Annotated in this window: 55 protein-coding genes and 2 riboswitches (2 of these 57 cut by a window edge); of the genes, 10 read left to right on the plus strand and 45 right to left on the minus strand. The window is 31.6% G+C overall.

Going from position 1 to position 57671, the window contains the following annotated elements:
- Positions 1 to 537, plus strand: partial view of an AEC family transporter gene (locus tag BUB36_RS03780; protein WP_073147178.1) — the 3' portion only. 399 nt of this gene lie to the left of the window's left edge; only the last 537 of its 936 coding nucleotides appear in the window; the start codon falls outside the window, past its left edge; it ends in the stop codon at positions 535 to 537.
- 1 nt (position 538) lies between these two features.
- Here the strand turns inward: BUB36_RS03780 and BUB36_RS03785 are convergent, their stop codons facing one another.
- Entirely contained in the window at positions 539 to 1588 is a 1050-nt protein-coding gene (locus tag BUB36_RS03785) for an FAD:protein FMN transferase (RefSeq protein WP_073147180.1), read from the minus strand.
- Positions 1589 to 1941: 353 nt separating this feature from the next.
- Here BUB36_RS03785 and BUB36_RS03790 point away from each other — a divergent pair, with 353 nt between their 5' ends.
- From BUB36_RS03790 to BUB36_RS03805, 4 genes are all read left to right on the plus strand, one after another.
- Positions 1942 to 2631: a DUF969 domain-containing protein gene (locus BUB36_RS03790; RefSeq protein ID WP_073147182.1), complete on the plus strand. Its 690-nt coding sequence runs from the start codon at positions 1942 to 1944 to the stop codon at positions 2629 to 2631.
- An 8-nt stretch (positions 2632 to 2639) separates the two neighbouring features.
- On the plus strand, positions 2640 to 3557 hold the full coding sequence (locus tag BUB36_RS03795) for a DUF979 domain-containing protein (protein ID WP_073147184.1): 918 nt from the start codon (positions 2640 to 2642) through the stop codon (positions 3555 to 3557).
- Between the two features lie 83 nt (positions 3558 to 3640).
- Positions 3641 to 4282 carry a pyroglutamyl-peptidase I gene (gene pcp / locus BUB36_RS03800; RefSeq protein WP_073147186.1) on the plus strand — a complete coding sequence of 214 codons (642 nt, stop codon included), beginning with the start codon at positions 3641 to 3643 and terminating at the stop codon, positions 4280 to 4282.
- Positions 4283 to 4385: 103 nt separating this feature from the next.
- Complete coding sequence (locus BUB36_RS03805; protein ID WP_073147189.1) at positions 4386 to 5069, plus strand: Crp/Fnr family transcriptional regulator; 684 nt, start codon at positions 4386 to 4388, stop codon at positions 5067 to 5069.
- 51 nt (positions 5070 to 5120) lie between these two features.
- On the opposite strand, the gene BUB36_RS03810 is transcribed toward BUB36_RS03805, so the two are convergent.
- From BUB36_RS03810 to BUB36_RS03825, 4 genes are all read right to left on the minus strand, one after another.
- Positions 5121 to 6476, minus strand: a complete 1356-nt coding sequence (locus tag BUB36_RS03810) for an ABC transporter permease (protein WP_073147191.1) — start codon at positions 6474 to 6476, stop codon at positions 5121 to 5123.
- Between the two features lie 35 nt (positions 6477 to 6511).
- Entirely contained in the window at positions 6512 to 8194 is a 1683-nt protein-coding gene (locus BUB36_RS03815; RefSeq protein WP_073147193.1) for an efflux RND transporter periplasmic adaptor subunit, read from the minus strand.
- Positions 8194 to 8895 (minus strand): ABC transporter ATP-binding protein, encoded by a 702-nt coding sequence (locus BUB36_RS03820; RefSeq protein ID WP_073147195.1) that lies wholly within the window; start codon positions 8893 to 8895, stop codon positions 8194 to 8196. The genes BUB36_RS03815 and BUB36_RS03820 overlap by 1 nt, the downstream gene beginning before the upstream one ends.
- A gap of 456 nt (positions 8896 to 9351) precedes the next feature.
- Positions 9352 to 9660 (minus strand): hypothetical protein, encoded by a 309-nt coding sequence (locus tag BUB36_RS03825; RefSeq protein WP_073147197.1) that lies wholly within the window; start codon positions 9658 to 9660, stop codon positions 9352 to 9354.
- A gap of 415 nt (positions 9661 to 10075) precedes the next feature.
- Here BUB36_RS03825 and BUB36_RS03830 point away from each other — a divergent pair, with 415 nt between their 5' ends.
- Entirely contained in the window at positions 10076 to 11824 is a 1749-nt protein-coding gene (locus BUB36_RS03830; protein ID WP_073147199.1) for a hypothetical protein, read from the plus strand.
- Positions 11825 to 12701: 877 nt separating this feature from the next.
- On the opposite strand, the gene BUB36_RS03835 is transcribed toward BUB36_RS03830, so the two are convergent.
- Positions 12702 to 13406 (minus strand): hypothetical protein, encoded by a 705-nt coding sequence (locus BUB36_RS03835; protein ID WP_073147201.1) that lies wholly within the window; start codon positions 13404 to 13406, stop codon positions 12702 to 12704.
- Positions 13407 to 13522: 116 nt separating this feature from the next.
- Positions 13523 to 14041, minus strand: a complete 519-nt coding sequence (gene lepB, locus BUB36_RS03840; RefSeq protein ID WP_073147203.1) for a signal peptidase I — start codon at positions 14039 to 14041, stop codon at positions 13523 to 13525.
- Positions 14042 to 14654: 613 nt separating this feature from the next.
- Here lepB and BUB36_RS03845 point away from each other — a divergent pair.
- On the plus strand, positions 14655 to 15659 hold the full coding sequence (locus tag BUB36_RS03845; protein WP_073147205.1) for a sodium:calcium antiporter: 1005 nt from the start codon (positions 14655 to 14657) through the stop codon (positions 15657 to 15659).
- Between the two features lie 402 nt (positions 15660 to 16061).
- Here the strand turns inward: BUB36_RS03845 and BUB36_RS03855 are convergent, their stop codons facing one another.
- From BUB36_RS03855 to BUB36_RS03865, 3 genes are all read right to left on the minus strand, one after another.
- On the minus strand, positions 16062 to 16289 hold the full coding sequence (locus BUB36_RS03855; protein ID WP_165613022.1) for a hypothetical protein: 228 nt from the start codon (positions 16287 to 16289) through the stop codon (positions 16062 to 16064).
- A 495-nt stretch (positions 16290 to 16784) separates the two neighbouring features.
- Positions 16785 to 17336: an NADH peroxidase gene (locus tag BUB36_RS03860; protein ID WP_073147211.1), complete on the minus strand. Its 552-nt coding sequence runs from the start codon at positions 17334 to 17336 to the stop codon at positions 16785 to 16787.
- A 117-nt stretch (positions 17337 to 17453) separates the two neighbouring features.
- On the minus strand, positions 17454 to 17858 hold the full coding sequence (locus tag BUB36_RS03865; RefSeq protein ID WP_073147213.1) for a Fur family transcriptional regulator: 405 nt from the start codon (positions 17856 to 17858) through the stop codon (positions 17454 to 17456).
- Between the two features lie 407 nt (positions 17859 to 18265).
- On the opposite strand from BUB36_RS03865, the gene BUB36_RS03870 reads away from it, so the two are divergent.
- Complete coding sequence (locus tag BUB36_RS03870) at positions 18266 to 18511, plus strand: TIGR03905 family TSCPD domain-containing protein (RefSeq protein WP_073147215.1); 246 nt, start codon at positions 18266 to 18268, stop codon at positions 18509 to 18511.
- 136 nt (positions 18512 to 18647) lie between these two features.
- On the opposite strand, the gene BUB36_RS03875 is transcribed toward BUB36_RS03870, so the two are convergent.
- From BUB36_RS03875 to BUB36_RS03890, 5 genes are all read right to left on the minus strand, one after another.
- Positions 18648 to 18905, minus strand: a complete 258-nt coding sequence (locus BUB36_RS03875; protein WP_073147217.1) for a zinc-binding metallopeptidase family protein — start codon at positions 18903 to 18905, stop codon at positions 18648 to 18650.
- Between the two features lie 45 nt (positions 18906 to 18950).
- The gene (locus tag BUB36_RS03880) at positions 18951 to 19697 is read right to left on the minus strand and encodes a serine hydrolase (RefSeq protein WP_073147219.1); all 747 of its coding nucleotides are present in this window, start codon (positions 19695 to 19697) and stop codon (positions 18951 to 18953) included.
- Positions 19698 to 19709: 12 nt separating this feature from the next.
- Positions 19710 to 19850 carry a hypothetical protein gene (locus BUB36_RS19580; RefSeq protein ID WP_165613023.1) on the minus strand — a complete coding sequence of 47 codons (141 nt, stop codon included), beginning with the start codon at positions 19848 to 19850 and terminating at the stop codon, positions 19710 to 19712.
- A 758-nt stretch (positions 19851 to 20608) separates the two neighbouring features.
- The gene (locus BUB36_RS03885) at positions 20609 to 21343 is read right to left on the minus strand and encodes a pyridoxal-phosphate dependent enzyme (protein ID WP_084111659.1); all 735 of its coding nucleotides are present in this window, start codon (positions 21341 to 21343) and stop codon (positions 20609 to 20611) included.
- Between the two features lie 327 nt (positions 21344 to 21670).
- A complete protein-coding gene (locus BUB36_RS03890) occupies positions 21671 to 21862 on the minus strand; it encodes an aspartyl-phosphate phosphatase Spo0E family protein (RefSeq protein WP_073147221.1) in 192 nt (63 codons plus the stop codon).
- A gap of 382 nt (positions 21863 to 22244) precedes the next feature.
- Between BUB36_RS03890 and BUB36_RS03895 the strand changes: the two genes are divergently transcribed.
- Entirely contained in the window at positions 22245 to 22712 is a 468-nt protein-coding gene (locus BUB36_RS03895) for a helix-turn-helix domain-containing protein (RefSeq protein ID WP_073147223.1), read from the plus strand.
- A gap of 80 nt (positions 22713 to 22792) precedes the next feature.
- Here the strand turns inward: BUB36_RS03895 and BUB36_RS03900 are convergent, their stop codons facing one another.
- From BUB36_RS03900 to prdR, 8 genes are all read right to left on the minus strand, one after another.
- Positions 22793 to 23686, minus strand: a complete 894-nt coding sequence (locus BUB36_RS03900) for a sulfite exporter TauE/SafE family protein (RefSeq protein ID WP_073147225.1) — start codon at positions 23684 to 23686, stop codon at positions 22793 to 22795.
- Positions 23687 to 23733: 47 nt separating this feature from the next.
- Positions 23734 to 24204 carry a glycine/sarcosine/betaine reductase component B subunit gene (locus tag BUB36_RS03905; protein ID WP_073147227.1) on the minus strand — a complete coding sequence of 157 codons (471 nt, stop codon included), beginning with the start codon at positions 24202 to 24204 and terminating at the stop codon, positions 23734 to 23736.
- A 17-nt stretch (positions 24205 to 24221) separates the two neighbouring features.
- Positions 24222 to 24980 carry a proline reductase cluster protein PrdD gene (gene prdD / locus BUB36_RS03910; RefSeq protein ID WP_073147229.1) on the minus strand — a complete coding sequence of 253 codons (759 nt, stop codon included), beginning with the start codon at positions 24978 to 24980 and terminating at the stop codon, positions 24222 to 24224.
- Between the two features lie 68 nt (positions 24981 to 25048).
- Positions 25049 to 25774 (minus strand): D-proline reductase (dithiol) protein PrdB, encoded by a 726-nt coding sequence (gene prdB, locus BUB36_RS19050; RefSeq protein WP_084111661.1) that lies wholly within the window; start codon positions 25772 to 25774, stop codon positions 25049 to 25051.
- A gap of 46 nt (positions 25775 to 25820) precedes the next feature.
- The gene (locus BUB36_RS03925; protein WP_073147235.1) at positions 25821 to 26060 is read right to left on the minus strand and encodes a CBO2463/CBO2479 domain-containing protein; all 240 of its coding nucleotides are present in this window, start codon (positions 26058 to 26060) and stop codon (positions 25821 to 25823) included.
- A gap of 18 nt (positions 26061 to 26078) precedes the next feature.
- Positions 26079 to 27980 (minus strand): D-proline reductase (dithiol) proprotein PrdA, encoded by a 1902-nt coding sequence (prdA, locus tag BUB36_RS03930; protein WP_073147237.1) that lies wholly within the window; start codon positions 27978 to 27980, stop codon positions 26079 to 26081.
- 29 nt (positions 27981 to 28009) lie between these two features.
- Positions 28010 to 29293, minus strand: a complete 1284-nt coding sequence (gene prdC, locus BUB36_RS03935) for a proline reductase-associated electron transfer protein PrdC (protein WP_207550751.1) — start codon at positions 29291 to 29293, stop codon at positions 28010 to 28012.
- Positions 29294 to 29590: 297 nt separating this feature from the next.
- Complete coding sequence (prdR, locus tag BUB36_RS03940; RefSeq protein ID WP_073147241.1) at positions 29591 to 31336, minus strand: sigma-54 dependent transcriptional regulator PrdR; 1746 nt, start codon at positions 31334 to 31336, stop codon at positions 29591 to 29593.
- Positions 31337 to 31847: 511 nt separating this feature from the next.
- On the opposite strand from prdR, the gene BUB36_RS03945 reads away from it, so the two are divergent.
- Positions 31848 to 32561 (plus strand): N-acetylmuramoyl-L-alanine amidase family protein, encoded by a 714-nt coding sequence (locus tag BUB36_RS03945; RefSeq protein WP_073147243.1) that lies wholly within the window; start codon positions 31848 to 31850, stop codon positions 32559 to 32561.
- Between the two features lie 287 nt (positions 32562 to 32848).
- Here the strand turns inward: BUB36_RS03945 and BUB36_RS03950 are convergent, their stop codons facing one another.
- From BUB36_RS03950 to BUB36_RS04055, 22 genes are all read right to left on the minus strand, one after another.
- Entirely contained in the window at positions 32849 to 33067 is a 219-nt protein-coding gene (locus BUB36_RS03950; protein ID WP_073147245.1) for a hypothetical protein, read from the minus strand.
- Positions 33042 to 34013 carry an ABC transporter ATP-binding protein gene (locus BUB36_RS03955; RefSeq protein WP_073147247.1) on the minus strand — a complete coding sequence of 324 codons (972 nt, stop codon included), beginning with the start codon at positions 34011 to 34013 and terminating at the stop codon, positions 33042 to 33044. Before BUB36_RS03955 ends, BUB36_RS03950 begins: the two co-directional genes overlap by 26 nt.
- Positions 34013 to 34990, minus strand: a complete 978-nt coding sequence (locus BUB36_RS03960) for an ABC transporter ATP-binding protein (protein ID WP_073147249.1) — start codon at positions 34988 to 34990, stop codon at positions 34013 to 34015. The genes BUB36_RS03955 and BUB36_RS03960 overlap by 1 nt, the downstream gene beginning before the upstream one ends.
- 11 nt (positions 34991 to 35001) lie before the next feature.
- On the minus strand, positions 35002 to 35925 hold the full coding sequence (gene opp4C, locus BUB36_RS03965; protein WP_073147251.1) for an oligopeptide ABC transporter permease: 924 nt from the start codon (positions 35923 to 35925) through the stop codon (positions 35002 to 35004).
- A 12-nt stretch (positions 35926 to 35937) separates the two neighbouring features.
- Entirely contained in the window at positions 35938 to 36906 is a 969-nt protein-coding gene (locus BUB36_RS03970) for an ABC transporter permease (RefSeq protein WP_073147253.1), read from the minus strand.
- A gap of 120 nt (positions 36907 to 37026) precedes the next feature.
- Positions 37027 to 38820, minus strand: coding sequence for an ABC transporter substrate-binding protein (locus BUB36_RS03975; protein ID WP_073147255.1), 1794 nt, complete (start codon positions 38818 to 38820; stop codon positions 37027 to 37029).
- A gap of 567 nt (positions 38821 to 39387) precedes the next feature.
- Positions 39388 to 40272: a hypothetical protein gene (locus BUB36_RS03980; protein WP_073147257.1), complete on the minus strand. Its 885-nt coding sequence runs from the start codon at positions 40270 to 40272 to the stop codon at positions 39388 to 39390.
- Between the two features lie 154 nt (positions 40273 to 40426).
- Positions 40427 to 40966, minus strand: coding sequence for a DUF5698 domain-containing protein (locus BUB36_RS03985; RefSeq protein ID WP_073147259.1), 540 nt, complete (start codon positions 40964 to 40966; stop codon positions 40427 to 40429).
- 601 nt (positions 40967 to 41567) lie between these two features.
- Positions 41568 to 42521, minus strand: a complete 954-nt coding sequence (locus tag BUB36_RS03990; protein ID WP_073147261.1) for a M23 family metallopeptidase — start codon at positions 42519 to 42521, stop codon at positions 41568 to 41570.
- A 382-nt stretch (positions 42522 to 42903) separates the two neighbouring features.
- Positions 42904 to 45270, minus strand: coding sequence for a homocysteine S-methyltransferase family protein (locus BUB36_RS03995; protein ID WP_073147263.1), 2367 nt, complete (start codon positions 45268 to 45270; stop codon positions 42904 to 42906).
- A complete protein-coding gene (locus tag BUB36_RS04000) occupies positions 45242 to 45973 on the minus strand; it encodes a vitamin B12 dependent-methionine synthase activation domain-containing protein (RefSeq protein WP_073147266.1) in 732 nt (243 codons plus the stop codon). The genes BUB36_RS03995 and BUB36_RS04000 overlap by 29 nt, the downstream gene beginning before the upstream one ends.
- Complete coding sequence (gene metF / locus BUB36_RS04005; RefSeq protein ID WP_073147268.1) at positions 45957 to 46853, minus strand: methylenetetrahydrofolate reductase [NAD(P)H]; 897 nt, start codon at positions 46851 to 46853, stop codon at positions 45957 to 45959. The genes BUB36_RS04000 and metF overlap by 17 nt, the downstream gene beginning before the upstream one ends.
- 24 nt (positions 46854 to 46877) lie before the next feature.
- A complete protein-coding gene (locus BUB36_RS04010; protein WP_073147270.1) occupies positions 46878 to 47600 on the minus strand; it encodes a UPF0280 family protein in 723 nt (240 codons plus the stop codon).
- 38 nt (positions 47601 to 47638) lie between these two features.
- The gene (locus tag BUB36_RS04015) at positions 47639 to 48040 is read right to left on the minus strand and encodes an NIL domain-containing protein (protein WP_073147272.1); all 402 of its coding nucleotides are present in this window, start codon (positions 48038 to 48040) and stop codon (positions 47639 to 47641) included.
- Between the two features lies 1 nt (position 48041).
- Entirely contained in the window at positions 48042 to 49214 is a 1173-nt protein-coding gene (locus tag BUB36_RS04020) for a homocysteine biosynthesis protein (RefSeq protein WP_073147274.1), read from the minus strand.
- A 162-nt stretch (positions 49215 to 49376) separates the two neighbouring features.
- A riboswitch (SAM riboswitch) is annotated at positions 49377 to 49480 on the minus strand.
- Positions 49481 to 49776: 296 nt separating this feature from the next.
- A riboswitch (SAM riboswitch) is annotated at positions 49777 to 49882 on the minus strand.
- Positions 49883 to 49957: 75 nt separating this feature from the next.
- Positions 49958 to 50998, minus strand: a complete 1041-nt coding sequence (locus BUB36_RS04025; RefSeq protein ID WP_073147276.1) for a 5-oxoprolinase subunit C family protein — start codon at positions 50996 to 50998, stop codon at positions 49958 to 49960.
- A gap of 1 nt (position 50999) precedes the next feature.
- Positions 51000 to 51737: a 5-oxoprolinase subunit PxpB gene (gene pxpB, locus BUB36_RS04030; protein WP_073147278.1), complete on the minus strand. Its 738-nt coding sequence runs from the start codon at positions 51735 to 51737 to the stop codon at positions 51000 to 51002.
- 133 nt (positions 51738 to 51870) lie between these two features.
- Entirely contained in the window at positions 51871 to 52638 is a 768-nt protein-coding gene (locus tag BUB36_RS04035) for a LamB/YcsF family protein (RefSeq protein WP_073147280.1), read from the minus strand.
- Positions 52639 to 52698: 60 nt separating this feature from the next.
- A complete protein-coding gene (locus BUB36_RS04040) occupies positions 52699 to 53490 on the minus strand; it encodes a putative hydro-lyase (protein WP_073147282.1) in 792 nt (263 codons plus the stop codon).
- Positions 53491 to 53843: 353 nt separating this feature from the next.
- Complete coding sequence (locus tag BUB36_RS04045) at positions 53844 to 55082, minus strand: Nramp family divalent metal transporter (protein WP_073147284.1); 1239 nt, start codon at positions 55080 to 55082, stop codon at positions 53844 to 53846.
- Between the two features lie 365 nt (positions 55083 to 55447).
- On the minus strand, positions 55448 to 56830 hold the full coding sequence (locus tag BUB36_RS04050; protein WP_073147286.1) for a sigma-54-dependent transcriptional regulator: 1383 nt from the start codon (positions 56828 to 56830) through the stop codon (positions 55448 to 55450).
- Positions 56805 to 57671, minus strand: partial view of a sensor histidine kinase gene (locus BUB36_RS04055; RefSeq protein ID WP_073147288.1) — the end only. 909 nt of this gene lie beyond the right edge of the window; the window shows 867 of its 1776 coding nt (coding positions 910-1776); its start codon lies off the right edge, out of view; its stop codon occupies positions 56805 to 56807. The genes BUB36_RS04050 and BUB36_RS04055 overlap by 26 nt, the downstream gene beginning before the upstream one ends.

Below are 57671 nucleotides of genomic sequence, written 5' to 3' on the forward strand. Positions count from 1 at the left end.
GCTAATACAAGCTTATTTTGGACATTAGGTACATATAATATAAGGAAAAGCGGTTCAAATCAGGCAAAAAAAATCTCTGCAATAGATTCTCTAAAAAAAATCCTCTCTCCTCCATTAATTGGTTTTTTGATTGGAATAATTTTAGTTCTATTAGATATAAATTTGCCTGAATTTATTGTAAATTCCTTTAGATATATTGGAAATATAACAACTGCTTTATCTATGTTTTTTATTGGTATTGTTATATATTCAATAAAATTCGATGATATTAAACTAGACCTTTCTAGTATACTGGTATTTATAGGCAGATTTTTAATCGCACCACTGGTAATGTTTATGTGTCTTAAGATATTTAAGCTACCAAATTTACTAAACAAGGTATTTATTGTAGAAGCGGCTATGCCTATAATAACTCAGTCAGCATTAGTCTCAGAATTTTATGGAGTTAACTCAAAATATGTTTCCTTGATGGTTGGACTTTCAACAGTTTTGACTATATTAATTATACCTATTTATTCAATTATCTTGATAAGATAAATTATTCTATTAATTCAAAATTTGTGTTCGTTAAGTTAAATTTTCCTTTAAGTCCAGATGTTATATAAACCTTCGAATCATTAGTAATAAATATTGCATCAGCATTATCTAATTTTTCAATGAGCTCTATCCCTTTATCAAGCCCTAAGACAAAAGCTGCTGTAGATAAAGAATCAGCATCTATGGAACTTCTAGCAATTATTGAAATCCCTGCTAAATTGTTTTCTACAGGATAACCTATATAGGGATCTAATATATGATGATATCTCTTACCATCTTCTTCAAAATATCTTTCATATACTCCTGAAGTAACAACAGTTTGGTCAGAAGCTTGTACTATACCGATATGATTTCCCCTTGATAAATTTGGATCTTGAACACCAATATTCCACGGTGTCCCATCTTGTTTATTCCCATAGGCAAATATATTTCCACCAAGATTTATGATTGCATGTTTTATATTGTTTTCCTTAAGAATATTTACAACTTCATCGGCTCCATATCCCTTGGCTATTCCACCCAAATCAAGCATCATTCCCTCTTTTTTTAACATAACACTTTTTTCTGATTCATTCAAAATTACATTATTATAATCTATTAGTGATTTTTTATTTTCTATTTCTTCCTCAGTAGGAACTTTAGCATATTCCGTTCCAATGTTCCATAATTTAACAAGGGGGCCAATTGAAATATCAAACTTTCCCTCAGACAGCTGCGAAAAATATTTTCCTCTCTTAATTACATAAAAAGTATCATCAGACACTTTTACAAAATCTTTTCCTGCATTAGAATTAATTGCTATAACTTCACTGTTATCAATATTTATTGACATTTTCTTATCTATTTCTCTTAACTTACCAAATGCTTTATTAAAAACCTCTTCAGAAGCATTATCGTAAATCTTTATAGTTGCTACTGTCCCTAAAACAAATTCTGTCTTTGAAACTGGTTGATTATTAACTCTTTTTATATTATTTGAGCAACCTGTAGCTATAGAAATAATTAATATTGCAATAGATAAAGCAACTATAATCCTATGTTTATTTGCCATTTCAATTCCTCCGTAAAAAGACATGTATTTTACCACATTATATTATACCATATATGCAAAATATAAAAGCAAAAGATTATATCCTCCTATGGCAAAATATTTTTCATAAAGATACCTTGTTGCTTCAATATTTCACTTACATTTAAATATCTTTATTGTTCATCTGATATCATTAAAAATAATTAAAATTTTAAAAATTTGTAGTCTGGAATACAGAAATTAATTTGAAACTCAATTTATAATATTCTTACAATTGATAGGCCTATCATACATTTTTGCTTATTTAATAATCTCTATTAATAAGCATCTAAAAATCTATTTCATAAATAAAAAATTTAAGGAGGTACTTATATATGCTAAAGCTCATAGGTGTTCTTATCATATTAATCGGCTTCATAAAGAAGTATAACACCATAGCCGTAGTTCTTGTTGCTGGTATAGTAACAGGATTAGTTGGCGGACTTGGTTTTATTGAGATTCTCAATATTATTGGTAGTGCATTTGTTAAAACAAGATATATGACATTATTTTTATTAACTTTACCTGCAATCGGCGTATTGGAAAGATATGGTCTAAGAGAACGTGCTTCTACTCTTATCAAATCAATAAAATCTGTTACAACAGGAAAGGTTTTAACCGTATATACACTTGCTAGAGAAATAGCAGCTGCTTTTTCATTAAGATTAGGCGGACATGTTCAGTTTATTCGTCCTTTAGTACACCCAATGGCCCATGGAGCTGCCGAAATTAATTTTAGTAAGGTTGATGAAAAAGAAGAAGACATCATAAAAGGTTATTCAGCTGCTGCTGAAAATATTGGAAACTTTTTTGGTCAAAATGTTTTTGTTGCATCAGGTGGTGTACTGTTAGTTGTCGGAACACTAGAGGAACTAGGAATTAAAGTTACTCCTCTTAACGTATCAAAATCCGCTATTCCTATAGCTATTATAGCATTTATATACGCTGTAATCCAAAATTATATGCTTGATAAAAGACTTGAAAGAAAATCACATACAAAAACAATAAAAATGGAAGGAAAGTAGGTGTAAGCATGAAAAATATGCTATTAGAAATTTTTTATGTTCTTGCAGGACTAGTATCTATAGCAGCTGCAATATATGCTCTCAAGGATAAAAAACATCCAGCACCACAAGGTACTGCAGCTTTTTGGGGAATTTTCGGTCTAATATTTATAATAGGTAAATACTTACCACCAGCTTTAGTTGGTTTCCTTATACTAGTTATGGGAGCTTTAACCGCAATGAATAAAGTTACATTTGGTTCTTTAAAAAATTCAGATGAAGCATCAAGAAAAGAAAGTGCTAATAAGCTTGGCAACAAGCTATTTATGCCTGCATTAACTATAGGTGTAGTTGCATTCGCTGTTGCTCAAGCTTTGCCAAAATTAGGAGGGCTAGTGGGATTAGGCTTTGGTTCAGTTCTAGCTACACTATATTGTCTAGGAATAACAAAATCCGCACCTTCAAATTTGACATATGATGGTAGCCGCTTATTACTACAAGTAGGTGCTGCTTGTATACTTCCTCAATTATTAACAGCTTTAGGATCATTATTTAAAGCTGCTGGAGTTGGTGAAGTCATAGCTTCTGGAATTGGAGGAATCATTCCAGAAGGAAATATACTAGCAGGCGTAATTGCATATTGTGTAGGAATGGCATTATTCACAATGATTATGGGAAATGCTTTTGCAGCCTTTGCAGTTATTACTGCTGGCATTGGAATGCCCTTTGTATTTTCCCAAGGAGCTAATCCAGCCATAGCTGGCATATTAGGATTGACTGCTGGTTATTGTGGCACGCTTATGACTCCAATGGCAGCAAATTTTAATATAGTTCCCGCTGCTGTTTTAGATACCAAAAATAAAAATAGAGTCATTATTTCACAGGTTCCATTTGCTCTAGCACTTTTTGTTACACATATAATTTTAATGTATATCTGGGCATTTTAGATAATCTTTAGCTAGTCTATTCTATAATTTTCTTATTCATAAATATTAATGCAGTTATTTAACTGCTATAAGGAGCTGATAATTTGAAAATATTGATAACAGGATTCACTCCATTTGGTGGCGAAAAAATCAATCCCTCCTATGAAGCTGTTAAACTTCTAGATGATGTGATAGCTGGAGCCAAAATTATTAAATTAGAAATACCAACTGTATTTCGCAAATCAATTGAGGCTTTAGATAAAGCTATTAAATCTGAAAAACCTGATATTGTGATGTGTATTGGGCAAGCAGGAGGAAGATTTGAAATTTCAATTGAAAGAATCGCTATCAATATAGACGATGCAAGAATTGCAGATAATGAAGGAAATGTACCTATAGATGAAACAATTTACCCAGATGGCGAAAATGCATATTTTTCAAATCTACCTATAAAGGCTATGGTCAAAAAAATTAGAGAAAACAATATTCCTGCAAACGTGTCTAACACTGCTGGGACCTTTGTCTGCAATCATATAATGTATGGATTGCTTTATCTAATAAATAAAAAATATCCAGACATAAAAGGCGGATTCATTCATGTTCCTTTTATTCCAGAACAAGTGATGGATAAGAGAAATATGCCTTATATGACTTTAGATGAAATTGTAAATGGTCTGACTTATGCGATAGAAGCAGTTGTAGAAAACAAGGAAGACATAAAGCTATCTTGTGGGAAAATATGTTAAGTTTATAAGACTAATATCTTTCATTTTCTTTTTAGTATAATATCTTAAATCCCTCCAAATTTCTGATATAATAGTAGTATCCAGATTTTTTGGGGGGTTTTTAATGTATAAGGAGCTATTTGATTTAGAATCACAAAATGAAATGACTTCTTTTTTCTTAGATAACTTATCAAAACTTGGTACTAATAGATTATATAAAAAGGGAGAAGAAATCAATCCAGATCATGCTGATGAAGTATATATTGTAATTAAAGGAAGCTTAAAGGAAGTTTTATATAGTACAGATGGAGATGAAATATGCTTTTTTAGGCTTCCAAAGGGTACTATTTCAGGAGAAATGGACTATTTTGATGGCTATAGAACCTGTGTCATTACGAAAGCTATACAAAACAGCATAGTATCTGCTGTACATAGAAGTATTTTGGAAAAAGAATTAGAAAAAAATCCAAAGATTTATAGATATTTCATCCATAGTATTACTAGAAAATATCGTTTATTGATGCTTAAAATAACTGATGACAAATTCAATGATTCTATTGGTAAAGTAGCCAGTACACTATTACGTTTCGCAGCTCTCCAAGAAGGAGAACCTAAAAACAATACTAGAATCAAATATCAATATACCTACACCCATGAGGAACTAGCTAAATATCTAGGTTGTTCAAGAAGTACTATTACAAATGTTTTAAAAAATTTTAAGGAAAATAATCTTATAGATGTTCAAAATAGACGTGTAATAATAAAGGACGTGGATGGCTTAAAAAAATATACTAAATCAATATGGTAAAAACAAGGAAAAGTGAGTCTTCTCCTTGTTTTTTATCTATAATTATTATTTTTACTGACTCCTCAAAGCTTCTACTGGTGGTACTGAGGATGCTGATATTGCAGGATATACCCCAAACAATAATCCTGAAGACAATGCAACAACTGTTGCTATCTTTATAGCTTTAAAACTAACAGCAGTTTCAAATCCTTGACCTTCAAATATGTTCAAACCCCAAATTCCAGCAGCAATACCTGCTACTGAACCTATTAGACTTACATATAACGCTTCTAAAAGAAACTGTAATAAAAGGTCAGTTTGTTTTGCTCCTAAAGCCCTTCTAACTCCTATCTCAGTTCTCCTCTCTGTAACTGAAACAAGCATTATATTCATAATGCCAAGACCACCTACTAAAAGAGAAACCGCTGCAATGCCTCCAAGTAACAATGTCATGACTCTATTAGCTTTATCAGCTTCCTGTACAAGTTGATTAAGACTAGTAATGCTTATTAGTTCATCTCCTGCACTTTGTAGAAGTGGATTTGGTACCTCTGGTTCCATGGGTTCCATATTATTCATGGTACTCATATCGTCAAATTCCATCTCATCGTTTCCTCGAGGTCTGTCTTCTTCGCCACCTGCTTCTGAAATAGTACTATGAGTAGGTGCTTTCTGATCAAGTCCAAGCTTTCTTCTGAAAATCCTTCCAAGCTGAACAATAACTAAGTCTGCCTCCTTTTCTGAAGAAGCCTTCCCCCAGATAGCATCGACTGTCCTTTTTTCTGCTATTTTTAATGCTGATGTATATGGAATAACTATTTTATTATCAATATCATCTGCTTTACCCTCACCCTTTGGATTAAGAACACCAATAATTCTGTATGTGTTTCCATTTAAAGTGATAGATTTGCCCACTGGGCTTCTGCCTCCTAAAAGGTTAACTCCTATATTGTATCCTAAAACTGCTACAGGAATTCTTTGCTCTACATGTGCCTTTGTAAAAAAATGCCCTAAGCATAATTTATGATCTCTTATAATGGGAAATTCATTATCCACACCGACGATATCAACCTTTCCCCTTATTCTTCTCCATTTTAAAGATGTTTTTGTATTGACTACTGGAGTGGCAGCTTCTAGTCCTTGTACTATTTCTACAAGCTCCTCACTATACTCTGGATCAAACTCCACAGAAGAATCATGAGCAGTAATTGTGATAACATTAGACCCAAAGCTTTCAAATTGCTCCACAACTGCCCTTCTGGCTCCTTCGCCTATACCCATTAAGCTAACAACTGAAGCTACACCTATTGCAACTCCAAGTATGGTAAGTGCAGAACGCAATGGATTGGCTAAAATCCCATGCAAAGCCATTTTCGTAGTAAACCACCATCTTACTAAAAAGGAGCCTCGTTTCTTGTTATTTTGCATAATTCATTCCTCCTTTATTAGATATTAGCGGCATACTAATTATCTTTATCCTTGTCCCCTGTTTTATCAGTGCTTGGAAGTATACTATCCTTATCACCTAAACGTTGACTTGGAAGTAAGTCAATTGTACTCCCCGTTATAACCTTGTCGCCTTCCTTAAGCCCTTCCTTTATCTCTGCTACTCTTGTATTCATCAAACCTAATTTTACTGGTACTGCCTTGACATTGCCATTTTCATCAAGAATTTCTACCATGGTCTTACCTTCTTCATCAAAAACTGCTTCCATAGGTACCAATAAAACATCTTTAGCACTTCCTGCATCTATATAACCCTTGGCCTGCATCCCAGGTTTTAGCTGTGAATTGCCTTCAATATCAATACGTATAGGATATTTTGTTATTCCAGTACTATTACCTCCACTGGATGTTCTTATATCCACTACCTTACCTTCAAACACTTCACCTGGAAGAGCATCAAAAGTAATTCTAACTGGTGCGTCTATCTTAACATTTAGTACATCTATATCGTCTATTTGTGAATATAGCTCCATTGACTCTACATTGAATAAATCACATATATATTGACCTGGTCTTACAGTCTCTCCAGGCTGTACATCTAACCAATTAATTATACCATCAGCTGGAGCTCTAACCTCAAGATTATTCAGCCCTTGTTTAAGCTCGCTAATTTCTTCCTTTATTTGCTTTATTTTATAGAGCCTTTCCTCTATTGTATCTTGTATATTTTTACTTGCCATAGTAACTATAGGATCGCCCTTTTTAACTTTTTGCATTTCATCCACATGTATTTCTGTTACAACTGCTTTAGCAGTATTTGAAACTTTTTGTTCCTTAGCAAATCCTTCTACTTCAGCATCATGGGCAAAAAAACTAACGGAAGTCTCATTATTCCTGATTCCTACTTTAACCTTCATTTCATTTTGAACCAAACCTGGGTTTTCTGCTTCTATTTCAACTATATGCACAAATCCCTGTGCAAATGTTTGTCCTCCTATTTCTTCGTTATATGGTATTGGGTTTGGATTCATCTTAGTAACTTTACCTGTGTAGAAAGAATCAAAATTAGGGAATTTTAAAACAACTTCATCACCAACCTTTAAGCTCTTATATTCATTAATAGTAAGATTGGCCTTTACTTTAAAGGTTGAATCATCAACTATTCTTGCTATAACCTGACCAATTTCAAGCTCTTTAGCTTCTTCAACTTTAATATCTATAATGGTACCATCAATAGGAGCTTTCAGAACAATACCTTTTGAAGGGTTGAGGTCATATACTTCATCTGTACTTACACTTGCCATATTAGCTAACTGTTCAACCTGTGTTCTTAATTCTTCTTCTCTTTCTTTGATTTTTGAATTTAAACTTGCAGCATCAAGAGTAACGATTACTTGATCCTTCTTTACGCTATCCCCTTCTTCAACAAAAATCTCTTCAATTTTATATTCTACCATACCCCAGTCAAAATATCGTCTTTCTCCTCCTACCCTTATTCCATTCGATCTGGATCTTGCAGCTTCCAATCTTCCATTGACCTCAACTCCTACAGAAATATCTCCACGTACAACTTCCTTTGTGGAGTATATAGGCCCTTGCGTATCTTCTATATCCTTTGGCATAAGCTCTTTATAAGCATAGAATCCTCCTCCAAGTACAACTACTAATATTATTAGTATCATTGTAATTCTTTGAAACATTATACTGCACCTCCCGATTGTATTTCTTCAATTTTTTCTATTACTCCATCTAAAATATGGTATATCTTGTGTCCATGTAGTGCAACATCATAGTCATGGGTTACCTGAACGACAGTCATACCTAACTCCTTGTTCAATTTTTTAAAAATATCCATAATATTACTGCTTGATTTTGAATCTAATGCTCCTGTCGGCTCGTCGGCAAGTATTACCGCTGGCTCCATTGTAATTGCCCTTGCTATTGCTACTCTTTGCTTTTCTCCACCAGATAATTGTGAAGGTAAATGATTCAATCTATCCCCTAAACCAACTATTTCCAATGCCTTCGTAGCCTTTTTCTTACGTTCATTCCCCCAAACCCCTCTGTATACCAATGGCAACTCAACATTTTCTCTAGCACTTAAGTGTGATAGTAAATGAAAATGCTGAAACACAAACCCTAAAAATTCATTTCTAATATCAGCAAGCTTAGAATCACCAAGTTTTTCTACTCTATTATTATCTATCTCATACGTACCTGAAGTTGGTATATCCAAACAGCCTAATATATTTAGCAAAGTAGATTTTCCAGATCCAGATGGACCCATTATTGAAATAAATTCTCCTCTATCTATTTGTAAATCGATTCCCTTTAATACATCAACACTGAGTTGCCCCATTTTATAGCTATGATATATGTCCTTTAATTTTAATAATGACAAATTCTTCTCCCCCCTTTGTTAAAACTACACCTGTTTTTGTTAGACAAATCCTAGAGTGTTTTTGTTCCAATATTTTTCTGTTTTATTCGGATAAAATCAATAAATTTTCATAACCCTGTTTCCATATTTTTATAGCTTTACCACTGTAAATTATAACATATTATTAAAAGAATAATTCTTACAAAATAATTACGATTTATAAAAAAGCTTTGAATATAGGATTTACATAGTAATTTTAAAGTTGAAGTTTTGCAACAAAGGCGTCTGACGACGCATTTTAGTTGCAAGTTACACGTTTCAAGTTTTAAAGTCATTTTTTTAGGTACTAAAAACCTCAATCTCTGCTTCTGAAATTTACTGATAATAATTTTCATTTATTCTCTGTTACTTGAATTTACCTAAATTAAAGCATACAATTTCATGTAAAAAAAAGCCTTATATCGGCTTTTATCAATTTTATTTTAAAATATGGCTAATTAAAGTGTATCTCAACTTTTCAAATGGCATAAGCTTATCTGCAATTGTAATTATCAAGCTTATTATTCCTGCTAAAGCACCTATTTTATAAAATCTCTCAAGGTTTTTCTTCTTTCTATATTCTTCAATCTCATACTGCCAAGCATATTTTCTATTTTCACTTTCTTGAAAAATTTCATTTGACGTATTATTTATTTTAGCTAAATTGGGATTTGTAGTTTTCATTATCCCAAGTATCTCATTTTTATTCTTTTCAAACTCCATGTCATTATATACTAACTTTTTCACCTATACCCCTCCTACAAATTATTATTTTTCTACAAACTTCTATTTTTCCCTTCAAACTTTTAATTAAAATACTGTTTTTTTTCATATTTAGGCATAAAGTACTATTAGAACAAATTGTCATATGACACTTTGTTCCATTTATGCAGATTAAAATTTTTATATAATAGCAGGAATTTGAAAACAAATGAAGAATTTGTTAAGTTGGTAAAAATTTTTTGTGTATTTGAAGAATTTTGTTCTCAATAAGGATTTATTGTCGATATAGATATTCCAATAAAACAGTTAGCTTATACATATCAAAAATCCTTAAAATCTCTGGACATTTTGATATTTATAAATTAAGTTTCACTATTAGAAATCTATATATTTTAAAATACATAATCAAATATAATGTATAAAAAGGTAGGTAATCAATATGGGTAGTTCATACACCGATAAATATAAAATACTTAAAACTTTCAAAAAAGATACTCTCCAAAATGTATTGATTGGCTCTAATAAAGAAAACGATAGTAATGTTGTTGTTATTAATATTCTATATAAGGATAAAACATTCGAAGTTCTATCTAAATTGCAGCTTTCGAAGGGATTGCATAATTTAGTGCATTTAGAAGAAAATCAAAATTCTTTGATTGTTATAACTGAGTATAAGGAAGGAACTCCTTTAGATGTATACTTAAGCTATTTTGATACTACCCTTAAACATAAAATTAATTTAGCTTACGAATATATGACTAAAATAGTTAGATACGATATTTTTCACAATTCGGTGAAAAAAGTATTAATTGATGAATCTCAAATAAATATAAAGAATGGTGAACTTCATTTTAGCGAATTATTATTTCTAAATGATGATTTTTCTGACCCAATAAGTTTTAATATCATTGCTTCTAAGATAGCAAGCATTATAGAAAAAATAGTTTTTACAAAAACTAACACTCAAGATATATACTACCAATCAGAAGCTAAAAAGATTACAGAATTTATAAATAGACTAAGAAAAGATGCCAATAACTTTAATAGCATCGAAGAAGTATATGACGCCTTTAGAAAAATATATATTTATAATTTTTTTATGGATGAGGAGTATAAACTAGACAATAAAGATAAAGAGGCTTTACACCTTAATGAAAAAAACAATAATCTACCCCATAACAAAATAATAGGATTCAACGAAATGGATAACCTTAAAAATAACAGTAAAAAATTGGATGTTGATAAATCCATTAAAGCTGGGTTAGCTATGTCCTCAAATAATAGGATTATGAATTCAAATGAAATATTAATTGGTAATGAAGAAAACGCTTTTGATTATGAAAATCCTAATGAATATAAAAGAAAAAGCAGAAATTATATGCCTATAGTAGTAATAGGTGGAATTCTAGTAGTTATACTTTTATTTAGCATACTATATAAACCTGTATTAAACTTTTTAAATTTATCTACAACCTCTTCCCATACTAAAACTGAAGCTTATTTCGAATATAGCAAAATTTCTTCTAATACATATTATTTTGAAAACAAAAGCAAGATTTTTGGAAAAGATAACGATACAACTCAAATATCATGGCAAATATATAAGAGAGATAAACTTGTTGAAGAAATCAATGATGAACCAAGCCTAAAAATTAGATTCGAAAACCAAGGTGAATACAGAATAGTTTTAACAATAACAGATAAATATGGAAACACCGATAATTATGATGAAATTATATACAATAATACAATGGAAATAGATGAGTTGAAAAACAAAATAGAATCTGAAGAAAAGCTTAATAATTTAAGTCTTGTTTATTCTAATGAATCTATAGTAAAGGATTATAATGCCTATAGAAGTGGTGACCATTCCTTAAAGCTTGGTAAAAAAGGAAAGTTTAATTCACAAAAAATTATTATAGATAAAATAAATATTACTGATGTCCCATCTCTTTCTATGTGGATTGCTCCAAGCTCAAAGGAAAATATAAAAATATTAGTAAGGGGTTTCAAAAACAATAAATCTCAATTTCTAAAGCATGTAACATTTAGTCCAAAGGAAATCAATACTTGGGAATTAGTTGAAATTAGCGGACTATCTGAAAATATTGATAAAATTGAAATAACATTTAAAAATTTCAATTCTCCTATTTGGTTAGATGATATTATAATAGGATCATATAAATAGAGTTATAAAATAACTTTGTGCTCCTTTAACAAATCTGTTTCAATCCCTTTAGATGCAATATTATGCTTGATATAAAAATACCTGTCAAGGTTGAAATGAACGGATTTAAACCCGACCCTGATAGGTATTTTTATATCAATATTTAAATATTTACAGGGTATTAAAAAAATGCCTTAGACACACAGGTTTAATTACATACCCTTCCATAGGTAAAACAATAAATTTTACTGACCTATGGCATACTTTCCCCATTATAAAAAATTATTGGCAAAATTATACGATTTTATGTATATAATCATAAAATTTTGCCAATAATATAAATAACTCAATAAATTACATATCTAATCTCTTATACATTCATCTTGTCAGCTAGGAGAATATTTTCCTTTAGACACACATTATATAACAGACTCTAAATAGCAAAAAATAAGATAACCGATTCTTATACAATCAATAAGAATCGGTTATTAATCAGATTCTAATTCACTTAAAAGCTTTAAATCTTCTAACTGTATTGAATCCTCATTCCTTTCCTTCTAAACAACCAAACATTACAATACTTCTATTTCTACAATACTAATATAATGTTGTCTAATTAGTTAAATAATTATTTTATATACGAGCTGCCATCTTCATATTTATTCTACAAAACTAGTAAATATTTAAGCTAAAAATTTCTTTGACAATTTTATAAACTTCTAATCTATACCACTATTTAAAAAAGTGAATTAGAATCTGTCTTAAGAAGATTACTCTTCTTATATATATTATATCATAAAATTCATGAAATATTCATGTATTGTTAGAAAATTCTATTAATTTTTTGTCATGCTTTCCAATACTTTCATTGTTAAGCTGTTTCCATTTATTAGTAATATTATTGTTTTTCTTCTATTCTCTCTTTTACATTTTCTACTTTTTCCTTAATCCATTCTGTATGATTGCTTAAGTTTTCAAATATTTCATCTAATATATCATTAACTTTATCGGTATCTTCTTCTTTAACTGCCTTAATTAAAGCTTTCCTAAGCTCCTTCATATTTTCTCTTTTCTCTTTAAACTTCTCTCTCTTTTCTTCTCTTTTTTCTTTCCAAGCTTCTCTTTTTTCTTTAAAATCACCTTTTATCTCTTCCATAAAATTTTTAAACTCTTCTTTTGCCTCTTCTTGTGTAATCTCTTGATTTTCTACCTTATTGTTAAGTTCTTCTCTAAAGGCCTTTATTTCTTCTTTTTTATTTTCCTTTTTTTCACCAGTTAATTCCTTAAGCTCAGCACGTAATGTCTTTAACTCTTCCCTTAATTCCTTTCTTTCTTCAAATAAATCCTTCCAATCCTCCAGATCCTCTTGTGCATATTTTTCAATAACACTAAGTAATCTTCCATGGTCTAATTCTTTAAATTTATTAATATTTTCTTTGAAGCTTTGTCTTTTTTCTTTTAAAATTTGTCTTTGTTCAACCCCTGCCTTTTTGTTATCATCTTTTATACTGCCTTCATTTGCAAATGCTGTAGTTGGAACTAATAAAGCTACTGCTAAAGTTGTTGTTACAACTCCTTTAAATAGTTTTGAATTTCTTAACATTTTTCCACACTCCTTAATTTATTTTTTTATCCCCCTCTTTATGTTTATTATAAATTCTTATTTTAAAATAAATTTGTGATAAATGTGGAAAAAGTATGTGAAATGACACTTTATATCTAATCAACCCTTCCTATTCTATTTAATGGGAATAACCTCACTAATACCTTCCCTTGTATATTGTCTATGCTAAAGGTTCCTAGTTGTCTACTGTCCAAGCTTTGTGACCTATTATCCCCCATTACAAAAACATGATTATCTGGAACTGTTATTTTAACATCTCCAGGTGTATAATCTCCATTGATATAATCTTCTACCAATTCTTCACCATTTACATAAACCTTCCCGTCCTTAACAACCACTTCATCTCCTTCTACACCAATTACTCTTTTAATCAAATTTTTCTCTTTACCTTGGGCTGTTTTTAAAGCAGTTTTAAACACTACTATATCTCCTTTTTGTGGCTCATGAAATCTATATGAAATCTTATTAAGTATCAAATAATCATTGGGATTTAATGTTGGATACATTGAGTGTTGTTTTACCAAAGTAGGTCTTGCTATAAATGTAGTAATGAAAAGAGCAATAACTATAGATACAGCAATTGTTTTTATCCATTCAAATATTTCTTTAGTCATTTTCTAATCTTCCTTTCTGTCAACAAAATATTATGAAATTTTACTTACTGCCATGCATACATTAATAGTAATTCTTTATAAATCATTGATTTCCTTTATAATTTTAGATTTTTTAATTAAAAATAATATTTGAAGAAATTGTCTAATTAATACAGAAAAAAAATTAGAAATATTTTAGTATATATGATTGACAAAGCTTATAAATTTCCCTATAATTACTATCAAGAATAGAGGGAGTAACTGACCTGTAAAGGGATCAAAGTCGTCATTACGGAAACAATGATTTTCCCGGCTTTGATGGCAAATTTGTCTAGTGAGACTCTACGATTAACTTACGTTAATTGTAGGGTTTTTTTATTTGAATTTATTTTTTAAATTTACACCACATTGTTTCTGTGCCCATTTTTTATTTTTCAGATACTCTCTTAAATCAACTCGTTGTGCCAGCGTCTATCACAAGAGTTTTAGAAATAACTAATTTATTCAGCTAGCTGTACATGAAACAAAGCTACACCAACATGAAATGAAAATATATATTTTCAGAGTAGCACAATGGGTTAAATTATATTCTTCAATATAAATATCAAACTATGTAAGGAAAGGAAGAACATCAATGGAAAAACTTATTCACATTTATTTAACATCATTTCCAACTATAGCACTAATTTGCATCATAGCTGCTATGCTTTATACTTTAAGTAAAGGAGCAGACATTCTAGTGGATGAAGCTGTTAGTCTTTCCGTACATTGGGGTGTACCAAAAATGATTATAGGAGCAACCATTGTCTCTTTGGGCACAACTCTCCCAGAAGCCACTGTTTCCGTTTTAGCAGCTATACATGGAAATCCTGACCTAGCTTTAGGTAATGCCATCGGATCAATTATTGCCGATACTGGTCTTATAATTGGTCTTGCAGCCCTTATCGGTCATCTTCCAGTTGATCAGACAATCATTAATAGACAGGGCAAGGTTCAATTTTTTTCTGGTATTTTATTAGCTACTGTTAGCCTTCCGGTCTTCTCTAATGGCATAAGCGGTAACATTAGCCAATGGATGGGATGGGTTTTTCTCTTAATTCTAGCAATTTATACTTATATTTCATTAAAATGGGTTAAAGGGTCTGAATCTGACAAAGCTATATTAGCAGAAGAAAAAAGCCCTTTAATTGTTCAAATAATTAAACTTATATTAGGTATAATTCTTGTTATTGGATCTTCAAAGATACTTATACCTGCTGTTGGGATTACAGCTATTCGAGTGGGTATTCCTCAAAGTGTAATCGCTGCTACCCTTGTTGCCTTTGGTACTAGTCTGCCAGAACTTATAACAGCAATTACAGCTGTAAAAAAGGGTCACGGTGAACTTGCTGTTGGTAACATTATTGGAGCAGATATTCTTAACGTATTTTTTGTAGTCGGTAGTGCAGCTGCCGTAACAAAAGGCGGACTTGACGTACCCTTCAACTTTTATAAACTACAGATTCCAACAATGCTTATCATACTCTTTGCATTTAGAATTTTTACAAAAAATAGAAATAATGAAATTTCAAAAAAAGAGGGTCTATTTCTAGCTGGAATTTACTTCGCTTACTTGGCTCTAAACTATATATGGATTTAATTCATAAATAAACATAATTCATAATTAGCAATTAAACTATAACATAGGCAGATTACATAGCTTTCTATGCAGTCTGCCTGTATTCTCAAAATCATTAGGCTAAAATACAATGGAACTATTACATAAAAAACAACATACAACCTATTACACAAGATGCAATATTGGCAAAGATACCATATGCAATTCTTCTCTGTACAGTTTTCTCTGTCAAATATTTTAAATAAATGGTTAATTCAATGAACACTATAAAGATTTCAGCAATAATAAACATAAAAAATCCCGCAAATAATCCATTAGTTATATTACTATATAATACAATAATGTTTAAAATGATTTGTGTTGAGATGTTAACAACAAAAAAAATTACTAAGGATCTTTTCAATGTAAATCCAAACATAATTCCTATAAAGGAACCTTTGTTCCTCCAAGCAAAGCAGGATGAAATCCTTCTTCATCCCTATACTCAGCAAGTTTAGAAACCTTATCCATTTCCTCCTCTGTTATTTCCAGCCAAGAGTAATTAGCATCATCTATTACCAATAAATCAAGCCAATATTTATCTGTGTCTATTCCTCGAACTATTATATCAAGAGAGGGCTTTGGTCCTACATCAGCATTTGCTACTATCATAAAAAACGCTGGCATAATCAAGCCAATGACAGGTATTAACCACCATTTTTTTATATATATTTTTTTTTATTTTTACCTCCATTAATTACACTAGCTAAAAATATAGATTTCCTATAGTAAAACTCAATTTATACATATCAAAATATCCAGAGTTTTTAAGGATTTTTGATGTGTATTATAAATTAACTGTTTTACTGGAATATCTATAATATGCAGTATTTATTATATATAAATATTTCTTTTATATTATATCATATCTTGGTAGTTTTTTACTAAATAGTATTTTGTATATTATACTGTATAGAACAGGAAACGTTATATCTCTATTTTCACTTTTCTCTAAACTATTTCTCAATCCATGGTTTAAAATTAAACTATACCATTGCTTACACGCAAATAAAGAGACAAGCCTATAAAATCTTAGACTTGTCTCTTCGAAGTTTAGATATCCAGTTTGATATTATCTGCATTTGTGAAAATATAGTAATTTTTATATTATTTTCCAAAATATCTTTCTAATAAGCCTTTAAATGCCTTTCCATGTCTTGCTTCATCTTTACACATTTCATGTACAGTATCATGAATGGCATCATAGTTCAATTCTTTAGCTCTTGTTGCAAGGTCCTTTTTACCTTGACATGCACCATACTCTGCATCTACTCTCATTTTTAAGTTTGTTTTTGTATCTGCTACAACAACTTCACCAAGAAGCTCTGCAAATTTTGCTGCATGCTCAGCTTCTTCAAAGGCAATTCTCTTATAGGCTTCTGCAACCTCTGGATAGCCTTCTCTATCTGCTTGTCTACTCATTGCTAAGTACATTCCTACCTCTGTACACTCACCCATAAAATTAGCCTTTAAGCCTTCTACCACCTCTGGATCCAAGCCCTTTGCAACACCTATTTTGTGCTCATCAGCCCACTTTAATTCCTCTGACTGTGCTTGTTCTTTAAACTTATCAGCTGGCACTCCACATTGTGGACATTTTTCTGGTGGATTTTCTCCTTCGTGAATATAACCGCATACAGTACATACAAATTTCTTCATTTCTAATTCCCCCATTATCAAAATTTTTTTTAAAGTATATTATACTAAAGATAACCTTTATAAAACCTTATGTATTATATTAATCACATTAATTTCAAGTTTTAAGTCTGGTTATCCTTATATGCATTTTTTACAAATACCCTTTAGATACAAATGGTATTCATCTACTATAAAATCATCAAGCTCTTTAATTATAGGCATTTCTATTTTAAAATCATATACTTCATTGCATTTTTTACATTTAAAATGTCCATGAAAGGATGTATCTGCATCGTACCTTGTTTCATTGTCTTCAATATTTATTAATAATACAATACCTTTTTCTACAAATAATTTCAAAGTATTATACACGGTAGTTTTTGAGAGTGTAGGAATTTCAGTAACTAACCCTTGATAAATCATATCTACTGTTGGATGATTTCTATATTTTATTAGATATTCTAAAATTTTGATTCTCTGATAGGATGGCTTTATATGATTTTTTTTTAGATATTCATCTATCTCATTAATCTTTAATTTCATAAAATTATCAAACCCTTCACATGTTTTAATTTAAATACACTATAAATTTATGAAATAAGCCTCCTGATACAATTTTGCAACTATTTCATATTTGTAATAATTACAATTATATATTAATATATAATTTATACTTTGTCAATACTTTTTATTAAATTATTTCATTGTTCTAATTCCTATCTCAGAGATTTTAAAAACAAAAAACTTTATTTGCTAACTTGGAGGCTGAAATTGACTTCTCTTTATTATATAAGTTCTTAAAACAAATGCACAAATTAACTCCTATATAAGTATAGTAATAATATATTAACCCGCCAAGCTAGTTTCTATCGTAAGAGCTTTTAAAAACAAAAATCTAATTCACTAGCATAAGCAGTTAAATTAGTCTTTTATAGCAAAGGGAGGATATTATGGTTTATTATATGCCGAGGAGTGTGTGCTCTAAAAAAGTAACTTTTTCTATAGAGAATAATAAAATTAAAGATGTCAAATTTGAGCAAGGTTGTAGTGGAAGCCTGCAAGCAATAAGTAAGCTAATAGAAGGTATGACTGTTGAGGATGCCATCAAAATGCTTAAAGGTATACGCTGTAGAAATAGAAATACTTCTTGTCCAGATCAATTAGCTAAGGCACTTGAACAATATTTAGAAAAGTAAGGTTAAAATAATTTTTTTCTATTAATTTATAAATTTTAATTACTATCATAACAGGTTACATTTAAATAACTCCTTAAGAAAACAATAATTTTCTTAAGGAGTTATCATTATACCAATTATTAACATATCAATTTTTCTACATATTTGCTATAAACAACCCTAACAACCTAAGTCCTACTTCTATAGTTTTATCTCTAGGAAAAAACTTATCACTATGAAGATGATGTTTACTGTCACAGCCTAAATGAAAATATAGAGATGGTTTATACTTGCAAAATGCTGAAAAATCTTCTCCTATAAGAGAAGCTTTAATATTTGTTTTTACTTTTTCATTTCCCAAAATTTCTTTAGCACTTTTTATAAAGTTTAACGTTAAGTCCTCATAATTTTGCATAGGTCATATCTCTTAATTGTATTCTATCCATATAAACCACCTGACCTATTTATAGTAATCATAAACCGCTTTTCCTATATTATTGTTTAACTTAATTCCTTCTATATTCTCTTTAAGGTTTTTGGTTAAAACAATGATAATTATAGAACTGTTTTCCATAAACATTATTCCCACATCATGCTCAACAGCAGGTAAATCTCCTGTCTTATGGGCTATAACAATAGAATCATCTATTAAAGCAGGAAGTTTGTTATTACATTGCTGTCTTTTCATAATATCTATTATTTCTTCCCTTTGTAAGGACTTTTCTAGGATACTTAAAACATCCATTGGGGAAGTATAATTATCAAATCCTTTTGCCTTGGCTTCTCCATCCATCATTTTTCTTTGAAGAACAGTGTCCTTCATTTTATTGTTCTTAATAGTTTGATTAATATTATCCATTCCTAGTAAATCTATAAGTATATTTGTAGCTGTATTATCACTTAAAATAATCATTAAAGTAGCTATATCCTTTAAGGATAAATTTATTCCCTCATGTAATTCCTTTAATACACCGAATCCTCCTACCTTATGACTCTCCTTAAGTAATATTTCTTGTTCTAATGTAAATTCACCCTTCTTTATTCTTTCAAATAATTCCCATAGAATATATAATTTTATAACACTTGCAGCTGGAAATACTGTATCTTCATTGATCATTATACTCTCATTGGTTTCCAAATTTTTAACAATTACACCTACATCTCCATCTACACCCTCTATTATATCATCGATTTTTTTTCTTAACATAGAAGTCCTCCTTTATTTTTTTAGTATATCCTTTGGGTAACTATAGTATATAGTTGAATAACTGTCATTAACAAAATCTGATATCAATTTGAAGTTTTTAGATAAATTATTATGCTGCTTGTCTATTTCACTAAAAATACTATCTTTCCCCATAATCCACCTCTTGCTGTAATATTTTCTACATATAATTTTCTTTATTTAATTTACTTATTATAGTAATTTTATGAATTTTCTCTATTAATATTATATAATTCTCTCCAAATTTCAAGAATAATTTAAATATTATTATGGAAGAAATATTTTTATACATTTATAGGTTGTTGAATAACTAAATTTGGAAATTGGTAATTCCGCTAATTCTCTACATTATAAAATTAGAATCATTTTTATAAAAAATACTTTTGATAGCTAAAATATAGCATTTTACTTTCGGTAAAAATAGTTATTCAACAACCTACATTTAAAAAATACCTCGTCGTAAATATTAATTTTTATGACGAGGTATTTAACTTCTAATTATTTATTAATAGCATCTCCTTCTATATCGAGGTCTACAATAGCATCCTCTTCTATAGGGGTAACATCTATATCTATATGGATAACACCCTCTACTACCAGTTCCAAATAGAAATAGAAATGGCAATAAGTAACCACCTCTACAATAACCATAATACATATTTATCACCTCCCCCTTAAAATGGGTGAAAAATTCTATAGAGATTTCCATAGATGATTAATCATAAGGTTGTCTTATCTCAGTATCAATATATTCATGAATTAAAATATTGTTAATGAAAAAAACAAAGCTTTAAAAATTCCCTTATTCAAACAGAATTAAGGGAATTTTTAAAGCTTTGCTCTATATTTAAATTTGTGTTATATCAGCTCTAAAGATTATATATCTTTATATATTAACCTTTCAGCATTTCTTTGATTTGCTTTGCATCTTTATCACCTCTACCTGAAAGATTAGCTATAATAATCTTATCCTTTGGCAAAGTTTTAGCTAGCTTCATTGTATAGCTCAGTGCATGGGAGCTTTCAAGAGCAGGTATTATACCCTCTGTTTTACTAAGTATTTTAAAAGCTTCTAAGGCTTCTTCATCAGTTATAGTCACATACTCTGCCCTCTTAGAATCCTTGTAAAAACAATGCTCAGGACCTACACCAGGATAATCTAGTCCAGCGGCTATAGAGTGTACCGGTAGATCATTACCATCTTCATCTTGGATTGCATAACATTTAAAGCCATGGATTATTCCCACTTTTCCTGTAGTAATAGAAGCAGCATGATCTGGTGTATCAATTCCCAACCCAGCAGGATCTACTCCAATTATATTTACCTGTGTATCATCATAGAAGGGATGGAATAGACCTATTGCATTACTACCACCCCCAACACATGCTACTAAATAATCTGGAAGTCTGCCTTCCTTCTCTAATATTTGCTGTCTGGCTTCCTTTCCAATTATGCTTTGAAATTCTCTTACCATAACTGGATAAGGATGAGGACCAACTGCAGAACCCAATAAATAGAAGGTATTATCACAATTCCTAACAAAATCATCTAGAGCTGCATCAACAGCATCCTTTAAGGTTTTTCTTCCCGTTGTAGCAGCTACAACCTTAGCACCTAACAACTCCATATACCAAGTCAGCTAGACTCGATGAATTTTCATTTTCAGCTTCATTAATTTGATTTGATAATGTGATAGCCTCTGGTATCTCAATCATATATTTTACCCCCTATACATTAAAAGTAATATAAACATTTCCTATATCAATCCCTTATTTTTAAGGAAAAAACAGATTTATAAAATTACTTAAATGAAATATTAAAATTCTCTAAAGCATCTCAAAACAAAAAAATTTTATTTACTAACTTGGTAGGTTAAATTAAAAAAGATGAACTTCAAAAAATCTTTATTAATAATTGGTTCTTTTATCAGTTCTTGTCCATCCTATGGATGTGTCTAGTCCTTATCTTTTTTTTGTTTCTCTAAGATTTGCCTCTGAATAGAAAAAATATATTTATCAAGCTCTTGACTTAATTTTACTACTTCCTTGGTATGTCCCTGGGTTTTATATATTTCATTTAATTTAAATCGTAATTCATTGATTCGATTATTTATATCTTGTTTATCATCAAATTTTACTTCTTTCATTTAGCACACCCCCCAAAGTATAATTTCATGACTTTAATGGTAATTCATACAAACAAATGTTCGGAATATCTCTTGGTATATTTTAACACAATTAGTCTATGTTTTTCAACTATTATTTCATATTTATTTATATATTACAGGGATGCATATAGGACAAAAGGGGCTATTTACGCTTTATGATTGAAGGTTGTAGGTTGAGGGCATCCTATAACACAAAGATAAATGTAGTTGAAATCATTTACGCCTATATTGCAATTCAAGTATTACTTAATGTCAAGTATTTTGTATAGGAGCAATTGTAAAATCTGTATTACAATTTAATTATACAAGTAATGTATTATAAGCAATTTCTATTTAAAATAAATAAATTTAAGGTGATGTAATGAATTTAATTAAACTTGGTAATATATTAAAAAATAGAAGATTAGAATTAAAATTATCATTAAGAAAAGCTGCTGAACTAATTGGTATAAGTCATAATTATTTATCAATAATTGAGAAAGCACACGATCCTAGAAGCAATGCTCCTATTAAACCAACTTTTGAAACCTTAAAGCTTATAAGTGAAGCATATGAAATGAACATTAATAAATTACTTGTGTTAGCTGGTTATCATGAATATATTAAATCTGTAGAAGAAATATATACTGCTCAAGAACTTTCAAAGCTTGTTCCTGAAGAATATAGAGAAGCTTTCAGAAAACTAAATATGAAGCAAATTCGGTTTGTAAAAAAAATGGTTGATGAGGATATAGATCTAGAAATACTTGGTAATGTAATAGAAAAATTAAAGGAGTTAAAGATATCTTTAGACAGATTGGAAGTCAAAGATAAAAAAGACTATAAATAAGCTTTGACCAATTTTTTCTTTTTTACATAAAAAATAAGCTGCCTCATTTTTAAGACAGCTCCTTGGTTTTTATCAATATACTATTCTTGCACTTTAGCAACCATATTTTCTGGTATTTCTTTATTTTTAAGAGCAGATCTTAACATAGATATGGATGTATACAATACAACTCCTATAACAATCCAAGTTAATGTACTAATTGGTAAAGTTTTAACTAAATAAGTGGCTACAAAAATACCTATAACCCCAACAGTAGAAAAAGCCATTGATGCTTTCCTATTATAGGCACCTTCCTTTACAAATTTAACAGAAGCTACAGGCATTAAGAAGGCACAGGAGCCAAACATAAGAGGAAAGGCAACCTTAGGTGACATACCTAAGAAAAATACAAGTGCCATACAAGGTGCATATAGCCCTATTCCCGCAGTCATCAAAGCTCCTAATATAAAGTTTGCAATTACAGCAATAATCAATTTGCTTCCAGATAGTCCTATAGCTTCTCCACCGCTAGGCATCCAACCTACTTTGCCTGCAAACATTAGAAGTGCAGTGACAAATAAAGCACACCCCATAATTCCTTGGATTTTCTTTTCAGAAAGCTTAGAAACAATGCCCGCACCCAAATAGGCTCCTATTGTTGCTGAGGTCAACATGCTAATAAGCGTTACTGTCTCAACCTCTATAACTGTCATAAATATAAAGCCTTCCACTATTACTGGAATACAATATCCAACATTTAGTGTTCCAGGTATTACCCTGTCATTTGACTGCTTAAAGGTTTTCAGTAGTGCCGCACCAGTAGCAAAGGACCCAATCCCTAAAGCGTCAAAGAAATTAGTAACAAATCCAATAATAGAAACCATTACCCATGAATTATCTTCCAATTGATTCTTATGTTTAGTAAAATCCTTAACAAATACTATTGAAAACCATAAACCCAACAAGCCCAGTAATGATAGGATAATCTTTAGCATCTTCTCCACTCCTTTTTTAATACTAAAAATTTTACAGCATTATATAGTCATCTTTCATTCTTCTTCATCTTTAGCTTTAAAAAAGCCAAAGCTTTTTTACAATCCATATGATTCACATTATTTTCACCAACAACTTCTGTTTCAATGCCCTCTTTTGATTTATTAAAATCAACAATGGTATCCATATATTTATTGGTTACCACAAATTTTGCTTGTGTACCGATAAAACTCAGTCCAACCAATGGAATTTTTCTTTTCCCAATTTCCTCTATGGTATTTGCATAATCAACATGAGAATTCCCCCATCCATCAACTGAAATAATAACTCCATCGGCTCTTAATGCTTCTGCAAGAACAGCTGTTCTCTTACCAACATAATACTTCTCCTTATTACTCTGAGGTGTTCCTACAACTACAACCCCTAATAAATTTACGTCCTCATCATTGGAAACAACCTCTAAAAGAGGATCTCTAAAATGATGCAGTGTCGTCTCTTTAGTAGATGGTCCTATTCCCATTTTTCATCACCTATCCTCTATGTCATAGCTCTTATTGCCCCATCTCTATATTCATTTGGAGATAGGATAATAGGTATATTCCCCATATCTATTATGGATCGTCCACCGCTAAATCCACTAGGCTCACTTGGTAGTATTTGATTATCGTAATTTGCCCCTTGTCCTGCAATTTGTTTTATAATCAAGACATTTTTTTTCCCACTTCTAATTCTGTCATAGTATTCATTTGCTTCACTACATTTTCTTCCATCCATATTTTTAAGTATATTTCTTAAGTTTTGAATAAATCTATCACAGACCCTATGGGTAGCTAGTGTAAGTTCTCTACTAAATGGCAATCCACCCTTTAAAGTGACATCAAAATGAATAATATAGTCCTTTATCGAAGGAGTCCCTGCTCGATCAAATACCATCTGCTCATCAAGAAATCCTTCTGAAGAACCGAATTCACTCATTTGCCTGCCATCTTCATCTACACCTGTTAGCATCACATATACTCCTGTGAGCGTATGGGTAATACCTTCTCCTATCTCTCCTAATACTTTAGCAGAAATAGGAATAATATCCATTATGGTATTTGTATACTTATGATATTCTCCTGGTTTTAAAATATCTATCTGAATACTTTTTACTAATTCTTCTGATTCTTCTAACAAAGGAATCTCTTTTTTATCAATAGTAAGAGTATTTTCATGAATGGTAGTTTTCTTTCCAAACATAACTTGTTCTATATGAAAGGATTTTATGACAAGCCTTCTTAAAATAGTATCTTTCATCTCTTTCCCCTCCACTAGAATATATTTGTTTTTCTTCCCGTCCTTAAATAGAACGGGAAGATTTCTTGCTATATCTCTGCTATATATTCATAAGGAAGGTTTTTGATTCTTCCTGGTGTTTCAATAGATACCAATGCCTCTAAAGTTTCTTTTGTGATTAATCTTTGCATTTCTGGATTATTAGGTTCCCCTGCATTTGCACCCATTGGAACCAATGGAGCAGATACCCTTGGTGAACCATTTTGTCTTACTACAGGAGGTAAAGCTGCAATAATAATAGTAGGTATTCCAGCTTCCTCAATTGCTCTCTGCACAATCACGGCAGAGCGGTGGCATGTCCCTCAGCCAGCTGTAAGCAATACTGCATCTACACCCTCTTCCTTTAATTGCTTAGCTATTTGGGGACCTGTTTCTTCAGTGAAAACCTTAACATCTCCACCGCCACCCATAAATCCAAAATTTACAGGAGCAAGTCCCTTGATAACTCCTTCTTCTGCTAGTTCTCTCATTCTATCAATTGGAAACATACAGTTAATATCCTTGTTTACATCGGCGTTATCATATCCTCCATGAGACACCATCAATTGGTCGCTTGGAGTATCTCCTGGAATAACTCTAAAACTTGTGTCTCCAGCTAAATTGAATCTTTTATCTGTTTTCAAATGTACTCCAGCAGCAGTAACCAATGCTACAACCATTTCATTCAATGGTTTCGTTACGGGAGTCCATACCACTGGAGGGGTATTTGGAACAAAAATTTCAGATTGCAGTCCTTTTACTACAGTTAAACTCATAATTTTCCTCCTCTTCTTTTATTTTTAACTTTTTTCTTATCTCTTCTTACCTCATAGCATGTTTTGCATATTCTTCATCTATATCTGGTCCCAATACCTCTGGATAAGTCATCATAAAACCAACTTCTTGACCTACCAATATTTCATATTCTGTTATTACTAACCTCCTAGGAACCTTAAGCTGACCCATTCTTCCTTTAAGATCTATTGTCACGGAGCCATCATCTACTCCAACAACTACTCCTTCAAAAAATCTTTCAGATGATATGTATTTTAATCTATTCATCTCTATCACCTTATTTTTTTATTCTACTTCATAAATTTCCCTTCTTTTTTTGCTTTTTTCTAATGATTGCTCATTAGGTTCAAGTTCTATCTTTCTTCCAGTTGATTTTTCTATAGCTTCAATATTGTTTAGTTTAACATTTGGATTCCATTTTCTTTCAGCTTCCTTTATTTCTTCTCCTGCCATTCTTGCCTTTAACATATATATTGCTCTTACTGCATCTTCTGGTGCAAGACAATTATTTTCAAGAATTTCATTTTCAATACCTTGAGCTGACTTATTGTTATCGACTAATGTATTCATATATGGATTTCCAACAACTAATTGCCCTTGAACAGCTGAAAAGGTAACACCGACTACTGGAATTCCCCTCATTCCAATTTGTTCTATATGACTTGCAAAATCAATATGGTTATTTCCGAAACCTTCTGTAGTTACTATAGCTCCATCAATATCCATAGCCTCTACAGTCATTCCTAACAGCTTTGAAACATAGAATTTTTCAGAGTTTACTTGAGGAGAACCCACGAATATTACCCCTGCTAAGTCTATCTCTTCATCATTCATGGCTTCTTTCACTAAAGGTTCTCTCCAATAATGTCTAGTAGTTTCCTTAGAAGCTGGTCCAATACAAGTTAACGCATGGATGCACCCATCCAATACTTGAAGAGGCGATACAACAACAGGTACATTTCCTAAATCAACATTTGGTTTTGCTCCTAAGGTTCCTGCTGGTTCTACTGGTAGAATAAAGTTATCGTGCATTGCACCCTGTCCCATAATCTCCTTGACTATTACTACTTTCTTTTTGCCTGGTCTACGGATTTGATTGAACTCTTCCTCATTTACGATAAGACTATCATCTGCTTTTTTTAGAGCTTCCCTTATTTCCTGAGTAATAATGTCAGTAGCTTCATGGGCTGCCATAGGACCTGGTCTTTCCATGTTTGTCCCAGCTTTTATTTTCACTTCTGTTTTTATGAATATTTCACCTTTATCTGGTGACCCTGGTCTTCCCCACATAATATTTCTATCTAGGATTCCTTCTGAAGAACCGAATTCACCAATTTGAACGCCATTTTCATCTGTACCAGTCACCATAACAATAACACCATCTATAACCCTAGTAATTCCTTCCCCAAGCTCTCCTTCTTCTTTAACAGCAATGGGTTGAACGTCCATTATAGTCTCACTATATTCTTGATATCTTTCTGGTGTTATAATATCTAGCTTCATATCCACAACCAAATCCTGTGACGCAATTGCATCCTTTAGAACATCTTTTCTAATAGTTAGCTTTGTTTTTTCTATTTTTGTCTCTTCACCTAATTCGACAGTATCTATTTTAAAGTGCTTTCTTTTTAGGCTTCTTACTATTTTTTCTGTGCTCTTTTCTCCTTTTTCTTCTGTTTCTTCAACCACTGGAATCTCTTTTATTTTATTGGATGTATGAGATAATGGTGCTACTGGCATACCACCAGCTATTGATACAGGAATTTCAAGATTGATATCCTTTCCTTCTCCAATATGAATTTTTACTGTACTTCCAGTAAAGCTTCCTATAGGTGCTACAGGAATTGCAGCACCCTCAATTCCTTCTCTAGCTTCTTTTTCTTCAATTCCATCATCTTCATCAGATACTTTAGTGCTTTCTGATCCCTCAATAGTTTTCACTCCATCTACTAAATCAGATGTTAGTGGAGTTAATGCATCAACCGTTTCCTTTAAAACTGCTCCTAAAACTTCACCAATCTTCAAACAATTATCTGGAATTTCTAGCAATCCTGAAGCTTCTAGATCTGGAATGATATTTGGATCTTCTAAATTAGACGGTTCAATAACAGTCCCTGCTTCGAACCTACAGCATGTAACAGCAATATCATTGGCATGTTCTTGGGCAGTTTCTAATGTGATAGACATATGATTTCCTCCTTATTTACTTAAATTTATTATTCTGTTTTTCTATACAGCTTGTGACCAAAAGCCCTTAGAACATGATCGGTGCTATGATATACGGAAACTCCTAACCTAGGAGCTACATTCATAACTGTGTTAGTTCAATCCTGACATGTTCCAGTAAGTACCACTTCTGCCCCTTGTTTTTTTAGATAAAGAACCTTTTCAGCTTGACCTGGGCAAGTACCGGGCTTATCACATCTATATCTTCCATTTACTTCAATCATTCTTTTGCATTTTGTAGTGGCTATAACCTCGCCACCCATATAGTGGGCAATTTCTTCTAACCTTTTTTCTTGAGCACCACATTCGCAAGCAATAACTCCGATTTTTCTTTTTTCTCTTGGAAAAGGCATGCTTACCAATATTCCACCTACTGTTTTAGTAATAGGAGTCGATTCTTCACCATGCTTTCCTGTAAAAGGCCCTCCTATTACAATCTCACCATAGGGTTCAATATAACCTCCACATTCCTTTATATAATAATTAACAGGTATCCCTATTGGCACATCAAAAAACACCTTCCCCTTAGAAGCATTTCTTAATCTTCCTCCTACTGTAATATCCTTCGTAATTACTGGTTTTCTTTCATCAATAGCTAATGCTACGTTTTTAAGGGTTTCAACATTAGATATGATGGCATTTGCTTCAATAGGTAATTGTCCTGGATTTAAAACAATTCCTAACAATTCTCTTACAATGACCCTTTCATCTCCTGCTGGATACATATTGGGTAAAAATTTTACTTCAATATTTTCTTCATTCCTACATGCTTTAGCAACTGCTATTAAAGCTTTCTTATGAATAGGCTTGATTGCAATATATCCTCTAGCAGCATTTGTGATTTCCATAACTATTTTAAGTCCTCTAATTACGATATCTGGATTCTCTTCAAGCAAAAGGATATTATGATTTAGTGTCGGTTCACACTCTGCAGCATTAACAATAATACATCCGCCCTCTAAATTGGCATTAAATTTTATATGGGCTGGAAAGCCTGCTCCTCCTGCTCCAACGATTCCAGCATCCTGTATGGCTTCAAGGTTATCTTTTGTATCCTTTATTTTTACATAATCTCCTGATTGATCTTCATATGCCTCTATAATAATCCTTGAATCATCTATCTCTATTACTTTTCCAAATACACTAGAATGTATATTTGCACCTAATCCTTGAGGCATTGCTATCAACTGTCCCTTTTTCACCTCTTCACCTATCTTCACTATTGGCTTTGCTTCTTTGCCTATGTGTTGCTTTAATAATATAGTAATATTCATCTTTTCCCCCCTTTACTTTGTGTTTTTTTTCACATAATTATATTAAGCAACAATTGTGCCAAAAATTATATAGAAATGCTTTTTTTCTTCTAAAGGCGCTTTTTCACAAACTATAAAGAAAATCTATGCTTTTTATCATAATAATAAATTCACTTTATTGATAAAAGTTTTGTCTGTTTTCCGACATTTTTTTATTTTATCAAGATACCTATTAAATTTTTAATCTCTATTTCTTGTGATTTTACTAACAATATTTTTAAAATAAAATAGAATGTCGATAATCCGTCATTTGTCGGATTATCGACATTCTATTTTATAGCTTTCAAGCTTATAGTATAATGTAGTCCTAGGTATATTTAATAATTTTGCAGCCTTAACCTTATTTCCATTTGCTAATTCCAAAGCTTTCCGAATCATATCAACTTCAAATTTCTTAATAGATTTATTTAAATCGAGGCTATTTTCTCCCATAAACCTCTTTTCACCTACTCTATTAATAATATATTTGGGAATCAAATCTATGGTTATAGTATCTTGTCTACATAATACCACCAAATTCTCAATGGTATTTTTTAGCTCCCTAATATTACCTTCCCAGTGGTAATTTTCTAATATTTTTAGAACTTCTGGTTCTATTCCTAGAATATTTTTTTTATTTTTCTTACATAATTCCTTCAAAAAAGAATCGATTAGTAAAGGAATATCTCCTTCCCTTTCCCTTAAAGGCGGTAAATTTATTTCTACTACATTAATACGATAATATAAATCCTGTCTAAACTTTTTTTCTTCTACTAATTTTTTTAAATCCACATTAGTTGCTGAAATAACTCGTGCATTAATAGGGATATATTTATTTCCTCCAACACGCTTTATTTGCTTTTCTTGTAATACCCTTAAAAGCTTAGCCTGCATGGATAAGGGTAAGTCTCCAATTTCATCTAGGAATATAGTTCCATCCTCTGCTAATTCGAATAACCCTATTTTCCCCATATTATTAGCCCCTGTAAATGCACCTTTCTCATATCCAAAAAATTCACTTTCAAATAATTCATTGGGAATTGCACTACAATTGATAGGAATAAAGAGACCTTTTCTATCGCTATGATCATGTATGTACCTTGCAAAAACTTCCTTTCCTGTACCACTCTCACCTGTAAGAAGTATGCTAGCCTCAGTTGCTGCAATTTGTCTAGCAGTTTCAATCTTTTTTCTTATTTTTTCGCTTTTACCAATAATTTCTCCTAATTGATCGCCCATAACTCTCTTCATTTCTTCTTCTAGGTACTGTAAGGTTTCATTTGCTTTTTGTAGTTCACTAGACATCTTTTTTACTTCTGATATATCTCTATCTGTACTTACAGCCCCAGAAAACTCTCCATCTATCCATATGGGTTCAACATTAATAATAATATGGTAATCTTTCTTAGGCATATGATAAACATTTTTAACAGCTTGTCTGCTTTTAAGAACCTTTAATATCATGGCATCTGGAAAAAAGTCCTTCATATGCCTACCAACAATTTCTTTTGATGAAACATCATATAATTTTTCACTTTTTTCATTCCAAAAAACAACCTGTCCCTCTTTATCTATAACACATAGGGCTTCATGTATACTATCAAGTATATGATTTAATTTTGCTTGTGATTTTTTTAAATTAGTATATAAATAATTCAATACTTCATCTTTTTTTATAACCCCTATTATTTCTCCATTCTCTATTACAGGTAATTTTCTAATTCTATTTTCTAACATTATGTCTTTACAAACTAATAAAGATGTTGTTTTATCAACACTTATTGCATCATCTATATATTTTTTTATAGGTATATCTTGATTCAGATTTTCTCCTATCATTTTAACTATATCGATGAATCTAACAAATCCTATCAATTTATTTTTTTTATCTACAATAAATACTTCTTCTATGTTTTCCTTAAGCATAGCTCTAATAAGTTCATTGACTCTATAATTTTCATTAGCTATAAGGAATTCCTTAGACATAATATCTTTAGCCAATAATTTTTTCGAATGTAAAAACATTCTTTTCACTCCTTTAAAGGATATATATTGCTGACATTAATAAATAATTCTTTACATATATTTTATCACTAATTTTATATCCATAAAGAAACAATGTAGTTTATACATATTTGATACTCTAAAATTCTATCCTGATTGTTAATAAATCTTTTGGTTTACCCTTCAAGGCACTAGTCTATTTATAAATGGTAACTATGGAATTTACTCATTTAATTATACCAAAATATTTAATATTCTTTGTTGATTTTGTATATTTTATAGATTAAGTTTTGGACATATATAACTATATTGCAAGTTTTTGTAGTATAATTAAGTTTGATGTGATTATTTATCTATAGATAAACAACATTAACATTTAAAATATATTTCAAAGAAAATAATGAATGCTTCTACATTTTTTCTTTGAAATTTATTAAACCTTGAAGTTGTTTATCTCTAATATTGTCTTATATGATTCATTTATAAAGGTTCATACATTTAAACTATACAGTTCTTAGAAGGAGTTAATTTTATGGAAGCAAATTACAAAAAAAAATCCTTATTCATAAAAAGACGTTTCTACCGACGCCTATTTGTATTAACAGTACTAACTATTACCATAACTATCATAAGTCTCCTTGTTTTTATGAAGTGTTCACCAGATTATATTTTCACTATTTGTATAGATCCTGGTCATGGTGGATATGACTCAGGCGCTGTAAATCAAACCTATAAAGTTAATGAAAAGGATATTGTTCTAGATATTTCTCTAAAATTAGGTGAAATTTTGAAAAAAAAGAATGTGAAGGTCATATATACCCGTAAAAAAGACAAGATACCGTGGAAGAACCAAAAAGAATCTTTGAAAGGAAGATGTAAAATTTCTAATAAATCTAATGCTGATATTTTTATATCAATTCATGCTAATAACTTTATAAAATCTAAAGATGTTAGAGGTGTTGAAGTATGGTGTAGATTTGAAAATACTGAAGCTGAAGTCCTTGCTAAAAAAATTAGTAACAAACTTTCAAGCATAGGCTATACAAAAAATAGGGGTTTAAAATATGAACGTGATCGCCCTCTATATGTATTAAGAAACACTAAAGCCATATCAGTATTAGTTGAATTAGGCTATCTGAGCAATCCACAAGATATAGAGTTTTTGATGTCGGAAGAAGGTAAGATTCAATGTGCAAAGTCAATTGGTGAGGCTATTATGGATTATTACTCTAGAAAAAATGATTAACTCCCAAAAATAGATATGATAGTATTTATATTCATTATATAGCTTGTAAAAGCTATATCTATAATTATATATAGGATTTACATAATAAGACTTAATTTATACATGTACAAATACACAATATTATTGGACATTTTGGACATGTATAAATTAAAGTCTTTACTTGATCGATTTACTTAGCCTTAAAATCCCTTTCTTTAAGGTTAACAGCATAAAATCAGGAGTATTACTGTTTTTTAATCTTCAGGATTCTACATAATTGTATATACTTATATCTTATTATTTCACTATTATTTCAATAGAAAATTAAAGCCTACAAAAACCAGTGTTATAAAAATAGCTACAAGGAAGAAAACTGGAGTCAAAACTTGAAAAGCAGCAATTATCATAGCAAGTATATCTTTCCATCCAACATCTAGTGGTCTATCTTTATATTCCTCATCTATTTGCTTTTTACGCTCTTCAACCCATTCCTTATGTCTTTTATTTTGCGAGGTGACACGCCACAAAGTGTTCATCTCCTAGCTTCCTGAATTCAGGCACTTGTTCCTTACATATATCTTCAGCATAGGGGCAACGTGTATGGAATTTACAACCAGATGGAGGATTAACGTTACTTGGAATATCTCCCTTTAATATAATCTGTTTCTTTTTAGTTTTTGGGTTAGCAACAGGAATAGCCGATAGCAAAGCCCTAGTATATGGATGTTTAGGATCTTGAAATAATTCTTTTTTACTTGAAAGTTCAACTAACGACCCTAGATACATAACTCCTACTCTATTACTTATATGTCTAACAACGCTAAGATCATGGGAAATAAATAAGTATGAAAGTCCAAGCTCCTCCTGTAAATCCATCATTAAATTTAATACTTGTGACTGAATAGAAACATCTAAAGCTGATACTGGTTCATCAGCAACAATAAATGATGGGTTTAAAGTCAATGCTCTAGCTATACCTATTCTCTGTCTTTGTCCACCAGAAAATTGATGTGGATAACGATTAATATGGTATCTTGCTAATCCACATTTTTCTAATAGCTGACATACCCTGTCTTCTAACTCTTTTCCCTTTTTCATAAAGCCATGTTGTACTATAGGCTCACTGATTATTTGTCCAACTGTCATCCTTGGATTTAAGGAACTATATGGATCTTGAAAAACTATCTGCATTTCTCGTCTTAATTCTTTCATTTCGTTTTTAGAAGCATTAATTACATCTTTTCCCTTATAATAAATTTCACCAGAAGTAGGCTCATGCAATCTCAATATAGCTCTACCAGTTGTAGATTTTCCACAACCTGATTCTCCAACTAAACCTAAGGTTTCACCTTCTTTTATCTTAAATGAAACGTCATCTGTAGCCTTAATATACCCCACGGTCTTTTTAAAAAAACCACCCGTTACTGGAAAATATTTTTTTAAATTCTTTACTTCTAATAATGCTTGGCCCATTATCTCACCTCCTCAGTTGCTACAAAACAGCTCACCTTATGTCCTGATGCTATTTCCTTTAATTCTGGTTTATGGGTTTTACATTTTTCTATTGCATAAGGACATCTTGGTTCGAAATAACATCCCTTTGGTAGGCGAAGCGGATGTGGTACCATTCCTTCTATACTGTCAAGTCTTCGTTTATCATCATCAAGACTTGGTATTGATTTCATTAAACCCTTTGTATAAGGATGACTTGGATTTTCAAAAAGTTCTTCAACTGGAGCATCTTCAACTACCTTTCCACAGTACATTACTATTACATGGTCTGCCATTTGAGCAACAACTCCAAGGTCATGGGTTATAAGCATTATAGCTGTTCCAAGCTTTTTTTTCAATTCATTCATAAGCTGTAAAATCTGCGCTTGTATTGTAACATCTAAAGCAGTTGTAGGTTCATCTGCTATAAGCAAACTCGGTTCACATGCTAATGCCATGGCTATCATAACCCTCTGACGCATACCTCCACTCAGCTGGTGAGGATAATCATCTACAACCCTCTCTGCTCTAGGTATTCCAACAATCTTTAGCATTTCAATAGCTTTATTTTTTGCTTCTTCTCTGCTCATATCTTGATGGAGCATTAAAACCTCCATTATTTGCTCCCCTACTTTAAAAACAGGATTTAATGAAGTCATTGGCTCCTGAAATATCATAGAAATTTCATTACCACGAATGGTCTGCATCTCTTCAGTTGTTTTTTGCAGTAAGTCTTCACCTTTAAACTTTATTGCCCCTTCTATAGTTTTACCAGGTTCTTCCACCAACTGCATAACCGACATTGAGGTTACACTCTTACCACTACCAGATTCTCCAACTATTCCTAGAGTTTCTCCCTTCTTTATCTTAAAATCAACACCATCTACTGCCTTTACAACTCCCTTATCAGTAAAAAAGTGAGTTTTTACATTTTTTACATCTAACAGAAATTCTGACACTTTTATCCCTCCTAACGATTTGATTTTGGATCAACTGCATCCCTTAAGCCGTCACCCATTAAGTTAATACTCATAACTGCAATAAATATACAAAACCCTGGTGGTATCCAAAGCCACGGCATATTCTTCAAAACGTATGATCTTGTTGCATATGTAACCATATTTCCCCATGTGGGTATAGGAGGAACTACTCCAAGACCTAAGAAGGATAATGCAGATTCAGACATTATTGCTCCTGCAACACCTAAAGTTGCATTTACTATTATATAAGCAAATGTATTCGGTATCAAATGTCTAAATATTTTACGAGAATCCGATAATCCTAAAGCTGTTGCAGCTTGCATAAATTCTTGTTCTCTCAAAGTAAGTATCTGTCCCCTTATCATTCTGGCAAGACCTGGAAATCTTAAAACACCTATAATAACCATAACCATATACATCTTATTTTCCGTAGAAACCTTCGTGCCTAGAATAGCAGACAATGTTATAGCAAGAGGCAAAAATGGAAAAGAGTAAATTATTTCTGCTATGCGCATCAAAATGTTATCTATCCAACCACCATAAAATCCTGAAACTCCCCCAAATAATATTCCTAGGACTAATGAAACCCCTACAGAAAATAATCCAACCTTAAGCGAAATTCGTCCACCATATAATATACGAGTAAAGTAATCCCTACCTAATTCATCAGTTCCAAGCCAATGACTCATACTAGGCGGCTGTTCAGCATTGAGTAAATCTACAGCATCTCTTTCATAGGGCGTAATAATCGGTGCTAAAATAACTAATAATATCAATATAGAAATTGCTATCAATCCAAATACAGCTAATTTATTCTTTTTAAAGTTAGCCCATACCATTTCCCATAGTCCAACAACTTCTTGCTCTTCATTTTTCTTTTGAGCATCAGCCTTTTTAATTGCTTCTGACTTCATAACCTTAGCCTCCTATTCTACTTTAACTCTTGGGTCAACTAGGGCATATCCAATATCCTGTAATAGATTCCCCATAAGCATGAGTATAGCGAAAAACATATTAAGAGTCATTACTATATTATAGTCTCTCATAATAACTCCATGATATAATACTCTACCAATTCCAGGCCAAACAAATACCCTCTCTGTGATAATTGCACCTGTAAATAATGTAGGTATCCAAATACCTATTAAAGTAACTATAGGAATCAAAGCATTACGAAATGCATGTCTATATATAACAACTTTCTCACTTAAACCCTTTGAGCGAGCTGTTCTTATGTAATCCTGCTTTATAACCTCAAGCATACTATTACGAACATATCTTACTAGGCTTGCTAAACTACCAATTGTAAGCACAATTGTAGGAAGAACCATATGCTTAGCTACATCTAAAGCATAAGCTAGACCTGTGTACCGACTTCCAGCAGTAATCATACCACTTATAGGGAATATCTTTAAATTTACTGCAAAACCAAAAATCAACAACAGTCCAAAAAAGAAGGATGGCATAGAAATACCTATTAGTGAAAATACAGTCCAAAAATTATCAGTCCTTGAATATTTTTTAACAGCACATATTATCCCAACGGGTATGGAAATACCAAATGCTAATATAAAAACAACTATATTTAGTAAAAATGTATTCCATATAAACTGGCTTATTACTTCACTTACAGGCCTTTTATACTCTATTGATTCTCCAAAGTCTCCTGTCAGCATACGCTTTAACCACATTATGTACTGAATATGTATTGGTTTATCAAGTCCCAGCTTTGCCTTTATTCTCTCTTTTACCTCAGGATTAACCTTGCTATTTACTCCTAAGTAAGCCTGTATTGGGTCTCCAGGCATAGCCTGTACTAAAATAAATAAAAGCATAGAAATGATAAGTATTACTGGAATCATTTGAAGTAATCTTCTTAAAATGTACTTTAGCAATATATCTCCTCCTTTTAATTTATTTAATTAAGAAAACTTAACATTTTCTGATATATTGAATAATACCCGGTAATAAACCGGGCATTATATTTATATATACGAATATAAAAGTACAGAGTTCTATTCTTCTATATACATATTAACTATATCATGGGACCAGTTATAAATAGCTGTAGGATTATATCCCTTAACTCTGTTATTAACTAGGTCTGTATAAAGGTTAGCATATAAAATCAATATCGGCATTTCATCATTTATATTTAGTGCCCATTCTTCATATAGTTTCTTAGCCTTATCTAAATCAAATTCTTTCCTTAATTCTACTAACAACTCATCATTCTTATCGTTGCGGAATCTAGCAGTATTATCTCCACCTTGTATATCAAACTTTGAATGCCAATTACTATACAAATCTTGTGCTGGGTCAGGTGTATAGAAATTAACTGCCATACTATACATATTAAAGCCTTCTCTTTCATCATAAACCTTAGTAAGTAATGAGTTGAAATCCATCATACTTATTTCAAGTTCAACACCAATTTGTTTATAATTTTCAGCCATTAAACCCGCAACCATTTCCCACATTTCTGCTTCTGCTATTGATGCTATATGAATAGTGAGCTTCTTCCCATCTTTATATCTATATCCATCATCACCTAATTTCCAACCTGCTTGTTCAAGAAGCTCAGCTGCTTTTTCTGGATTGTAATCGTAACTTGTAAGTTTCTCTTGAAGCTCTTTAGTATATCCCCAAGCAACTTGATTGATAGGTACATCTTGGGTCTTTGCTAAGCCCTTGAAGAAAGTATCAACAAATGCCTTACGATTGAAGCCATATACTAAAGCCTTACGAACATTCTTATCATTTGTCGGTTCTTCTTGACAGTTAAATTTAAGATATCCATACCCTGATCTTGGATATTTATAAAAATCAATAAAGCCAGCCTCTTTAGCTATCTCAAGCTTATCAGGGTCAATCTCTCCAGCTATCATATCAATTTGACCAGCTACTAATTCTTCTGTTTGAGTAGAATCTTCAGTTTGTTTAATTATGACTCTTGGTATTTGAGGCTTCTTATCACCAAAATAATTTTCATTTATTTCCATCTCTACAAATTGTCCTGGTTCAAATTTTACTAATTTATATGGTCCACTACCTAATATTTCATGTTGTTTAGCTTTCAATTCTTCTGTATGACCTTTTTCAAATCCATAAAAATGCTCAGGCATAATATATAATTGTCCTATAAAGTTCTCAATATTTATTCTTAATGCTTCTTTAAAAGTAAAGGATATAGTATAATCGTCTATTACTTTTATACCTTCCATGAATTTGATTTTACCTTCCTTATCCTTATTGTACTCATCAAATCCAACTATATCCTGAACAACAGCAATATGTCGACCATCATAGCTTGGATCTGCCACTGTATGATATGTAAATGCAACATCCTTAGCTGTAAGAGGAGTTCCATCGGAAAACTTTACATCATCTCTTAAATGAAATGTAAATGTTTTGTGATCTTCTGAAACCTCATAGCTCTTCGCAACAACATTTTCTATTTCACCCTTATTATTATATCTTAATAATGGACTAAAACATAATCTCATAACATATGCATCAGTAACTGATGAATTGTAAGCACTAATGAATTGCCCCTTAAATCCACCAGAATCACCCACTATAAATGTATTACTTGAATCCCTCGTTTTTGCAGGGTTAGGAACTGTACTATCACTCTCTTGTTTCTTAACATTTTGAGCATCCTGTTGTCCAGCTTCACTTATTTGATCAGCTACCTGCTTTTCTCCAGAGCCTTGCGAATCGCTATTAGTTTCCTTTGAACATCCTGATAAAGCTAATGTAAAAATTAAACAAAATACAAGTAAAAACACTAATGATCTTTTAAACACTTTTAATCCCCCTCAATTCAAAATAATAATCTAAAAAATGCTTAAATAATGTATTATATAGATTCTTCATATCGCCCCCCTTCAATGTTATGTTCATTTTATTTCAAATATTCTGACATTGTTCGACATAATAATATTTTTATATACAATTTTTTTAATATGAGTTGGTGCACTTAGTTGTTTCAAACTATTTGCTATAAAATATAGGACTTAGCACCCTCAATTATTCTATAGAAAAATATATTTAAATCTTTAATTAAAATATTTAGCAATTATAAAATTTTATATATATTATAATATTTTTACACAGTTTAGTCAATATTTGTTATTACAGTTGCCACGGCAATCCCATGATAGGGATTTGCATAATAAGACTTAATTTATATATTTATAAAGGCGTCTGACAACGCATTTTAGTCCAAAGTTCCAAGTTTTAAGGTCATTTTTTCAAGTCTAAAAAAACTTAATTTCTGCTTCTAAAATTTTACTGGTAATAGTTTGCATCTAACCTCTGTTGCCTAAATTTACTTAAATTCCTATAATAAAACATGTTCATAAAAATTATTTCTATCCCATTCCGAAAAATATATGATACAGATAAAAGGATGCATCCTTAAGACTATACCAATATTCCTTTTCATTATTAATTATATGTAAATATGAATCATAGCTTTCTAATTTAATCTCCTCACCATGGGAAAATATCGTGCTTTCACCCTTTTTTTCTCCTTTATCACTTGGTGCATTATTAAGCAGCTTTCCCTCTGATAAAGTCTTTGCAAACATTGTCATCCTAAAGGTTGAATAGGAAACCCCTTGATTAGCAATCAGTATACCTCCACTGGCAATCTTTGTATCGATATTGCCTGGTTTATTCCATGAAGAACTAGGTATCAGTGCTTCTCCCAGCTTATGGATGTTTAAATTTGCCACATAATATTTACCTTCAATTTCTACTATACCCCTATCTACAACCTCTATATCATATTGTTTATCACCCTTTATAAATGTATATAAATATGTAGGTATATCGGGAGTAAAGCCTGAAGGCGGCTCATGGGTTTCATATTTCAAATGTAAAAAGTCACCAATACTATTAAGAATTCTAGAATCATTAACGGAAATGTATTTATCATCGGAATCATGGGGAGCTATCACTATCTTATCCCATTTCTCAGTTTCCAGCCATGGATAGGCGTTTTTAATCTTATTTTTTTCTTTCAAAAAAACATCATATATATCAAAATTTTCATATTCTATCTGAGTCATATTTAGTTTTTGCTTTAAGTCGTCATGTTCTTTAGATTTTTTATCATTATCTTCCTCTAGCTTCTGTAATTTAGCTTCTAATATACCAATAATCTTTTCTTGTTCTTTTAATTCACCATGGCTATACAATGCAAATCCTATTGTAATAATTACTAACACTGTCATTATAAATTTTTTATTCATACTATGTCCCCCTATGTCTCTAAATCAATATCTCATTTTTATATTCTATAGAAAAGGTATATCTCCTTTTTTTAGTTAGCTAGTCTGTAGATATGTTAAAACAAAAAACTAATAGTTTCTTCATCACCATTAGTTTTTATAATCATCATATAGATTATGTTGCTTTAATTCTTGTTGTGCTTATTTTACCATTTACTTTGCTTAGATTTTTAATCTTTAAAGTTGGATTACTTACACCATATTCATTCATAATGTTCTCAAGCACTGTAAATTCTTTTCTCTTAATTACCACTTCAACTTTATACCTTCTATTCCCATTATTACCTCGGGCTAAAAAATTATTAACAGTATAGCCTTCGCCTCTAAGCTTTTCTGCTATCTGGATCATTTTATTTTTACTATTTAAAAATATATCCACCTCCAAAATGCCAAGTGCTAACCGTTCTTCAAGTTTATTCCCAATAAATACACCCATGGTCCTACCTAGAGCATATGCCATTGTGAAATGAAGTCCCTTGGAACTAGTTACTTTAGTAACAACTGTTGCAAAAATCATTGCATCTATAAATACTACAAAATAAACTGGGTTCATAATTTTTTTTGATATTAATATAGTTTTTAAAGTTGCTAAAATATTCGTGAATGACGTTATTAGAAATAGACCTATCAGTGGAAATATAACACTTACTGTCATTACTTTACCTCCTTTATATTCTTTGTTATGTTTTTATAATTAAACATGTTCTTTTATTAGTATATTATTTATCTTAAAGCTATCTACCATTAATAGCATCTATATTAATTCTTAGTTCTGTACATTATAAGTCAAAATAAGATTTTGCAAAACATATAGATAAACAATTATCCGAGTTAAAAAATAATTAGTACACTTTTCTTTTCGTAAGTATCAAAGTAAATATTGCACAAAAAAACTAACATATTAAAAAGTATGTTAGTAAACAATCAGTTATTTAAATATTTTCGATAATTAACACTTAACTCCTTCACATAAAATATGTATATTCTATCATCAGACAGTAACATGGCATATTATATAAAAAATTAATAAGAATAATTATGTAATTGCTCATTTAAATAATCCATAGAAATACGATGAAAAGCATTATAATAATTCTCTAAAATAATGATAAGATTATTTAAAAAATTATTCAGCTATGCTTTAACCAGATTTTCCCAAATAATAAACTAACTTTTTAAGTATATCATATAAATCAAAAGTTTGCAATATAAAATTTTATTTTTTATATTTTAAAATTGATAATTATTGAAACCACTTAAATGTTTTTTTCAACCACCGTAATCCTATAATCGTCTAAAAACTTAACTATATCATAGGGATTAAACCAAGTATAACCCTTGGTGAATCTTCCCATTTTAAAGCCTATTTGAACATGTAAATGTGGAATGAGTTTTCCCCTTGTACCAGGAAGACCGTAACCCGTATTCCCTATATACCCTATTACATCACCAGCTTTAACTCTCTTGCCCTTTATAATCCCATCCTCATATCTATCCATATGTGCATAGTAGAAATATGTACCCTTACTTGAGGTAATACCTATTCTTTGTCCACCATACTCGTTCCATCCTAATCTGGTTATCTCCCCATCCGTCATAGTGACTATAGGCGTTCCCATGTCGGCAATTAAATCATTTCCCTCATGACTTCGCTCACCACCATAGGTTCTAACAGCTCCAAAATCATCGACAGATGTATAACTATATTGCTTTTCTTCTTCCTTTTTCCATTTCTTGTTCTCTTTATTCCATTTATATATTTCCTTCTTCTCAGGTATTGGTCCTACCCTTAGATCATCAAATACCTTTGAATAAATATCATAAAGGGCTTTTTGAGGTTTAGTCATCCCTTCATTTTTTTTCACTAATATTACAGCTCTGTGTAATGCTTTATCTGTATATCCAGCAGTTGTAAAATTAGCTTCATTGGCTGAGTAAGTAAGAAGCTTTGAAAAAGATATATCTTCCTTATTAGCTTTTATATATGCCTTTTTTAAGTATTCATAGGGTATACGCAATTCTCTCTGTGATTTAATCTCATCCTTATCTAAGTCTTGCATTATTATTGTCATAATTGACGTTACTATTATCGGAATTAGAATAATTAAAAAAAGAATTATAATAACTTTTAGACCTATAACCCTTTTTCTCCTTCTAACTAACATACTTTTTAATCTAGCTTTCATTAAGTTTTTTCTCCTACTTGTCATCTTCATCCTCCCTTTTCCTATTTGTTAAATACTATTATTTCTATATTAAACTAATTTCTCTTGATTCTTATTTACTACATTTTATATGCAATAACAGTAAAACAAAGAACCTAGATTTTTTCATGACAAGTATATCACTGGGACGGCTAGAAGATATTTAATTATTCTAATTCCATCCTTGTGATATAAGGAATTTAGATATTTTTTCCAAGCCTTCTTCGATGATTTTAGGATTATTGGCAAAGCCTATCCTTAAATAACCTTCCACAAAAATTACTCCATTTAAAAATTTCTTTAATAAAACTTAAATTTCCTGTGTCATTTTTTACTTTCAATAAAAAAATCAAGAATAATCTCATTATGAGCATTCTTGATTTTCCTTCTAAACCTTAAAAAACTTCTTAGCTATATTTACTGATTCTCTTGCATCCTTTCCATAATAATGGGCACCAATCATTTCTGCATATTCCTTATTTAGAACCGCACCTCCAACCATTACAAAGCAGTCAGGATGTTGTTTTTTTAATTCTCTAATAGTTTCCTCCATGGCCTTAACTGTAGTAGTCATAAGGGCACTTAATCCTACTAGTCTTATATCTTCCTTTTTAGCAGTATTTACTATATCTTCAATAGGCACATCCTTTCCAAGGTCAATAACCTCAAAGCCATAATTTTCAAGGAGTATTTTTACTATATTTTTCCCTATATCATGGATATCTCCTTTAACTGTTGCAAGGATTATCCTGCCTTTGGATATCTTATCTTTACCATCTATTATCAACTTGTCCTTAATAACATCAAATGCCCCTTTAACGGTTTCTGCACTTCTAATCAGTTGTGGAAGAAATATCTCTTCTCTTTCATATCTTTCGCCAACTATATCCAGAGCCGGAATAAGATAGGAATCAACTATTTCCATGGATTCAGTATTCTCAAGAAGCTCCTTTGTCTTTGTCTGAGCTTCCTCCTTCATTCCATCTATTATTATCTGCTTTAAATCCTTTTCAATACGATTTTTTTTTTCATCATTCTTAGGAGTCTTGCTGTAAAATTCTATGAATTCTTTACATTCCTTATCTTGATTTGCTAATATCTTAAAGGATCTTATGGTATCCATGAGGATTTCTGATGTAGAATCTGTTATTGGTGCATCTAATCCATATCCCAATGCTAATGCCAGGTATGTAGCATTTATTATCTTTCTATTGGGAAGTCCAAAGGAAACATTGCTAGCTCCAAGTACGGTTTTTACATTATACTTTGATTTTATCATTGGTATTGCCTTTAGAGTTTCCATTACTGATTCTTGAGCTGCTGATGCTGTAAGTACTAGGCAGTCTATTATAATGTTTTCTTCTGGTATTCCATAGGTTTTAGCTGTCTCTATAATCTTTGAAGCTATCTTAAGTCTTTTCTCAGCAGTTTTGGGTAGTCCCTCTTCATCCAATGTCAAACCAATAACACAAGCACCATATTTTTTAGCTATAGGGAATATTTTTTCCATGCTTGATGTTTTCCCATTCACTGAGTTTATTATAGCCTTGCCATTATAAATTCTAACTGCTTCCTCAATTACATCGGCCTTTACACTATCTATCTGCAAGGGAAGGTCTATTAAAGATTGAAGCTCAATTACAACCTTTCTCATCATTTCCTTCTCATCTATTTCTGGAAGTCCAAGATTTATATCTAAGATATCAGAACCAGTTTCTTTTTGAACTATAGCTTCAGATATTATATAATCAATATCATTGTTACGAAGTGCTTCCTTAAGCTTCTTTTTTCCTGTAGGATTTATTCTCTCGCCAATTATTTTTACACTTTCTCCAAGAATAACTGTTTTTTTAGAGGAACAAGCCGCTGTTAATCTCTTATTTTCTATTTTTTTAGGCTTTAGCCCCTTTAGATTTTCCTTTACTGTCCTTATAAAATTAGGATCAGTCCCGCAACAGCCTCCAAATATTGATACTCCCTTTTCAGCCATTATATTTACTTCTTTAGCAAATTCTGGTGCTGTTAAATCATAGATAGTTTCTCCATCTATTAATTTAGGAAGTCCCGCATTTGGCTGTATCATAACAGGGATAACGGCAATTTTTAAGATTTCATCAACTATGGGCTGAATCTGCTTTGGTCCTAAAGAACAATTCACACCCAATACATCTACTCCAAGACCTTCAAAAACCTGAACCATTGTAGTAGCATCGGTACCCATTAATGTACGTTTATTTTCCTGAAAGGTCAAGGTGCAGAAAACTGGCAAATCACTATTTTCCTTTGCCGCCAAAATAGCTGCCCTTGCTTCATATATATCTGAAATTGTTTCAATCAATATAACATCGGCTCCAGCGGCCTTACCCGCTATTACCTGTTCCTTAAAAACATCATAGGCATCATTAAAGCTTAAAGTTCCATAGGGCTGCATTAACTTTCCCGTTGCCCCTATATCTAATGCTACTAATTTATCTTCTGCTGCTTTTTTAGCAATATTTACGGCTGCTTTAACTACACCTTCAACGGTATATGGTGAATCCTTGAGCTTAAACCTGTTTGCTCCAAAGGTATTGGTAGTTATTATATCAGCCCCTGCTTCAATATATTTCCTATGAATATTGTATACAACTTCTGGAAAATTGATATTATAGGCTTCAGGCAATTCACCTGCTTTCAAACCTTCTCTCTGAAGCATGGTTCCCATTGCTCCATCGAAGATCAAAAAATTATCCTTTAATAATTTTTGTATTCCCACAACTATCCCCTTCCTTTGCAAATAAACAATTTTGATTTAATCTACAGTCCATGCAACCTACTTTTTTATCCTTTACATCTTTACCTATACCTATAAGGGCAGTTACAGATTTTCGAGGGATTAATATATAGCTATCGGTTACAGTAAGTCCTATATGTTTTTGAGCATCTAGAATATTTAGTATATTAGGTTGAATTTTTATAGATAAATCTCCATATCCCGGACTATATCTGGAAGTGGTGTTATATCCATCTTGTATTGCATGTTTTTTTATTATGGACTCTACTCTGTCGCATAGGGCTTCTATTCCTGTAGTAGCGCAAGCATCAAATATTACACTCTTGGTTAAATCCACCTTGCTATAATACATAATTCTTTCATCTACTTCACTTCCTAAGGTTACTGCCATAATAGCACATTTTTCTGAATTCTGTAAATGCTTATATATGTCCTTTCCCTTTATTTTGAAGCTTGAATTTCTAAAATTAATACTGTCTTCTTCTATTTCTATATCATAAATATTATATACAAAGTTTGTTCTAGCTATTTCAAACATCTCTTCTATACATTCATTTATTATTTCTTCGGTTATATCATCTACTTTATTTTTTCTATATCCAAGGTAACGCAAGATTTCATTTTTATTAATTACTAATTTTATATAGTTTTTGTTAATAATATTATAATCAAGATGCTTCCTCATTAGCTAGTACTCCTCTTATATTTGTGATGCTTTCTATAATTCTTCTTGTTGTCTTAGGCCTATTCATGGTATAAACATGTATTCCATCTACTCCCCAGGATAACAGATCTATGATTTGTGCTATAGCATAGGCTATTCCAGCTTCCCTTAATGCTTCTGGCTTATGTTCATATTTTTCTAACACCCTTAAAAACTTTTTAGGCAATGTACAGCCCGTTAAGGATATAATTTTTTCTACCTGATTCTTATTAAGTACTGGTAGTATACCTGCTATAATAGGCACATTTATGCCTAATTTATCGGCTTTTTCCTTAAAGCTGTAAAAGGTTTCATTATCAAAGAATAGTTGTGTTATTAGAAAATCTACTCCAGCATCTACCTTTTCCTTTAAATGAAGTAAATCCTTATCTAGACTTTGGCATTCTAAATGCTTTTCTGGATAACACGCAGCACCTATACAAAAATCATCATTTTCCTTAATATGTGCAATTAAATCCTTTGCGTATTTATAATGATTAGGACCTATATAATCAGCTCCAGCTCCCTCAGGATAATCACCTCTAAGTGCAAGTATATTTCTAACACCCTTGCCCTTAAGGGAATTTAAGGTCTCTTCTACTTCATCCTTTGTAGATGTTAGACATGTAAGATGAGCCAAGGCCGATAAATCATACTTATTCTTTATAAATGAAGCTATATCCACGGTAGTATCCTTTGTACTACCTCCCGCTCCATAAGTTACGCTGATAAAATCAGGTCTTAGATCATTTAAAGCATCTACCGTTCCATAAATTGTATCTACAGGATAATCCTTCTTTGGTGGAAATATTTCAAATGAAATAAGTGGATTTTTATTTTTAAATTTATCTCTAATTAACATTGCCATACCTCCCATCATATATAATTACGGTTTTACCAATTCAACCTTACCCCAAGCACCCATCTTGTCTTTGATTATTATTAAAATACCTTCTATACCTTTAATAGCCTTTCCATATTGGATTCCTTTGTCTATATCACTTGGTTCCTTTATAATATTTCCAATTGCAGTTGCTACAGCATCAGCTGCCAATGAATCCTTAGATAATACTACAACTGCATCAGCATTACCAAAGCTCAGGGAATGGCCTATTGTTCCAGCTGAAGTACATATACCCATAGGTGTATCCTCTGGAGATATTAATAATGCCAGCTTTTCAGAAAATGGAGATTCTCCTGCATATATCAATATTTTTCTTTCCTTATTGGTTTTTATGAAAATATCTCCACCATTTTCTATAATAATCTCATCGGTATGTTTTAATAAATCAAGCCCTACATACTGTGATATTGCGCCAGCCACAGCAGCCATAGGTCCAACATTAGCAATCTTAGCAGCCTCAGCCATGTGTTTAACTATTTTTGCCGCTGTATCTGCCACATCTATAGGTGATAAACTTTTATAGAAATTAGCATTATCATCTCCATAAGTTCTAATAGCATTTCTATATTTTTTTAGATACTTTTTAGCTTCCTTCTCCAGATTAGTTTTTGCAGATATGTGCAGGTCAGATTCTTTATCAATCACTGTAAAGTTTACAAACTTGTCTGACTTCATATACTCCCTGTAAAATCTTTCTTCATACATCTAATCACCAACTTAAAACAAAGTATATCTTTTTCCTACTAAACTATACTAGTTATAGCTCTTACTGGACATGCCTTTATACAAAGCTTACAATCAAGACACCTATGTTTCTTAAAGGTCACCTTCCAACTTTCATCCATAGTAAGGGCCCCTACCTCACAAATAGCCGTACATGCTCCACAATTAACACATTTATCCTCATCTATTGTTATTGCTGTATTTATCACCTTCACTTTAACACCCTTAATTTTTAAATATTTTATACTCAAATCTAACTTTTCCTCTAATCCTTCTACTTGCAAAAATAAGGAACCCTCAATATTATAATCTATAGATGCTCTTAATATGTTTATCTTCAAATCATAGTTTTTTATTAATGTATATGTAATAGGTTCACCTGTCAAATTTGATGGAAAAGATAAAAGTAATAGCTTTTTCATTTTAAACCTCCTCTTCTTCTACTATTTCAAGGGATTTTAATTTATTATTAGTTGGAAAGGTCTGAACAGGCTCTTGTATTAAAAATTCACCTTTCTTTATCCATGTCTTTAACTCATCAGCAATCTTACGTGCCTTTTGAAGACTTGACAATGGAGCTGTCTTAATCTCCTTGCCATCCAGTGTTATTTTCCCTCTTCTAAGCTCTTCATAGCTTACTCTTCCCAAACTCGGCTTACTTCTTCTTTTTACACTATAATCAATAATATTTGTATATATATCTTTGTCTTCAATTGACACGTGTTTCATCATTTCTTCATCAATTATAGGTATTGGTATCCCTACACCTACAAATATAGATGTGCCATATTTTTCAAATACTGCTGGTCTTATATACTCTGTACTCATATTTTTTAAGTTCCCTATTAATGCCAGAGTTCCACCTCCACCTAGTGGTATACCCCTCTCATCTCTAGCACCTCCAGAGTTAAATTGTGTTCCCTGCCATGAGACATATCCCACTGTCCCTGCTAAAAAAATCCTTGTTCCTATGCCTATAGTTCTATATAGAGGATCATTTAAAAGTGGACTAAGCTGTCCTGATGTTGAGTAGGTAATATTTCCTTTATTAGGTTGTAGTATTCCCATATAGGTATATATTCTCTTATCAGAAGTGTTTATAGCTGCATTGTAGTTCTGATAGCAGTTTCGTGGATTAAATAAGTAGGCTTCATTTATAGAATCCTTAGTAATATATGTTTCTACCTCCTTACATGGATAACAGTCTGTTCCCCTAGCAGTTGCCATAAGATGAACTTTTTTCCCATCTATAAGGTCACATATTACATGGGCACCACCATATTCCATACCCTTTTCCTTTGATTCCTCTGTTGCTCCAATATAAACATCTACTGCTGCCAATCCTCCATAGGCTGATACCCCGTTTAAATATATCTCAGACATTCTTATTGGTGGATCCGAATGACCAAAGTTTAGAAATGCTCCTGTAGAACACATAGGTCCAAAGGTGGCTGTTGTTACAACATCAACATACTTAGTTGCTTCCTTCATTCCCTTCTCCTTAACAATATCGATTACTTCTTCAGCAGTAACTACTACTGCCTCTCCACTTTTTATCTTTTCGTTGATTTCTTCATAAGATTTCTTAACTGTCACATCAATTTCCTCCTTAATTCTAAGTATAGTTTATAGCTAACTATAAAAATATATCTGAAATTATTAATAACCTCAGAGTTTAACCCTAATAACATACAACCTTCAACCTCTTTATAAATATAAAAGCCTTATCCGACAATGGAAAAGGCTTTGATCTCAGCTTTCTCATCTGCCGGTATAACACCGCTGGAATTAGCACCATTGTACAAAATGTACTGGTTGCCGGACTTCATAGGGCCAGTTCCCTCAGTCACTCTGGATAAGAATTTCTATGAAGTTGTAAGCTGTAAAGTTTAAGTTCTATATATTTATATTGCTATGACAAAGGAATCTGACAATGCGTTTTAGTTACAAGTTCCATGTTCCAAGTTTTAAGGTCATTCTTTTAGGTATAAAAAACCTTAATTCCTGCTTTTAAAATTTTACTGGTAATAGTTTGCATTTATTTTCTGTTATTTGAATTTAATTAAATTCAAGTATGTAATTTCTTACAAAAAAGCTTGAGTTCTTTGGCTATTAAAAAAACCTTCTCTGACATCAGAGAAGGTTTTTTTACCTTTTGCTCTCATCTGTCGGTATTTTCACCGCTGGATTTGGCACCATTGTACATATTTGTACTGGTTGCTGGACTTCATAGGGCCAGTTCCCTCAGTCGCTCTGGATAAGAGATTAAATATTCAATTTTGTGATTGATTATAAGTATACTGTCCTTTTAAAGAATTGTCAATACTTTTTTAAAATTTTCACTCTATTTCTTGAATTCCTACATTAAATTTCTTACCATTCGATCTTATTTTCAAGTTTATACTGTTTTTAACTATTACCTTTTTAGTAGTTTTTTCAAAATCATAAACTAGCTTTAACAATTTCTCTTCCCTCTCTTTTAAAAGTGTCTGAGCTTCTTCTATATTAATTTGCTGAAATCTTACCCTATCACCTGCCTTAAGCTGAGCAAGATATGGTATATCAACGGAAATAACATTTGCAATCTTTGTATATCCACCTGTAGTCTGCCTATCAGCCATCATGATTATAGGTTCCCCATGACCAGGTACCTGTATTGCGCCAAGGGTAATGCCTCCTGATATTATGTCTGCTCCGTTCCTGTGTTCAATTTTAGGGCCATTTAATCTATATCCCATCCTGTCACATTGATTAGATAAAGTATATTCACTATTTAAAAATGTCTCAATCCCTTTCCCTGTAAATCTATAATCCTCAGGTCCCATAATAACTCTAACTGTATATTGACTTCCATAATAGGGTATAAAATTCTTAGGAATTCTTCTGACACCTAAATATTTATACCCTTTATTTATATTAACTTGAAGAATATCTCCCTTTTTAAGCTTTCTGCCTTCTACTCCTCCCAGTTTTCCCCTAAGATATGTGGATTTACTATTCATAATTTGTGGAAGATCAAATCCTCCAGATACTGCCAAGTATGCCCTGCATCCTTTTTTAAGAGTGCCAAATCTTAATATATCACCTTTATTTATATAAACAGTACTATACATCTCAATTTCTTTTCCATTAATTGTTGGAGATATATCTGCTCCTGTTATTGCAATGATAAGGTTTTCATAAAATTCTATTTCTGGACCTATAAATGTGATTTCAGCGGCAGCTTCATATCGATCATTGCCAACTAATATATTTCCAAGCTGTAATGAAAGAATATCCATGGCTCCAGCTGTGGGCATCCCATATTTCTCATAGCCTATCCTTCCATCGTCTTGAATAGTAGTAAGTAAACCAGGATTATTTACTCTCAAGCTGCTCATCTTATTCTTCCCCCTTCAATATTGTCTTTTTAATATCATACTTATCTTCTATAATTTTCTTGCAAATAGTATGATATTCTTCTTCATTTACGGGTTCAAACTTTAGATATTGTCCAGCCTTTAAGAGTACAGAAGGATTCCTTTCGGGGTCAAATAATTTTAGGGGAGTTCGTCCTATTATCTGCCATCCACCCGGACTGTCAATAGGATATATACCTGTTTGACTTCCAGCTATCCCAACTGATCCAGCAGGGATTTTTTCTCTAGGTATTTCTAACCTAGGTGTAGAAATTTTTTCAGACATTCCCCCTAGATAAGTAAATCCTGGTGTAAATCCAAGCATATATACTAAATAATTGGGACTGCTATGGATATCAATAACTTCATCCCTTGTTAATCCGTTATGCTTAGCTACATTTTCCAAATCCATACCATAATCTCCACCATATAATGTTGGTATATGGATTACTTCTGCTGGAGGAAGCTTAATATTATTTATTGATTTTTCTATGTCATTTAATTTTTCAACTAATTCTTTATATGACGACTTTATAGAATCGTAGATTATTAAAATAGTTGTATAAGTAGGAATAATTTCAATTATCTCATCAAGTTTCTTTTCTTCTATACAATAGCCTAAAGCTCTTATTTTCTTATTTATATCTTTTGATATTTCATTGCCAACCTCTAGAATTAATCCACTATCTCCAGATGGCACAAATTTTATTTTCTCATACATTGCAAGCAATCCTTTCTCGACGACAAAGTAACCTACGATACTTTGTCAGATTAAGATTCCATTTATGGTCAATCCTTTTTAGTATAGATTAAGATTGAGAGTTAAGGGGTCATTCTCTTAGGCAAAAATATTATTATATAATATCCTTTAGAGCTCTTAAAGCTATTCCATTTTCCACAAGCCTCTCATTAAGATTTTTTGTAAATTCTACAGCCATTTCATTGTCTCCATGTACACATATACTATTTGCTTTTAACATTACCTCAGTATTGTCTATGGCATTTACCAATCCTTTTTTTACCATATTCAGTACTCTGCTTATACATACTTCAGTATCGTGTATTACGGCACCTTTAAATTTTCTTGATACTAAAGTTCCATCGTTGTTATACGCTCTGTCAGCAAAAACTTCGTTGGCTACCTTAAGACCTATATCCTTTGCTGCTTTTATCATTTCTGAATTTGCCAATCCCATAAAAATTAAATTTTTATCTACATCATATATAGCCTCTGCTAAAGCTCTTGCAAGTTCATAATCCTTTGCCGCTGTATTATAAAGGGCTCCATGGGGCTTAACATGCTGTAATTTTCCTCCATAGGTTTCAACAAATGACTTTAGTGCTCCTATTTGATAAATCATATATGCCCTTGCTTCTTCTAAGCTTATATTCATATTTCTTCTTCCAAAGCCCATTAAATCAGGATATCCAGGATGGGCTCCAATTGCTACTCCCTTATCTACAGCCATTTTCACTGTTCTTTCCATTACTACAGGGTCACCTGCATGGAATCCACATGCTATATTGACCGAGGTTACATAATCTAATATTTTTTCATCATTACCAATTTTGTAATTTCCAAAACCTTCTCCCAGATCACAATTCAAATCTACTCTAAACATGTTATCACCTTCTAAATTTTTATCTTATTTTTTAATAATATAGTATATTTAGGCTTTTAACTAAAAATTTCCTAATTCATAGTTTTTAATATCTGTAATAAACATATGACCAGGTGCATGGGTTATCATAATTTCAGGCTTCACCTTCATGGCTACTGCCTGGGGTGTAACCCCACAAGCCCAAAATACTGGTATTTCATTCTCCTTAATTTCCACTGGTTCTCCAAAATCAGGATTAAATATATCTTTTATGCCTATTAGCTTTGGTGCACCTATATGTATAGGTGCACCGTGAACCTTGGGATATCTAGATGTTATCTGAACCGTCTTCACTATATTATCTACATGTACGGGTCTCATACTAACCACCATCGGTCCAGAAAAAATACCAGCAGACCTGCATTCCATATTAGTTATATACATAGGCACATTACTTCCAGCTTCAATATGTCTAACTGAAATTCCTGCATCAATTAGAGCTGATTCAAAAGTAAAGCTGCATCCTAATATGAAAGAAACATAATCCTCTCTCCAAAAATCTTTAATATCTAAATACTCTCCTTCAAGCCTTCCCTTTTTATATATCCTATATTTTGGAATATCAGTGCTTACATCAGAACCTTTAGCAATAGATTTTAGTTCTCTCTGTCCAACATCTGTAACTTCCAATACTGGACATGGCTTTGGATTTCTATGGGCGAATAATAGAAAATCATAAGCTAAGCTCTTTGGTAAAATAACTAAATTACCTTGGGCATAACCTCTGCACAATCCCGAAGTTGGTTTTTTTAATATATTTTCTCTTATTCGTTGCCTTACTTTAACAGGTTTTTCAAAGGATAGGTCAGTCATACTACTAATCTCCTTTCTATGTGGATAAAAGCGTGTGATGACGTTTTATAGTTGTAGGTTAAAGGTTTTTGGATAGTCCCTTTAAGTATTAAAGCCTTAACGCCTTTTTCCTAAATATTGCTGATAATATAGATTTCCAATAGCAAAACTTAATTTATACATATCAAAATATCCAGAGCTTTAAGGATTTTTGATGTGTATAAATTAATTATTTTACTGGAATATCTATATTTTATAAATTTTTTATAACTTACTTCATCTATATTTTAGGTATAGGACTTTTTTGCAAAATTTTAAGTTTTTTTAAAAAATCATATATACTGGAGGTTCTTATCTCCAGCATATAATTAGGCTTACATTAATCCTAAAACCTTTAAAATACTTCTAAGTCCAAGTCCGATGGCAACAAGTACAACGATTGAGCCTAATAAATTAGTTATTCCACTATTAACATATTTTCCAAGTCTCTTCTTGTTATTCATTACATATAGAAGGAATATTGCAACTATTGGAAGTAGTATTCCGTTTGCAGCCTGTGCAAAAATAATAGCTGAGATTGGCTTTAGCCCTATTGCTGAGAAAATAATACCTATAATTAAGACTATCATCCAAACAGCTTTAAATCTGCTATCCTTAAAATCTTTTTTCCAACCTAATGCTCCTGATGTAGCATATGCTGCCGCAAGTGGTGCTGTTATAGATGAAGATAAGCCAGCTGAGAATAATCCAAAGGCAAAGAAATATTTAGCCCATTGTCCTAATAAAGGCTCAAGCTGCTTTGCCATATCTCCTGCGCTTTTTATACCAATACCTGTTCCAAAGAATGCTGCTGAGGCAGTAATAATAATTGATAATGTAATAAGTCCACCAAGAATTATTGAAATAAGAATATCTGACCTTGATTCACTAAGCCCTGAAGCATCCTTCCATCTTTCTTGAACAGCTGATGAATGAAGGAATAAATTATAAGGTACTACCGTAGTTCCAATAAGTGCCATTACAATAAATACTGAACCCTTTGGTACAGAAGGAATAAGCATACCAGCTATAATCTGCCCCCAATCAGGACTCACTACAATTGCAGTAGTTATAAATACCAAACTCATAAGTACAACTAAACCAATAAGTACCTTTTCAATCAATTTATAACTTCCTGTGTATAATAGAGTAAATGCACCTATACCCATAATAGGTCCCCAAACATTCATAGATACTCCAGTAATCGCTTTTAGACCCAATGCTCCGCCTAGAATATTTCCAGTTTCATAGGCAGCACAACCAATGCCAATGGCTGAAATAACTAGAAAAATACTTACGTACTTCATTACAGGGTTCTCAAACTGCTCCCTTAAAGCCTCACCAAGTCCCATCCTAGTAACTATACCTAGTCTAGCTGACATCTCCTGTAGTATGATTGTAGCAAATACCGAAAACACCATAGCCCAAAGCAATGCATATCCATATCCAGCTCCTGCTAATGAAGACGTTGTTACTGTTCCAGGACCTATAAAGGCAGCTGTAACTATTGCAGCTGGTCCCATGGTTTTTAACCTTTCCATAAAACTCTTCTTTTTTTCTATTGACTTCTCCATATTATACCTCCCCTAAATTAACTTGTTGTGCCAGTTTCTATCTTAGGAGTTTTAATATTTCCTTTTCCTTCATGTATGGATAAATAACACGAAATTTTATTTACTAGCACAATAAGTTGAATTAATATATTTCTATAATGAATAACGCAATATTTGTGCCAAGTATATTTTATATATTGCGAATAGTTTGAATACTGCAAGTTAGATACAGTGTTCGATTACGAACAAATAAAATGAGCGATTTCGCAACTTTTGTGCATAATCGCTCATTTCATAGACATCATCCTTATTAAAAGACCTAATCAGAATTTAGAAATCCCCATGGTCTTCAAGCCTTTATTCTAAGGTGTTTTAGAAAAAACATTCTATTCAAAATACTTTTTCACCCTTCTCTTCAATGCAAATCTGCTAATACCTAAAAGCCTTGCTGCCCTTGAATAATTTCCATGGGCTTTATCTAATGCAATAGTTATATATCTCTTTTCAATTTTCTGAATCTTATCCTCTAAGCAAAATTCTTCATCAAAAATTTCTTTATCTAAATCTTTAATTGGTAAAGACCTATTAATATCCTCATTATAATTTTGAATTTCAGAAGGTAAATGACAAATATCAATAAAGTCTATATTATATAAAATAACTATTCGTTCTATGACATTATTTAATTCCCTTACATTTCCTGGCCAATTATAGGCTAAAAATTTATCCTTTACTTTATTATTAAAGCCTTTAATTGATTTATTGAACTTTTTATTATATATGTCTAAAAAGTACTCTCCAAGCAATATAATATCTTCCATCCTATCACGTAATGGAGGTAAATTTATGGGAATCACATTCAATCGATAGTATAGGTCCTCTCTAAATTTCTTTTCTTTTATAGCATCTTCAAGATTTTTGTTGGTGGCAGCTATTATTCTTATATCTACATCTATATCCTGAAGCCCTCCAACTCTCTTAAATCTACGTTCTTCTAAAAATCTAAGCAATTTTGTCTGCATCCTCAAAGGTATCTCACCTAGTTCATCTAAGAATACCGTTCCTCCATCGGCAATTTCAAAAAGCCCTTTTTTTCTAGAAGCAGCTCCTGTAAATGCATTCTTTTCATATCCAAAAAGTTCACTTTCTACAAGATCCTTTGGAATAGCCCCACAATTTATCTTAACCATTGCCCCATCTCTTCTAACACTTTTATTATGTATTGCTTCAGCTACTAACTCTTTTCCTGTCCCTGTTTCTCCCCTTATAAGTACTGTTACATTATCATTTTTAGACAGTATATCAATCTTTTGATGTATTTCCTTCATAGCAAAGCTATTTCCAATAATTGCATTACCGCCATACCCTTTTTCTTTCTCTAACAAATATATCTTCTTTTTCATATTAAAATTATCTAAAGCTTTAGATATGATGATATCTATTTCCTCAAAATCAAAGGGCTTTTTTATATAATCAAATGCACCATATTTTATGGCAGCAACTGCTGTTTCAATATTTCCATAGGCCGTCATAATTACAACCTCTGTATCATTATCAATATTTTTTATTTTCTTTAAAAGATCAAGACCATTCTCATTACCCAATCTCATATCAAGGAATATTACATGTGGCTTAAAACTAAAAGCTTTTTTAATACCACTACCTGCATCTAGAGCACAATCTACTTCATATCCAAGATCTTTTAGCCCCTCCATTAAGGATAAACAAATAGTTTTCTCATCATCAATTATTAATATTCTTTTTTTCATCTATTTCACCACCATATAAAGGGAATCTGATAATAAATTTAGTTCCTTTACCAACAATACTATCCACCTCAATTTCTCCTTTATTTTCAACTACTAGTTTATGTACAACAGATAATCCTAGACCTGTACCTTGTGAGTGAGTAGTAAAAAATGGATTAAATATTTTTTCTAAGTACTCTTCCTTAATACCACAACCATTATCTTCAAAGGTTATGCTTAAAAATTCTATTTTTTCTCTAATACTATTTTCCAGCTTTATATGCAATTTACCTTGTTTTTTCATGGCATTTATTGAGTTTTTTATTATATTTATAAACACCTGTTCAATTTGAGCTTTATCAATAAATACCGATAACTCATCGGTCTCTATATGTATATTAGTCTTTATATCCTTTTCTTTCAGTTCCTTTTTAGTAAGGTCCAATGATTTATTTAGTATTTCTAGTATATTTGTCTTATCATATTTCGACACATGGGGCTTTGCAAAATCAAGAAGCTGGGTTATAAGATTATTTAATCTATCTATTTCATATAAAACGCTATTAAATAGATTTAGATTTGACTCATTCGTTTCTTTACATAATCTTCCCTTTAAAACTTGAATACTCATTTTCATCCCCGCAAGAGGGTTACGAATTTCATGGGCTAATCCAGCAGCTAATTCTCCTGTAGACGTTAATCTATTTATTCTTTCAATGTTTTGCTCTATTGTTTTTCTCCTTGTAATATCATTAAAGGTACAAATAGCTCCATTCGTTTTATTATCTTCAGTTCTAAGTAAAGAGGTAGTGACATCCCAATAACGTCTATTACGATCATCCATTTTATTTAACACTAAAAC

Origin of the sequence: Paramaledivibacter caminithermalis DSM 15212 (genome assembly GCF_900142245.1) — a bacterium.
GTDB lineage: Bacteria > Bacillota > Clostridia > Peptostreptococcales > Caminicellaceae > Paramaledivibacter > Paramaledivibacter caminithermalis.

What these genes read in the sequence shown, in the direction of transcription:
- BUB36_RS03785 (WP_073147180.1), bottom strand. Translation starts at nt 1,588, where the DNA reads ATGGCAAATAAACATAGGATTATAGTTGCTTTATCTATTGCAATATTA.
- BUB36_RS03790 (WP_073147182.1), top strand. Translation starts at nt 1,942, where the DNA reads ATGCTAAAGCTCATAGGTGTTCTTATCATATTAATCGGCTTCATAAAG.
- BUB36_RS03795 (WP_073147184.1), top strand. Translation starts at nt 2,640, where the DNA reads ATGAAAAATATGCTATTAGAAATTTTTTATGTTCTTGCAGGACTAGTA.
- BUB36_RS03805 (WP_073147189.1), top strand. Translation starts at nt 4,386, where the DNA reads ATGTATAAGGAGCTATTTGATTTAGAATCACAAAATGAAATGACTTCT.
- BUB36_RS03810 (WP_073147191.1), bottom strand. Translation starts at nt 6,476, where the DNA reads ATGCAAAATAACAAGAAACGAGGCTCCTTTTTAGTAAGATGGTGGTTT.
- BUB36_RS03815 (WP_073147193.1), bottom strand. Translation starts at nt 8,194, where the DNA reads ATGTTTCAAAGAATTACAATGATACTAATAATATTAGTAGTTGTACTT.
- BUB36_RS03830 (WP_073147199.1), top strand. Translation starts at nt 10,076, where the DNA reads ATGGGTAGTTCATACACCGATAAATATAAAATACTTAAAACTTTCAAA.
- BUB36_RS03835 (WP_073147201.1), bottom strand. Translation starts at nt 13,406, where the DNA reads ATGTTAAGAAATTCAAAACTATTTAAAGGAGTTGTAACAACAACTTTA.
- lepB (WP_073147203.1), bottom strand. Translation starts at nt 14,041, where the DNA reads ATGACTAAAGAAATATTTGAATGGATAAAAACAATTGCTGTATCTATA.
- BUB36_RS03845 (WP_073147205.1), top strand. Translation starts at nt 14,655, where the DNA reads ATGGAAAAACTTATTCACATTTATTTAACATCATTTCCAACTATAGCA.
- BUB36_RS03855 (WP_165613022.1), bottom strand. Translation starts at nt 16,289, where the DNA reads ATGATAGTAGCAAATGCTGATGTAGGACCAAAGCCCTCTCTTGATATA.
- BUB36_RS03860 (WP_073147211.1), bottom strand. Translation starts at nt 17,336, where the DNA reads ATGAAGAAATTTGTATGTACTGTATGCGGTTATATTCACGAAGGAGAA.
- BUB36_RS03865 (WP_073147213.1), bottom strand. Translation starts at nt 17,858, where the DNA reads ATGAAATTAAAGATTAATGAGATAGATGAATATCTAAAAAAAAATCAT.
- BUB36_RS03870 (WP_073147215.1), top strand. Translation starts at nt 18,266, where the DNA reads ATGGTTTATTATATGCCGAGGAGTGTGTGCTCTAAAAAAGTAACTTTT.
- BUB36_RS03875 (WP_073147217.1), bottom strand. Translation starts at nt 18,905, where the DNA reads ATGCAAAATTATGAGGACTTAACGTTAAACTTTATAAAAAGTGCTAAA.
- BUB36_RS03880 (WP_073147219.1), bottom strand. Translation starts at nt 19,697, where the DNA reads ATGTTAAGAAAAAAAATCGATGATATAATAGAGGGTGTAGATGGAGAT.
- BUB36_RS19580 (WP_165613023.1), bottom strand. Translation starts at nt 19,850, where the DNA reads ATGGGGAAAGATAGTATTTTTAGTGAAATAGACAAGCAGCATAATAAT.
- BUB36_RS03885 (WP_084111659.1), bottom strand. Translation starts at nt 21,343, where the DNA reads ATGGAGTTGTTAGGTGCTAAGGTTGTAGCTGCTACAACGGGAAGAAAA.
- BUB36_RS03890 (WP_073147221.1), bottom strand. Translation starts at nt 21,862, where the DNA reads ATGAAAGAAGTAAAATTTGATGATAAACAAGATATAAATAATCGAATC.
- BUB36_RS03895 (WP_073147223.1), top strand. Translation starts at nt 22,245, where the DNA reads ATGAATTTAATTAAACTTGGTAATATATTAAAAAATAGAAGATTAGAA.
- BUB36_RS03900 (WP_073147225.1), bottom strand. Translation starts at nt 23,686, where the DNA reads ATGCTAAAGATTATCCTATCATTACTGGGCTTGTTGGGTTTATGGTTT.
- BUB36_RS03905 (WP_073147227.1), bottom strand. Translation starts at nt 24,204, where the DNA reads ATGGGAATAGGACCATCTACTAAAGAGACGACACTGCATCATTTTAGA.
- prdD (WP_073147229.1), bottom strand. Translation starts at nt 24,980, where the DNA reads ATGAAAGATACTATTTTAAGAAGGCTTGTCATAAAATCCTTTCATATA.
- BUB36_RS03925 (WP_073147235.1), bottom strand. Translation starts at nt 26,060, where the DNA reads ATGAATAGATTAAAATACATATCATCTGAAAGATTTTTTGAAGGAGTA.
- prdA (WP_073147237.1), bottom strand. Translation starts at nt 27,980, where the DNA reads ATGTCTATCACATTAGAAACTGCCCAAGAACATGCCAATGATATTGCT.
- prdR (WP_073147241.1), bottom strand. Translation starts at nt 31,336, where the DNA reads ATGTTTTTACATTCGAAAAAATTATTGGCTAAAGATATTATGTCTAAG.
- BUB36_RS03945 (WP_073147243.1), top strand. Translation starts at nt 31,848, where the DNA reads ATGGAAGCAAATTACAAAAAAAAATCCTTATTCATAAAAAGACGTTTC.
- BUB36_RS03955 (WP_073147247.1), bottom strand. Translation starts at nt 34,013, where the DNA reads ATGGGCCAAGCATTATTAGAAGTAAAGAATTTAAAAAAATATTTTCCA.
- opp4C (WP_073147251.1), bottom strand. Translation starts at nt 35,925, where the DNA reads ATGAAGTCAGAAGCAATTAAAAAGGCTGATGCTCAAAAGAAAAATGAA.
- BUB36_RS03980 (WP_073147257.1), bottom strand. Translation starts at nt 40,272, where the DNA reads ATGAATAAAAAATTTATAATGACAGTGTTAGTAATTATTACAATAGGA.
- BUB36_RS03985 (WP_073147259.1), bottom strand. Translation starts at nt 40,966, where the DNA reads ATGACAGTAAGTGTTATATTTCCACTGATAGGTCTATTTCTAATAACG.
- BUB36_RS03990 (WP_073147261.1), bottom strand. Translation starts at nt 42,521, where the DNA reads ATGACAAGTAGGAGAAAAAACTTAATGAAAGCTAGATTAAAAAGTATG.
- BUB36_RS04000 (WP_073147266.1), bottom strand. Translation starts at nt 45,973, where the DNA reads ATGAGGAAGCATCTTGATTATAATATTATTAACAAAAACTATATAAAA.
- metF (WP_073147268.1), bottom strand. Translation starts at nt 46,853, where the DNA reads ATGTTAATTAGAGATAAATTTAAAAATAAAAATCCACTTATTTCATTT.
- BUB36_RS04010 (WP_073147270.1), bottom strand. Translation starts at nt 47,600, where the DNA reads ATGTATGAAGAAAGATTTTACAGGGAGTATATGAAGTCAGACAAGTTT.
- BUB36_RS04015 (WP_073147272.1), bottom strand. Translation starts at nt 48,040, where the DNA reads ATGAAAAAGCTATTACTTTTATCTTTTCCATCAAATTTGACAGGTGAA.
- BUB36_RS04025 (WP_073147276.1), bottom strand. Translation starts at nt 50,998, where the DNA reads ATGAGCAGCTTGAGAGTAAATAATCCTGGTTTACTTACTACTATTCAA.
- pxpB (WP_073147278.1), bottom strand. Translation starts at nt 51,737, where the DNA reads ATGTATGAGAAAATAAAATTTGTGCCATCTGGAGATAGTGGATTAATT.
- BUB36_RS04035 (WP_073147280.1), bottom strand. Translation starts at nt 52,638, where the DNA reads ATGTTTAGAGTAGATTTGAATTGTGATCTGGGAGAAGGTTTTGGAAAT.
- BUB36_RS04040 (WP_073147282.1), bottom strand. Translation starts at nt 53,490, where the DNA reads ATGACTGACCTATCCTTTGAAAAACCTGTTAAAGTAAGGCAACGAATA.
- BUB36_RS04045 (WP_073147284.1), bottom strand. Translation starts at nt 55,082, where the DNA reads ATGGAGAAGTCAATAGAAAAAAAGAAGAGTTTTATGGAAAGGTTAAAA.
- BUB36_RS04050 (WP_073147286.1), bottom strand. Translation starts at nt 56,830, where the DNA reads ATGAAAAAAAGAATATTAATAATTGATGATGAGAAAACTATTTGTTTA.